The organism is Mycobacterium sp. ACS4054 (genome assembly GCF_001667275.1).
Taxonomy (GTDB): domain Bacteria; phylum Actinomycetota; class Actinomycetes; order Mycobacteriales; family Mycobacteriaceae; genus Mycobacterium.
This window is the reverse complement of the sequence record NZ_LZHV01000034.1, coordinates 56,959-97,936: the sequence shown is the minus strand read 5'-3', so window position 1 is coordinate 97,936 and position 40,978 is coordinate 56,959. Positions and strand designations below refer to the sequence as shown.

General features: G+C 71.0%; 41 protein-coding genes and 2 pseudogenes (1 of these 43 cut by a window edge). 22 read left to right on the top strand and 21 right to left on the bottom strand.

The features are described from left to right. Positions 1-301, bottom strand: a pseudogene (locus tag A5730_RS07605) (ribosome small subunit-dependent GTPase A); the annotation flags it as partial. After that, a complete protein-coding gene (aroA, locus tag A5730_RS07600) occupies positions 298-1,581 on the bottom strand; it encodes a 3-phosphoshikimate 1-carboxyvinyltransferase (protein WP_197506201.1) in 1,284 nt (427 codons plus the stop codon). The pseudogene A5730_RS07605 and the gene aroA, both read right to left, overlap by 4 nt. 44 nt (positions 1,582-1,625) lie before the next feature. On the opposite strand from aroA, the gene A5730_RS07595 reads away from it, so the two are divergent. Beyond that, positions 1,626-2,387: an SOS response-associated peptidase gene (locus tag A5730_RS07595; protein WP_067897751.1), complete on the top strand. Its 762-nt coding sequence runs from the start codon at positions 1,626-1,628 to the stop codon at positions 2,385-2,387. 6 nt (positions 2,388-2,393) lie between these two features. On the opposite strand, the gene A5730_RS07590 is transcribed toward A5730_RS07595, so the two are convergent. Beyond that, a complete protein-coding gene (locus A5730_RS07590) occupies positions 2,394-2,636 on the bottom strand; it encodes a hypothetical protein (protein ID WP_067897748.1) in 243 nt (80 codons plus the stop codon). Between the two features lie 130 nt (positions 2,637-2,766). Here A5730_RS07590 and A5730_RS07585 point away from each other — a divergent pair, with 130 nt between their 5' ends. Further along, positions 2,767-3,339 carry an HdeD family acid-resistance protein gene (locus tag A5730_RS07585; RefSeq protein ID WP_067897746.1) on the top strand — a complete coding sequence of 191 codons (573 nt, stop codon included), beginning with the start codon at positions 2,767-2,769 and terminating at the stop codon, positions 3,337-3,339. Positions 3,340-3,350: 11 nt separating this feature from the next. On the opposite strand, the gene A5730_RS07580 is transcribed toward A5730_RS07585, so the two are convergent. After that, positions 3,351-4,577, bottom strand: a complete 1,227-nt coding sequence (locus tag A5730_RS07580) for a CdaR family transcriptional regulator (protein ID WP_082946740.1) — start codon at positions 4,575-4,577, stop codon at positions 3,351-3,353. A gap of 142 nt (positions 4,578-4,719) precedes the next feature. Here A5730_RS07580 and A5730_RS07575 point away from each other — a divergent pair, with 142 nt between their 5' ends. The 3 genes and pseudogenes from A5730_RS07575 (at position 4,720) to A5730_RS07565 (ending at position 8,779) form a co-directional block, all read left to right on the top strand. Beyond that, positions 4,720-6,231, top strand: coding sequence for a long-chain fatty acid--CoA ligase (locus A5730_RS07575; protein WP_067897743.1), 1,512 nt, complete (start codon positions 4,720-4,722; stop codon positions 6,229-6,231). 2 nt (positions 6,232-6,233) lie between these two features. After that, a pseudogene (locus tag A5730_RS07570) lies at positions 6,234-7,924 on the top strand (PHA/PHB synthase family protein). Further along, a complete protein-coding gene (locus tag A5730_RS07565; protein ID WP_067897739.1) occupies positions 7,925-8,779 on the top strand; it encodes an alpha/beta fold hydrolase in 855 nt (284 codons plus the stop codon). On the opposite strand, the gene A5730_RS07560 is transcribed toward A5730_RS07565, so the two are convergent. Together A5730_RS07560 and A5730_RS07555 are read right to left on the bottom strand one after the other, a co-directional pair. Beyond that, positions 8,776-9,261 (bottom strand): YbaK/EbsC family protein, encoded by a 486-nt coding sequence (locus tag A5730_RS07560; RefSeq protein ID WP_067897736.1) that lies wholly within the window; start codon positions 9,259-9,261, stop codon positions 8,776-8,778. The genes A5730_RS07565 and A5730_RS07560 overlap by 4 nt on opposite strands. Positions 9,262-9,276: 15 nt before the next feature. Next, complete coding sequence (locus A5730_RS07555) at positions 9,277-10,125, bottom strand: NAD(P)-dependent oxidoreductase (RefSeq protein ID WP_067897733.1); 849 nt, start codon at positions 10,123-10,125, stop codon at positions 9,277-9,279. A 301-nt stretch (positions 10,126-10,426) separates the two neighbouring features. On the opposite strand from A5730_RS07555, the gene A5730_RS07550 reads away from it, so the two are divergent. Further along, positions 10,427-11,074 (top strand): sigma-70 family RNA polymerase sigma factor, encoded by a 648-nt coding sequence (locus tag A5730_RS07550; RefSeq protein WP_055399033.1) that lies wholly within the window; start codon positions 10,427-10,429, stop codon positions 11,072-11,074. Beyond that, positions 11,071-11,373: a mycothiol system anti-sigma-R factor gene (gene rsrA, locus A5730_RS07545; RefSeq protein WP_055399031.1), complete on the top strand. Its 303-nt coding sequence runs from the start codon at positions 11,071-11,073 to the stop codon at positions 11,371-11,373. The genes A5730_RS07550 and rsrA overlap by 4 nt, the downstream gene beginning before the upstream one ends. A gap of 6 nt (positions 11,374-11,379) precedes the next feature. Here rsrA and A5730_RS25385 read toward each other — a convergent pair whose 3' ends face one another. Then, positions 11,380-11,454: a 50S ribosomal protein bL37 gene (locus A5730_RS25385; RefSeq protein ID WP_011728008.1), complete on the bottom strand. Its 75-nt coding sequence runs from the start codon at positions 11,452-11,454 to the stop codon at positions 11,380-11,382. Between the two features lie 185 nt (positions 11,455-11,639). Between A5730_RS25385 and A5730_RS07540 the strand changes: the two genes are divergently transcribed. Then, positions 11,640-11,855 (top strand): biotin/lipoyl-binding carrier protein, encoded by a 216-nt coding sequence (locus tag A5730_RS07540; RefSeq protein WP_066867974.1) that lies wholly within the window; start codon positions 11,640-11,642, stop codon positions 11,853-11,855. A gap of 59 nt (positions 11,856-11,914) precedes the next feature. Next, complete coding sequence (locus A5730_RS07535; protein ID WP_067897730.1) at positions 11,915-13,414, top strand: sensor histidine kinase; 1,500 nt, start codon at positions 11,915-11,917, stop codon at positions 13,412-13,414. Between the two features lie 59 nt (positions 13,415-13,473). On the opposite strand, the gene whiB1 is transcribed toward A5730_RS07535, so the two are convergent. Both whiB1 and A5730_RS07525 read right to left on the bottom strand, forming a co-directional pair. Then, on the bottom strand, positions 13,474-13,728 hold the full coding sequence (gene whiB1 / locus A5730_RS07530; protein ID WP_007168139.1) for a transcriptional regulator WhiB1: 255 nt from the start codon (positions 13,726-13,728) through the stop codon (positions 13,474-13,476). Between the two features lie 280 nt (positions 13,729-14,008). After that, complete coding sequence (locus A5730_RS07525) at positions 14,009-14,980, bottom strand: diacylglycerol kinase family protein (protein ID WP_067897727.1); 972 nt, start codon at positions 14,978-14,980, stop codon at positions 14,009-14,011. A 70-nt stretch (positions 14,981-15,050) separates the two neighbouring features. On the opposite strand from A5730_RS07525, the gene A5730_RS07520 reads away from it, so the two are divergent. Then, positions 15,051-15,524, top strand: coding sequence for a hypothetical protein (locus A5730_RS07520; RefSeq protein WP_067897785.1), 474 nt, complete (start codon positions 15,051-15,053; stop codon positions 15,522-15,524). Here A5730_RS07520 and A5730_RS07515 read toward each other — a convergent pair. The 3 genes from A5730_RS07515 to A5730_RS07505 are packed head-to-tail and all read right to left on the bottom strand — an operon-like array spanning position 15,476 to position 17,654. Then, entirely contained in the window at positions 15,476-15,952 is a 477-nt protein-coding gene (locus A5730_RS07515; protein ID WP_067897724.1) for a GNAT family N-acetyltransferase, read from the bottom strand. The genes A5730_RS07520 and A5730_RS07515 overlap by 49 nt on opposite strands. Continuing rightward, positions 15,949-17,046 (bottom strand): isochorismate synthase MenF, encoded by a 1,098-nt coding sequence (locus A5730_RS07510; RefSeq protein ID WP_067897721.1) that lies wholly within the window; start codon positions 17,044-17,046, stop codon positions 15,949-15,951. The genes A5730_RS07515 and A5730_RS07510 overlap by 4 nt, the downstream gene beginning before the upstream one ends. Beyond that, on the bottom strand, positions 17,043-17,654 hold the full coding sequence (locus A5730_RS07505) for an acid phosphatase (RefSeq protein WP_067897718.1): 612 nt from the start codon (positions 17,652-17,654) through the stop codon (positions 17,043-17,045). The genes A5730_RS07510 and A5730_RS07505 overlap by 4 nt, the downstream gene beginning before the upstream one ends. Positions 17,655-17,764: 110 nt before the next feature. Here A5730_RS07505 and A5730_RS07500 point away from each other — a divergent pair, with 110 nt between their 5' ends. Further along, positions 17,765-18,565 carry a ParA family protein gene (locus A5730_RS07500; protein ID WP_067897782.1) on the top strand — a complete coding sequence of 267 codons (801 nt, stop codon included), beginning with the start codon at positions 17,765-17,767 and terminating at the stop codon, positions 18,563-18,565. A gap of 22 nt (positions 18,566-18,587) precedes the next feature. Here the strand turns inward: A5730_RS07500 and A5730_RS07495 are convergent, their stop codons facing one another. Next, the gene (locus tag A5730_RS07495) at positions 18,588-19,808 is read right to left on the bottom strand and encodes a hypothetical protein (protein WP_067897715.1); all 1,221 of its coding nucleotides are present in this window, start codon (positions 19,806-19,808) and stop codon (positions 18,588-18,590) included. Positions 19,809-19,823: 15 nt separating this feature from the next. Beyond that, positions 19,824-21,320, bottom strand: coding sequence for a DEAD/DEAH box helicase (locus A5730_RS07490; RefSeq protein WP_067897712.1), 1,497 nt, complete (start codon positions 21,318-21,320; stop codon positions 19,824-19,826). A gap of 255 nt (positions 21,321-21,575) precedes the next feature. Here A5730_RS07490 and A5730_RS07485 point away from each other — a divergent pair, with 255 nt between their 5' ends. Further along, on the top strand, positions 21,576-22,295 hold the full coding sequence (locus A5730_RS07485; protein ID WP_067897710.1) for a ferritin-like fold-containing protein: 720 nt from the start codon (positions 21,576-21,578) through the stop codon (positions 22,293-22,295). Between the two features lie 68 nt (positions 22,296-22,363). Here the strand turns inward: A5730_RS07485 and A5730_RS07480 are convergent, their stop codons facing one another. Then, entirely contained in the window at positions 22,364-23,071 is a 708-nt protein-coding gene (locus tag A5730_RS07480) for an MmpS family transport accessory protein (RefSeq protein WP_055399012.1), read from the bottom strand. A gap of 207 nt (positions 23,072-23,278) precedes the next feature. Here A5730_RS07480 and A5730_RS07475 point away from each other — a divergent pair, with 207 nt between their 5' ends. Further along, positions 23,279-23,548 (top strand): DUF3107 domain-containing protein, encoded by a 270-nt coding sequence (locus tag A5730_RS07475; protein WP_067820414.1) that lies wholly within the window; start codon positions 23,279-23,281, stop codon positions 23,546-23,548. Here the strand turns inward: A5730_RS07475 and A5730_RS07470 are convergent. Then, the gene (locus A5730_RS07470; protein WP_067897708.1) at positions 23,535-24,221 is read right to left on the bottom strand and encodes a TetR/AcrR family transcriptional regulator; all 687 of its coding nucleotides are present in this window, start codon (positions 24,219-24,221) and stop codon (positions 23,535-23,537) included. The genes A5730_RS07475 and A5730_RS07470 overlap by 14 nt on opposite strands. 198 nt (positions 24,222-24,419) lie before the next feature. On the opposite strand from A5730_RS07470, the gene A5730_RS07465 reads away from it, so the two are divergent. The 3 genes from A5730_RS07465 (at position 24,420) to A5730_RS07455 (ending at position 27,622) form a co-directional block, all read left to right on the top strand. Continuing rightward, positions 24,420-25,445, top strand: a complete 1,026-nt coding sequence (locus A5730_RS07465) for a DUF3152 domain-containing protein (protein ID WP_082946738.1) — start codon at positions 24,420-24,422, stop codon at positions 25,443-25,445. A gap of 95 nt (positions 25,446-25,540) precedes the next feature. Next, entirely contained in the window at positions 25,541-26,731 is a 1,191-nt protein-coding gene (gene moeZ, locus A5730_RS07460) for an adenylyltransferase/sulfurtransferase MoeZ (RefSeq protein ID WP_067897702.1), read from the top strand. A gap of 36 nt (positions 26,732-26,767) precedes the next feature. After that, the gene (locus tag A5730_RS07455; RefSeq protein ID WP_055399004.1) at positions 26,768-27,622 is read left to right on the top strand and encodes a TIGR02569 family protein; all 855 of its coding nucleotides are present in this window, start codon (positions 26,768-26,770) and stop codon (positions 27,620-27,622) included. Here the strand turns inward: A5730_RS07455 and A5730_RS07450 are convergent. Genes A5730_RS07450 through A5730_RS07440 form a run of 3 tightly spaced genes read right to left on the bottom strand, consistent with a single transcriptional unit; the run spans position 27,619 to position 28,954 of the window. Continuing rightward, entirely contained in the window at positions 27,619-27,921 is a 303-nt protein-coding gene (locus tag A5730_RS07450) for an MGMT family protein (protein ID WP_067897699.1), read from the bottom strand. The two genes, A5730_RS07455 and A5730_RS07450, sit on opposite strands and share 4 nt — an antisense overlap. 2 nt (positions 27,922-27,923) lie before the next feature. Continuing rightward, positions 27,924-28,709 (bottom strand): alpha/beta fold hydrolase, encoded by a 786-nt coding sequence (locus A5730_RS07445; RefSeq protein ID WP_067897696.1) that lies wholly within the window; start codon positions 28,707-28,709, stop codon positions 27,924-27,926. Between the two features lie 17 nt (positions 28,710-28,726). After that, a complete protein-coding gene (locus tag A5730_RS07440) occupies positions 28,727-28,954 on the bottom strand; it encodes a hypothetical protein (RefSeq protein ID WP_067897693.1) in 228 nt (75 codons plus the stop codon). A gap of 63 nt (positions 28,955-29,017) precedes the next feature. Here A5730_RS07440 and A5730_RS07435 point away from each other — a divergent pair, with 63 nt between their 5' ends. From A5730_RS07435 to nudC, 4 genes are all read left to right on the top strand, one after another. Continuing rightward, entirely contained in the window at positions 29,018-32,158 is a 3,141-nt protein-coding gene (locus A5730_RS07435) for an ATP-dependent DNA helicase (protein WP_067897690.1), read from the top strand. Next, positions 32,125-35,403 (top strand): ATP-dependent helicase, encoded by a 3,279-nt coding sequence (locus A5730_RS07430; RefSeq protein WP_369829858.1) that lies wholly within the window; start codon positions 32,125-32,127, stop codon positions 35,401-35,403. Before A5730_RS07435 ends, A5730_RS07430 begins: the two co-directional genes overlap by 34 nt. Positions 35,404-35,493: 90 nt before the next feature. Further along, complete coding sequence (locus A5730_RS07425; RefSeq protein ID WP_067897687.1) at positions 35,494-36,564, top strand: TrkA family potassium uptake protein; 1,071 nt, start codon at positions 35,494-35,496, stop codon at positions 36,562-36,564. After that, the gene (nudC, locus tag A5730_RS07420; protein ID WP_067897684.1) at positions 36,564-37,553 is read left to right on the top strand and encodes an NAD(+) diphosphatase; all 990 of its coding nucleotides are present in this window, start codon (positions 36,564-36,566) and stop codon (positions 37,551-37,553) included. The genes A5730_RS07425 and nudC overlap by 1 nt, the downstream gene beginning before the upstream one ends. Positions 37,554-37,560: 7 nt before the next feature. Here nudC and A5730_RS07415 read toward each other — a convergent pair whose 3' ends face one another. Next, complete coding sequence (locus tag A5730_RS07415) at positions 37,561-38,217, bottom strand: sensor domain-containing protein (protein ID WP_067897680.1); 657 nt, start codon at positions 38,215-38,217, stop codon at positions 37,561-37,563. 75 nt (positions 38,218-38,292) lie between these two features. Then, a complete protein-coding gene (mrx1, locus tag A5730_RS07410) occupies positions 38,293-38,547 on the bottom strand; it encodes a mycoredoxin Mrx1 (RefSeq protein ID WP_067897677.1) in 255 nt (84 codons plus the stop codon). A gap of 127 nt (positions 38,548-38,674) precedes the next feature. Between mrx1 and A5730_RS07405 the strand changes: the two genes are divergently transcribed. Both A5730_RS07405 and A5730_RS24920 read left to right on the top strand, forming a co-directional pair. Continuing rightward, a complete protein-coding gene (locus A5730_RS07405) occupies positions 38,675-40,774 on the top strand; it encodes an ATP-dependent DNA helicase UvrD2 (protein ID WP_197506197.1) in 2,100 nt (699 codons plus the stop codon). 97 nt (positions 40,775-40,871) lie between these two features. Further along, positions 40,872-40,978, top strand: partial view of a hypothetical protein gene (locus A5730_RS24920; RefSeq protein WP_197281000.1) — the 5' portion only. It continues 52 nt past the right edge of the window; only the first 107 of its 159 coding nucleotides appear in the window; its start codon is at positions 40,872-40,874; its stop codon lies beyond the right edge, outside the window.

The following is a 40,978-nucleotide window of genomic DNA, read 5'->3' as shown; positions in this document are numbered from 1 at the left end:
CCGTTCGCCGCTCCGCGCGCCGGACGATGCGGGCCAGCGTGTCCGGCCGCCCGGACAGATCGCCCACCACGTCGACGTCGTCACCGACGACGATGGGCGTGCGGCCCAGTTCCCGGGCCCGCATCGCGGTCACCCGCCGTTCGGGGTCGCCGCCCAGCACGCATCCCCAGCGGCCCCGGTCGACGCTGACCACCATCGCGGCCTCGGCGTCGGCGTGCTCCGGGCGAGTCTTGGTGCGCGGTCGCGAGCCCCTGCCGGAGCGGACCTTGACGTCGGACTCGTCGTAATCGCCGGGCCTCAAATATCGGACCCCAGCATCTGCGCCCACAGCCGCGGAAACTCCGGCAGCGTCTTGGAGGTGGAGCCGATGTCGTCGACCACGACCCCCGCCACCCGCAGCCCGACGATCGCGCCCGCCATCGCCATCCGGTGGTCGGCGTAGGCCCGCCAGACGCCGGGGCGCAGCGGTGTCGCGGTGATCACCAGGCCGTCTGGCGTCTCGGCGCAGTCGCCGCCGAGGTTGTTGAGCTCGGTGCGCAGCGCGGCGAGCCGGTCGGTCTCGTGGCCGCGCAGATGACCGATGCCCGAAAGGCGAGAAACGGAACCCGGGGTCGCCAGCGCGGCCAGCGCCGCCACCGACGGGGTCAGCTCGCCGACGTCGCGCAGGTCGACGTCGAAGCCGTCGTAGGTGGCGGACCCTTGCACCTCGAGAAACGAATCTCCTTGATTGACAGCGGCATTCAGCTTGCCCAGCACGGTCAGGATGTGGTCGGCGGGTTGCACGCTGGTTTCCGGCCAGCCGGTGATGCGCACCGTTCCGCCGCTGACCACCGCCGCCGCCAGGAAGGGAACGGCGTTGGTCAGGTCGGGTTCCACCTCCCAGTGGCGGGCCGCGACCGGGCCGGGCCGCACGCGCCAGCGGTTGGGCACCGAGTCGTCGACGTCGACCCCGGCCTGGCGCAGCATCTCCACCGTCATGGCGATGTGCGGGGCCGACGGCAGCGTCGCACCGGTGTGCCGCACGGTCAGGCCCTCGGTGAACGACGGCGCGCACAGCAGCAGTCCCGAGACGAATTGCGAGGACGCCGAGGCGTCGATGTCCACGGTCCCGCCGGCGACCGATCCGCCGCCGTGCACCCGGAAGGGCAGGCCGGCGCCCTGGATCGGCACACCCAGCCCGCGCAGGGCATCGAGCAACGGCGCGATCGGCCGCGCGCGGGCCTGCTCGTCGCCGTCGAACTCGACCACCGCCTCGGCCAGCGCCGCCAGCGGCGGGACGAACCGCAGCACCGTACCGGCCAGGCCGCACTCCACCCGCGCGTGCTGGCCCGGAGCGATTCGGCCACTCACCGCCAGCTCGGACCCGGCCCCGTCGACGCGCAGGCCGAGGGTGCGCAGCGCGCCGATCATCAGGTCGGTGTCCCGGCTGCGCAGCGCCCCGCGGATCGTCGGCTTGCCATGCCCTTGCGCGGCCGCCAGGGCGGCCAGCACCAGCGCGCGGTTGGTCTGCGACTTCGAGCCCGGAACGGTCACGGTCGCGTGCACCGGTTTCGCCGCGCTGGGGGCCGTCCACATGCTCACCGGTCCATCATGGCGTGTCGGGGTCTTCTGCCACCATGGGAGTTATGTGTGGACGGTTCGCGGTCACCACCGATCCGGCGCTGCTGGCCCAGAAGATCAAGGCGATCGACGAGGCCACCGGCGCCTCGGAGAACGCCGGTGCGCCCAACTACAACGTGGCCCCGACGACGACCATCGCGACCGTCGTGACCCGCCACACCGACCCCGACGACGACCCCACCCGCCGGGTGCGGCTGATGCGCTGGGGCCTGCTGCCGCCGTGGATCAAGGCCGGTTCCGACGGCGCACCGGAGACCAAGGGCCCGATGCTGATCAACGCCCGCGCGGATAAGGTCACCACCTCGCCCGCGTTCCGGTCCAGCGCCAAGTCGAAGCGTTGCCTGATCCCGATGGACGGCTACTACGAATGGCGGGTCAACGACCCGGCCGGCGGCAAGAAGTCACGCAAGACGCCGTTCTTCATGTACCGCGAGGACGGCGAGCCGCTGTTCATGGCGGGGTTGTGGTCGGTGTGGAAACCGGCCAAGGAGGGCTCGCCGCTGCTGAGTTGCACGATCATCACCACCGACGCGCCCGGCGAGTTGGCCGAGATCCACGACCGGATGCCGTTGGTGATGCCCGAGCGCGACTGGGACCGCTGGCTGGACCCGGACGCCCCGATCGACGAAGAACTGCTCACCCGGCCGCCCGATGTGCGCGCCATCCGGATGCGCGAGGTCTCCACGCTGGTCAACAACGTGCGCAACAACGGGCCGCAGCTGCTCGAGCCGGCCAACCCGGAGCCCGAACAGGCCCGCCTTCTCTAGACCGCCCTAATTGCTGAGGACCAGCTTCCAGTTGCCGTTGATGTTGCGGTCCGGGACGCACCAGAAGTTGTTCCAGTTGCCCGGCGTCGAGGCCTTCACGCCCGGCCCGGCGTCCTGGCAGGCCGCCCGGGTCGGGTAGTTGCCCTCGGTTTGGATGGTGTCGGCGGTGCTGGTTCCGACGCCGACGGTCAGCAAGCCGGCGAACGCGAGCGCACCGGCCGCGAAAGATCTGCTGATTGATCGCTTCATGCCGTCAACGGTATGCGTAACCGGGCGATCACAAGGGCTTTTTGCGGCGACGGCCTATGCAGGTACGCGATATCGAATTGTGTCCGAAAGTCCCTGTTGCCGTTGCTCTGGGACGGCGGAGCATATTGGCATGACAACCACCGAAAAAGCTGTTTTCGAGGGTCCGCTGCAGCAACTTGCCCGTAGCGCATGGCAGCTGGTTCTCTTCATCGGCATCCTCGCCGTGGCGCTGGGTGTCATCGTGTTGGCCTGGCCCGGCAAGACGCTGTTCGTGGCCGGGGTGCTGTTCGGCATCTACCTCGTGGTCTCCGGAATCGGTTACGTGTTCGCCGCCTTCGGCGCGCACACCGGCGCCGCGATGCGCGTGCTGGCGTTCCTGACCGGCGTCGTGTCGTTGGTGCTGGGCTTCTTCTGCTTCCGGGACAGGTTCGAGGCGGCTTGGCTGCTGGCCCTGTGGATCGGGATCAGCTGGGTGTTCCGGGGGATGAGCCTGCTCGCCGCGGCGCTGTCCTTCGACCACCTGCCCGGCCGCGCATGGCAGGTCATTTCCGGGCTGATCATCATCATCGGCGGCGGGGTGCTCATCATCTATCCGCAGGATTCGATCGCGGTGTTGACCCTGGTCGCGGGGTGCTGGCTGATCGCCATCGGCATCGTCGACGTCGTCAGCGCGCTGCAGATCCGCAGCCGCCTGCGGGCGTGACGGTCCGTCACTCAGTCAGGAAGTTGTCGGTCGATCTCGAAGGCCAGGCATAGTTCCGCGAGCTCCGTGGGCCGCGAGAGCGACCGGCCGGTCAACTCCTCGATCCGGCGCAGCCGGTGCCGAACCGTGTTGGGGTGACAGTAGATTCGGGCCGCGGTGTCGTTCGCGGAGCCGCCCGCCTGCAGCCAGGCGCCGAAGGTCTGCAGCAACACGGCGCGCTCCTCGGCGGGCAGTTCGTCCACCCGCCGCAGCAGCTCCGACTTGATCTTGCCCATCACCTCGGGCGCGCTGACCGCCGCGACCGCGAGCGGGGTGCCGTCGAAGACAGCGACGAGTGAGTTTTCCGATCGCTTCTGGCTCAGGGCGATTCGCGCGAAGCGCAGCGCGCCGGTGGTCTCGGTCAGCTCCTGGAACAAAGGACTGATCCCCACCCGGGCCGTCGCGGTGTGCCCGAGCACCTCGACGAGGGTGCCGAGCGTGCCGGACGGCCCCGGATTGCGAACGTGGACGATTCCGGCTTGCAGGTCGGGCAGCAGCCGCCACGCCGAGCGGATGTCGCGGGCCCACAGCTTGTTCTCGATCGATGGCAGGCCGGCCCTGCCGATCGCGGGCAGCTCCGCGGCCACGACGACGTACGGGCCCCCGGTGGGCAGCCGCAGTAGCTCCGCCGCCTCCCAGAGGCTGTGCGCGCCGGTCATCCGGCCCGACAAGAGCGCTTCGACCAAAGCGGACCGCTCTTCCTCGCGCTGAAACATTTGCGCCGTGAGCTGCTGGCGGTACGCGCCGCTCATCGCGTCGGTGAACGTCTCCTGGGCGAAGAAGACCCGCGCGGTGGCGTCCAGGATCGAATCGGTGGGTATGTGCTCGGCCCGGGCGGTGGCGAGCGTCTGCTCCCACATGAACCGGAAGCCGATCCGGTAGGCGGTCATGACCGCCGGTAGGGGCACACCCGCCATGGCGCGCTCCGCCCCGGTTCGCTCCGCCGGAGCAACGTCGACGTCCGCGTCACCGGCGAGGGCATGGAAGATGAAAGTGACGTTGGCCGAGCAACTTTCGGCGACCTGATCCGTCGTCACCAGGCCGCCGTCGCGATACGCGTCGATCTCGCGGCACAGCACCTCGGCCATCGCCTTGCCCAATTCGGGGGCCCGGGCCAGCATCAGCCTGCCCAGCCTGACCACCTGCGGGTCGACTCCGGCGCCACCTTGCGCGGAGCGGGGTTTCGATGCCAAACCCATACCGGAAAACCCTAGGCCAGCGCCCGGGCGAATGTGGGCGGTAACACCAAACGGGCCCGGTCGTTGTCACCGCGGACATTGTGGCGTCAGGGCCACGGGATCACGCTTTAAACAAGCACTGCAACACTTCCCGGAGCGTCCCATGACCACCTTGAGCGCCAACCTCGTCTCGTCGATGCAACGGCACCCCGAGCGCATCGCGCTGCGCTACGACGACCTGACATTCACCTTCGCCGAATTCCACGCCGCCGCCGCGCGGGTGGCGGCGTTGCTGGAACGGGCCGGGATCCGTCCGGGGGATCGGGTCGGTGTGATGCTGCCCAACACACCGGCCTTCGCGGTCGCGTTCTACGGCATCATGTACCGCGGCGCGATCGCCGTCCCGATGAACCCGCTGCTGAAGGAGCGGGAGATCTCCTACTGCCTGTCAGACAGCGGCGCCGCCGCGCTGTTCGCCACACCGGACTTCGCGGGCGAGGCCACCGCGGCCGCCGCGCACGTCGGGGCGCAGTGCTGGCTGGTCGATGACGCCGGCCTGATGGAGCTGATCGCCGAGGTGCCGGAGCAACAGACCGCGGTGGAGCGCGGCGGCCACGAGGTCGCGGTCATCGTGTACACCTCCGGCACCACCGGAAAACCCAAGGGCGCCATGCTCACCCACGACAACCTTCGGCACAACGCCGACGTCGGCGTAACCACGCTGCTCGAGTTGGGCCCGGATGACGTGGTGATGGGCTGCCTACCCCTCTTCCACGTCTTCGGCCTCACCTGCGGGCTCAACGTGTCGGTGCGCGCCGGCGCGATGCTGACGCTCATTCCGCGCTTCGACCCGGTGAAGGCGGTCGAGGTGATCGAGCGTGATGCCGTCACGGTCTTCGAGGGGGTGCCGACGATGTACTCGGCGCTGCTCGGCGTGGCGGATAGGGCCCCGAACGGCGCGCTGCGAAGCTTGCGCGCCTGCGCCTCGGGCGGGGCGGCGCTGCCCGTCCAGGTCCTCACTGACTTCGAGCGGGCATTCGACTGCGCGGTCTTAGAGGGGTACGGGCTGTCGGAAAGCACTGCGGTGGCGGCCTTCAACCACCCGCAGCGGCCGCGCAAGGCGGGTTCGATCGGCACGCCGGTCGAGGGTGTCGAGATGCGGGTCGTCGACCCGGACGGGAGCGAGGTTCCCGAGGGCGAGGTGGGCGAGATCCAAATCCGCGGCCACAACGTGATGAGGGGCTACTGGAACCTGCCCGAGGCGACCCGGGCCGCGCTCACACCCGACGGCTGGCTCGCGACCGGCGACGTCGGGCGGGTCGACGCGGACGGTTACTTCTACATCGTCGACCGGACCAAGGACTTGATCATTCGCGGCGGCTACAACGTCTATCCGCGCGAGATCGAGGAAGTGCTCTACGAGCATCCGGCGGTGGCCGAAGCCGCCGTCATCGGCATCCCGAACGCATACCTCGGCGAGGAGGTCGGGGCCGCCGTGGGGCTCAAGGAGGGCGCCGAGGCGACCCCGGAGGAACTCCGCGACTACGTCAAAACCCGGGTTGCCGCCTACAAATACCCGCGCCTGGTCTGGCTCGTCGACGAGCTGCCCAAGGGACCGACCGGAAAGGTCCAGAAGCGCGACATCACCGTCCCGGCAACAGAAAGCACGCGATAACCATGGTCCCCCAAACCGCCAAAGCCGAAGAGCTCGCCGCACCCCTGGACCTGCTCCTGACGAGCGCCACCAAGCCGTTCGCGAGCCGGATGCTGCCCGACGACACCTGGACCCGCTTCGCCGTCAGCCTCGCCAGGCAGCCCGGCGCGGTGGCCGGCCGGATCGGTGCGCTCACGCGCGAGCTCGGCGCCGTCGCGGCGGGCAACTCGCACCGGGCGCCGACGCGGGCCGACAAGCGATTCGCCGACCCGGCGTGGGAGCAGAATCCGATGCTGCGCCGGATCATGCAGGCCTACCTCGCCGGCGCCGAGACCGCCGACGGACTGCTCGCCGACGCCCAGTTGGACTGGCGGGACCAGGAGAGGATGCGCTTCGTCGTCGACAACCTGGTCGAGGGTCTGGCCCCCAGCAACAACCCGCTGATCAGCCCGCTGGGGTGGAAGGCGATGATCGACACCGGCGGGCTGAGCGCGGCGCGCGGCCTGAAAGCCTTTGCGCGGGATATGCTTTCGAAGCCCCGGGTGCCCGCGATGGTCGAACCCGACGCCTACGTGGTGGGCGAAACCTTGGCCGTCACCAAGGGGGCGGTGGTGCTGCGGACGTCGATGTTCGAACTGATCCAGTACGCCCCGCAGACCGCGAAGGTGCGTGAGGTGCCGCTGCTCCTGGTGCCGCCGGTGATCAACAAGTACTACATCATGGACATCGCGCCCGGGCGCAGCATGATCGAGTACTTCGTCGCGCAGGGCCAGCAGGTGTTCGTCATCTCCTGGCGCAATCCGCAAAGCGGCACCGGGATTGGGGCTTCGACGCCTACGGCGCGGCGATCATCGAGGCGATGGACGCCGTGCAGAAGATCGCCCACACCGACCGCACCCACCTGCTGGCCACCTGCTCGGGCGGCATTCTGGCCGCGATGACGGCGGCCCACCTGGCCGACATCGGCGAGGGTGACCGGGTGGCGGGCCTTAACCTGTCGGTCACCGTGCTGGACGAGAACCGGGCGGGGCTGGCCGCGGCGGTGATGAGCGACCGCGCCGCCCAGGCGGCGATCCGGGTCTCGAGCCGGAAGGGCTACCTGGACGGACGCGACATGGCGGAGATGTTCGCCTGGCTGCGGCCCACCGACCTGGTGTGGCGGTACTGGGTGAACAACTACGTCCAGGGCCGCAAGCCGGCGGCGTTCGACGTGCTGTTCTGGAACGCCGACACCACCCGGATGACGGCGGCGTTGCACCGTGACATGGTGCTGATGGCCGTGCGCAACGCGCTCGTAACCCCCGGCGCGCTCACGATGCTGAACAGTCCTGTCGACCTGGGCAAGGTCACCGCCGACGCGTATATCGTCGGCGGCGTGGCCGACCACATCTCCCCTTGGCAGGCGACCTATCGCAGCGCCCGGTTGCTCGGCAGCAAGGACAACCGCTACGTGCTGTCCACCAGCGGCCACATCGCGGCGCTGGTCAACCCGCCCGGCAACCCCAAGGCTTCGTACCGGACCGGTCCGGTCGACGCCGAGGATCCGCAAGAATGGCTCGAGTCGTCGCAGAAGTCCAGCGACTCCTGGTGGCCGGACTACCTGCAATGGCTCGCCGAGCGCAGCGGCCCGGAGGTCAACGCCCCGAAAGCCCTTGGCGGCGAAGGGCTCCCGCCGCTCGGCCCCGCTCCCGGCGGCTACGTGATGGAGAAGTGAATGAAGCGTAGCCCACAGCAGAGGCGCCTGCGGGTGGTCCAGTCGAGCACTGTGGGCGAGGAGCGCTACCTCAACGCCGGCGGGCAGCGAATCCGGGTCAACATCCGCCCGGGAACGGGCGTGCCGCTGGTGCTGTGCAACGGCATCGGGGCCAGTCTGGAGGTGCTCGACCCGCTGGTCGAGCAGCTGCCGATGACCGTGGTGAGGTTCGACGTGCCGGGTACCGGGGGGTCGCCGACCTCGCCGCTGCCGTACGGGTTTCCCTACCTGGCCTGGGTCTTGGGCCGGGTGCTGGCCAAACTCGACATGGGCGTTGTCGACATCTTCGGGCTCTCCTGGGGCGGCGCGCTGGCGCAGCAGTTCGCTTTCCAGAATCCGCGCCGCTGCCGGCGCATGGTGCTGGTGGCGACGGGCACCGGCGTTCTCATGGTGCCCGCCAGCCCGTTCGTGTTGGCGAAAATGGCCACCCCGCGCCGGTTCTCGGATCCCAACTACGCCGCGGCGATCGCCGGTGACCTCTACGGCGGCACCGTCCGCGCTCACGGGGAAGACGTGGCCAAGTTGTTCGTGCGGCAGCTGCACGCCGGTTCGAAGATGGGTTACCTGCACCAACTGCTCGCCGGGGCGGTCTGGACGAGCCTGTTCGCGCTGCCCGCGGTGCGGCAGGAGACGCTGATCGTCGCGGGCACCGACGACCCGATCATCCCGGTGGCCAACGCCCACATCCTGCACCGGTTGCTGCCCCATGCGATGTTGCACCTGCATTCGGGCGGTCACATCGACATCGTGCACAACGCGACCGAACTCGCCCCCGTGATCGAGGGCTTCCTGAGCGAGGCGGGCGAGCGGGCCTAGGCGCGGATGTCCGCGGTGACCGCATTCGTCAACCGGATCAGGTCCTGCGGCGAAACGCCGACGTCCCAGCCGCGCCGGCCCGCGCTGCAGTACACCCGATCCCAGGCGAGGGCGCCCGCGTCCAGCACGGTCGGCAGGGTCCTGCGTTGCCCGAACGGCGCCACCGCGCCCACCACGTAGCCGGTGGCCCGCTCGGCGGCGGCGGGCTCGGCCATGCCGGCCTTGGCCACCCCGAGCGCCGCGGCGGCCGCCTTCAGCGAAAGCCGTTGCGGCACGGGCAGTATCGCGACGGCAAGCCCGCCCGGCACCGTGATCACCAGGGTCTTGAAGATCTGCTCGGGCGCGATGCCGCGGTCGGACAGCGCGTGCACCGCCTCTACGCCGAACGAGCGCTCGCGGCGATCATGGTCGAAGGCGACAACCTCGTGCGGCACACCGGCTTTCGCCAGCGCCGCCAGCGCGGGCGTCGCGGCGCGAGGCATCCGGACCTGGCGCGGCTAGGGGCCCGAGTACCCCGGCGGGTTGACCCCGTCGACCCAGAAGTCGACGCCGAGCTGCCCGCCCGGCACGCAGTTGTACACCGAGAGGTCGGAAACGCCGGACTCCAGCAGCACGTCCTCGCACAGCAGCATGTTGCCGGTGTACTCGCGGGCGGGCTTGTTGAGGATGACGTAAGCCGCGTCGGAGTACACCTCGGGCTTGCGGGCGCGACCCATCGCCTCGTCACCGCCGAGCAGGTTCTGCACCGCGGCGGTGGCCACCAGCGTGCGCGGCCACAACGTGTTCGACGCGATGCCGGCGTCGCGCATCTCCTCGGCGATCCCCAGCGCGCACAGCGTCATACCGAACTTGGCCATCATGTAGGCGGTTGGCTTCAGCCACTCCTTGCCGAGCAACACCGGCGGGGACAGCGTCAGGATGTGCGGATTGTCCGCGGCCTTCAGGTGCGGGATGCAGGCCTGCGACACCGCGTACGTGCCGCGCACCTGGATGCCGTTCATCAGGTCGAACCGCTTCATCGGCACCTCGGTGATGGACCCCAGGTTGATCGCCGACGCGTTGTTGACGCAGATGTCGATGCCGCCGAACTGCTCGACGGCCTTGGCCACCGCGGATTCGACGGACTCCGGATCGCGGACGTCCCCGACGATCGGCAGCGCCTGCCCGCCGGCCTCCTCGAGCTCCTTGGCGGCGGTGTAGACCGTGCCCGGCAGCTTCGGGTGCGGCTCGGCGGTCTTGGCGATCAGGGCGATGTTGGCACCGTCTTGGGCGGCGCGTTTCGCGATCGCCAGGCCGATGCCGCGGCTGGCGCCGGAGATGAACATGGTTTTGCCGTTGAGGGACATGGCGTCACAGTAACGCCCGGCCGCCGCCGGCCCGATCGGGGGACGGGCGGCCCAGAACGCCGCCGGGAAATAGCACGTCGGCCCCCGCTGTTGACACTGTCGGTCTCAAAAGTCATGCGGGCGCACCCGGGCGGACAGTGTCGGTGGCAGCCTCTAGATTGGGAGGAGCGGTTTGGTGTCAGCGGCGACGAGCCTGTTGGACCGTCCAATGGGTGCCGAGCAGTCGGCTTGCTTTGCAAGCCCGGTGGCGCTTTCAGCGCTGCCCGGTGACACCGCACCAGAAGGGACCGGGGTACTCGACATGGCCGACATCGACGGCGCCACCGCAGCGGAGCTGCCCGATCCCGCGGCGCAGGAGACGGACGCGGAGCTGATGGCGCGCTTCGAGCGCGACGCGATTCCCCTGCTTGACCAGCTCTACGGCGGTGCGCTGCGCATGACGCGCAATCCCGCCGACGCCGAGGACCTGCTGCAAGAGACGATGGTCAAGGCCTACGCGGGGTTCCGCTCGTTCAGGGCCGGCACCAACCTCAAGGCGTGGCTGTACCGGATCCTGACCAACACCTACATCAACAGCTACCGCAAGCGGCAGCGGCAACCGGCGGAGTACCCGACCGAGGAGATCACCGACTGGCAGCTGGCGTCCAACGCCGAGCACTCGTCCACCGGATTGCGCTCGGCCGAGGTAGAGGCGCTCGAGGCGCTGCCCGACAACGAGATCAAGGAAGCGCTGCAGGCGTTGCCGGAAGAGTTCCGGATGGCCGTCTACTACGCCGATGTCGAGGGTTTTCCGTACAAGGAAATCGCCGAGATCATGGATACGCCGATCGGGACGGTAATGTCACGGCTGCACCGCGGCCGGCGTCAACTGCGTTCGCTGTTAGCTGACGTGGCCAAGGAGCGGGGCTTCAACCGCGGCCAGCAGGCGCACGAGGAGGTGTCGTCATGAGCGAGTTCTCCGGCTCCAGCGACACGTGCCCCAACGACGACGCCCACGGCGCCGTCGGCTGCGCCGAGGTGATCCGCCAGGTCTGGCTCCTGCTGGACGGCGAATGCACACCCGAATCCCGCGACCAGCTGCGCCGGCACCTCGAGGCGTGCCCCGGCTGCTTCAAGCACTACGGCCTCGAGGAGCGGATCAAGGCGCTGATCGCCACCAAATGCAAGGGCGAGAAGGCCCCCGAGGGCCTGCGCGAGCGGCTACGCCTGGAAATCCGCCGGACCACCATCATCCGGGAATCGCAGTAGCGATCCTCAGGCGTTGGGACGCTTGCCGTGGTTGGCCTTGCTGTGCTTGCGGTCGCGCTTCTTCCGGCCCCGTTTGGCCATGTTGAAATCCTCCGTTGATTGCGGGCGTCCGGCGCCCGTTAGCTTGCCTCACATTCTCGCACGGCCTGTCGGGGGCCCGTGCGCCGCGGTGCGGCGGGGGCCTGTGGTTCGATATACCCGAGCCTGACGGAAGCTTGATGGACCAGCAGCCAGCCTGCGCGATGGCCGAAATGAGTGGGGTGAAGATGGCCGAGGATGTGCGCGCCGAGATCGTGGCCAGCGTGCTCGAAGTCGTAGTCAACGAGGGTGACCAGATCGGCAAAGGCGACGTCGTGGTGCTGCTGGAGTCGATGAAGATGGAGATTCCCGTCCTGGCGGAGGTCGGCGGCACCGTCAGCAAGGTGAGCGTCTCGGTGGGCGACGTCATCCAGGCCGGCGACCTGATTGCCGTGATCAGCTAGCCCACGAAAGATCTTGAAGCCTTCTTGTCCGTGCCGGGGGATGGCCCGGGGAGTGAGTGATGTCGACTCTCGGTGATCTGCTTGCCGAACACACCGTGCTGCCGGGCAACGCCGTGGACCACCTGCACGCGGTGGTGGGCGAGTGGCAGCTGCTGGCCGACCTGTCGTTTGCCGACTATCTGATGTGGGTTCGCCGCGACGACGGCACGTTGGTGTGCGTGGCGCAGTGCCGGCCCAACACCGCGCCCACCGTGCTGCTGACCGACTCGGTGGGCAGCGTGCTCGCCGCCGACCGGTTGCCGCTCGTCGCCGAGACCTTCGACTCGGGCGTGGCGCAGCGCGATCACGATGCGGCACAACGGGATTCGTGGCTGCCCGGCCCGCACGTCGAGGCGTCCCCGGTGCGTTATGGCGGCCAGGTGGTGGCCGTGCTCACCCGGCACCAGACCGCCGTCGCCGCCGACCGCGCGTCCGGCCAGCTGGAAACGGCGTACCGCGACTGCGCCGGCGACCTCGTCCACATGCTCGCCGAGGGCACGTTCCCCGACGTGGGGGACGTGGTCATGTCGCGCTCCACCCCCCGGGCCGGCGATGGCTTCATCCGGCTGGACGTCAACGGCGTCGTCGCCTACGCCAGCCCCAACGCCGTGTCGGCCTACCACCGGATGGGCCTGACCACCGAGCTGGAGGGCCGCAACCTGGTCAAGGTGACCCGCCCGCTGGTCTCCGACCCGTTCGAGGCGCAGGAGCTGGCCGAGCACGTCCTCGACCTGCTGGCCGGCGGGAAGAGCATGCGAATGGAGGTCGACGCCGGCGGCGCCACGGTGCTGCTGCGGACACTGCCGCTGGTGGTCGACGGCGCCAGCGCCGGCGCGGCGGTGCTCATCCGCGACGTGACCGAGGTCAAGCGCCGCGACCGCGCCCTGATCTCCAAGGACGCGACGATCCGTGAAATCCACCACCGGGTGAAGAACAACCTGCAGACCGTGGCGGCGCTGCTGCGCCTGCAGGCCCGCCGGACGGTCAACGCCGAGGGGCGCGAGGCCCTGATCGAGTCGGTGCGCCGGGTCTCGTCCATCGCCTTGGTGCACGACGCGCTGTCGATGTCGGTGGACGAGCAGGTCAACCTCGACGAGGTGATCGACCGGATCCTGCCGATCATGAACGACGTGGCGTCGGTGGACCGGCCGATCCGGATCAACCGGGTGGGCGACCTGGGCGTACTGGACTCCGACCGGGCTACGGCCCTGATCATGGTGATCACCGAGCTGGTGCAGAACGCCATCGAGCACGCCTTCGACCCGTCCTCCGAAGAGGGCTCGGTGACCATTCGGGCGGAGCGTTCGGCGCGCTGGCTCGACGTGGTGGTGCACGACGACGGCCGCGGGCTGCCGGAAGGCTTCAGCTTGGAGACGTCCGACAGCCTCGGCCTGCAGATCGTGCGGACGCTGGTGTCGGCGGAACTCGACGGCACGCTGGGCATGCGGCAGGCCCCGGCCCGTGGCACGGATGTGGTGTTGCGGGTGCCGATCGGCCGGCGGGCCCGGCTGGTTTTATAGGCGCACACAACAGCGCGGCCCCGACTTTCGTCGAGGCCGCACTGTTGGGTCTAACCGAGTCAGACTCCGCTACGGGCCTTCGTCCGGGCGTTGCGACGCTTGAGTGCGCGCCGCTCGTCTTCGCTCATGCCGCCCCAGACGCCCGAGTCCTGACCGGTGTTCAGGGCCCACGACAGGCAGTCCGTAGTCACCGGGCACCGATTGCAGACCAGTTTCGCGTCAGCGATCTGCGCGAGCGCCGGGCCGCTGTTCCCTACCGGGAAGAACAGCTCCGGGTCCTCGTCGCGACAGACCGCCTTGTGGCGCCAATCCATAAGTAGTTACTCCTCACTGAGTGCGCAGCAAGGCGCACGGCCAATTTCTTCGGCTGTTAACGCGTGCACAAGAAAAGGGTCCGTACCCCTATCTAAATTTCTGCATGCAACCTTTCGATCGTTTCACAGGCCCAACAGATGTCAATAGCGTGCGTTAGCTCGTGGGCTATCTCACTTTGATCGTGCGGTAGCCGGGCCATTACTCCGTTGTACTACACTGACTGGCCGATCTCGGGAAACGTCTTCGCCGCCTGGCCCGAGGCCGCTTCGTTTGCGCAGTTCAGGCGGTATTTTTTCGCGGAGGTGCGACGACGGCCAGTGCGTCCGGGACCGACCGGAACGTCATGGTTTCGCGCACGCCGAGGTAATCCCCGTCGAACTGGCAGGCGACCGGGCCGCCGGTCGAGGTGACCCGCAGGCAGGGCACGTCGTCGTCGGTGATCAGGTGGTCGAACGCGAACTTCGGGTGCTTGGCGAACATCTGCCGCACGATGCGCAGGGTGGGGATCGTTTTCATGCTCAAGGGCGCGAACACCCCGAGCCCCGATTCGAAGGTGCAGCCGGGGTTGGTCCATACCGGCCGTTCGTTGGCGAATGTCCAGGGGCTGGAGTTCGAGACGAACGCGAAGCTCACCCCCGTGATGGGTTCGCGGCCGGGCAGTTCGAGGGTCAGCATCGGCTCGCGGCGGGTGTAGCCCCACACCGCCGGCACCGCCGCGCGGATGTAGCGCCACGCGGTGACCTTGCCGCCTTTGTCCCGTTCGGCCTCGACCGCGGCGACGACCTCCGCATCGACGCCCATCCCGGTGTTGAACACGGCCCACCGCTCGCCGCAGTCGATCAGCCCGATGCGGCGCCAGGTGTGGTGGCGGCGGTAGTCGTCGAGCAGCTGAATGAGCTGGTTGGTGGCGGCCACCGGGTCGCGCGAGATCCCCAGCGACCGCGCCAGCACGTTCGCCGACCCGCCGGGAACCACCGCCACCGCCGGCACCGGGCCGGTGGGCTCCGACGTCGCACCCGGACGGCCGAGCAGGCCGTTGACCACCCCGCTCACGGTGCCGTCGCCGCCGTGCACCACCACCAGGTCGACACCGTCGGCGACCGCCTTCTCCGCCAGCTCGGTGCCGTGACCGCGGTGGTTGGTGTGCTCGACGGTGAGCTGCAGGCGGCTCTTGAGCGCGTGCGCCAGCAGGTCGCGACCGGCCGGGGTGGTGGAGGTGGCGGTGGGGTTCACGATCAGCACGGCGCGCATGAAGCACGAGCTTATGCGGGGTCGGTAAGACCCGGCTGTGGAGCCCGCGCGCGTGACTACGCTGACGCGGGTGACAGTCTTCCGCGGCAACCACGGCCCCGCCCCGGCCGCCGTGCGCGGCGCCGGGCTCCTGGTGCTGGCACAGGGAGCGGCCGCGCTGGTCATGGCGGTGGTGCTGGTGGTGCGCGGCATCGCCGGGTCCGACCAGCACGTGGTCAGCGGCTCCCCGGCGAGCGGGTGGTACGCCCAGGGGACGGCGGTCTTCTTCGTCCTGATCGGCGCGGTGGTGCTGGCCGCCGGTCGCGCGCTCCTGCGCGGAAAGCGCTGGGGGCGTGGGCTAGCCGTGATCACCCAGCTGCTGTTAGGGCCGGTGGCCTGGTACCTGACCGTCGACTCGCACCGGCCCGGCTTCGGGATTCCCGCGGGAATCGCCGCGCTGGTCGTGCTGGGCTTGCTCTTCAGCCCCGCGGGCCTGCGTTGGGCCGCCGGCGGCGATCAGGGCGACTCCGCCAGCTCGGCCAACCGCGGGCCCGACAGCCGGTAGGTGGTCCACTCCCGCTGCGGTTCGCCACCGACGCCGTCGTACAGCGCGATGGCGTCGGCGTTCCAATTGAGCACCGCCCAGGACAACCGCGTGTAGCCCCTTTCGCGGCATTCGGCCGCCAGCGTGGCCAGCAGGGCGCGGGCCAGGCCGCGGCGGCGAAATCCCGGGCGCACGAACAGGTCTTCGAGGTAGACGCCCGCCACGCCGTCCCAGGTGGAGAAGTTGAGGAACCACAGCGCCATCGCGGCGATCTCCCCGTCGACCTCCGCGACGTGCCCGTACAACGTCGGCGTCACACCGAAAAGCGCTGCGGCAATCTGTTTTTCGGTGACCGTGCATTGATTCGCGGCGCGTTCGAATTCGGCCAGCGCGTGAATCATTTCGGTGATCGCGGCGGCGTCGTCGGGCCTGGCGCGGCGAATGGTCATTGCTCGACGTCCAATGCGTTGAGAATTGTGGTGAATTTGGTTGTGGTTTCCGCGACTTCCTCGTCGGGGTCGGATTCGGCGACGATGCCGCCGCCGGAGCGGGCGAGCGCGGTGCGGCGGTCCGCCGACAGCTGCGCGCAGCGGATGGAGACCACCCAGCGGCCGTCGCCCCGGGCGTCGCACCAGCCCACCGCCCCCGCGTAGAAGCCGCGGTCGCCCTCCAGCTCGGCGATGAGCTCGAGGGCGGCCTTGGTCGGCACCCCGCCGACCGCCGGGGTGGGGTGCAGCGCCAGGGCCAGATCGATTGCGGTGGTTGACATGTCGCGAACCCGGCCGCTGATCGGTGTGCACAGGTGCCACACCGCCGCGGTGCGGCTCAATTCCGGCTCGGCGGCGACCGTCAGCTCGTCGCACAGCGGCTCCAGGGCGGCCCGGATGGTCTCGATGACCAGCTGATGCTCGTGGCGGTCCTTGGCCGAATGAGCCAGCGCGGCGCCGCTGGCGGCGTCGGCTTGCGGGTCGGCGGCACGCGGCGCCGAACCGGCGAACGGCCGGCAGGTGACGCGGTCCCCGGAGCGCGCCACCAGCAGCTCCGGGCTGGCGCCGACCAGCGCCGCGCGGGCGTAGTCGCCGCCGGCGGCGGTCAGGTCGACCAGATAGCCGTAGGCGGCCGGGTCCGCCGCGATGAGCCGGCGCAGGATGACGCGGGCGTCCAGGGGAGCATCGGCGACCAGTCGCAGCGCGCGGGACAGCACCACCTTGCTCAGCAGGCCGTCGGGCGCGACGAGCTGGTCGCGGGCCCGGCTGATGCGGCGGCGGTAGTCGGCCGGCGACGGGTCGGCGGCGGCGATCCGCACCGGCGGCAGCGGCCCGGTCGGCCAGTCCGGCGGCGCGGCGGTGCGGCGCACGGCGTCGGGTGTCAGCAGCGCCGCGGGGTGATCCACATCAAATGGCAACGCGCCCAACACTATTGGCGTCGATCCAGAACGCAGCGCGTCCTGGGCGGCCGCCACGTCGCGGTAACGCTCCCGCACACCCTCGGCGACCAGGGTCTGGTTCGGTCCGCACAGGGCGAACGGCGGCTCGGTGCTCACCCCGGTTTGATGGCCTGCGGCTGGCTGGTCAACCCGAGCGCGGCGAGTTGGCGCACCCCGTGCTCGAAACCGCACACCGCGATGGAGCCGGCCAGCATCCAAAACCGGCTGCCCTCCACCAGCGGCAGCTCCACCCAGCGCGTGATGACCGAGCGCGAGAAGTGACTGTGCCCGACGAACACCACGTCGCGGTCGGTCATGTGCTCCAGCGCGAACGCGACGGCCCGATCGGCGCGGTCGCTGACCTGCGCCACGCTCTCGCCGCCGGGACAGCCGTGCGTCCAGACCAGCCAGTCGGGATCCTGTTCGTGGATCTGCGGGGTGGTCAGGCCCTCGTAGGCGCCGTAATCCCATTCGGCGAGCAGGGGAGAGACCTCGTCGACGTCGAGCCCGGCCAACTTGGCCGTCGTCAGCGCGCGGATGCGCGGGCTGCTGACCACCAGCGGATCGGTCAGGTTGAGTTCGCGAAGGACGCGGCCGGCGAGCTCGGCCTGGACGCGGCCGGTGTCCGTGAGCTCCAGGTCGGTGCGGCCCGTGTGCTGGCCGGATTTCGACCACTCGGTCTCGCCGTGGCGGAGCAGTACCAATCGGTGGTTGTGCAGGCCCATATCGACCGATTCTGCCGGACGACATGCCGGGCCCGTCGGCCGCAGCACGCGGCGATCGAACATGCCAGGATGGGCACTGTGACCGTGGCAACAAGGAGGGGCGGGCGCTGGTGAGTAAGACCCGGGTATTGGCCGTGGCGAACCAGAAGGGCGGCGTCGCCAAGACGACGACGGTCGCCTCGCTGGGCGCAGCGATGGTGGACGAGGGTAACCGGGTGCTGCTGGTGGACCTGGATCCGCAGGGCTGCCTGACGTTTTCGCTCGGCCAGGATCCCGACAAACTCCCGGTGTCGGTGCACGAGGTGCTGCTGGGCGAGGTCGAGCCCAACGCGGCGCTGGTCACCACGATCGAGGGCATGACGCTGCTGCCGGCCAACATCGACCTGGCGGGCGCCGAGGCGATGCTGCTGATGCGCGCGGGCCGCGAATACGCGCTCAAGCGCGCGCTGGCCAAGGTCGCCGACGACTTCGACGTGGTGATCATCGACTGCCCGCCGTCGCTGGGGGTGCTCACCCTCAACGGGTTGACCGCCGCCGACGAGGTGATCGTGCCGCTGCAGTGCGAGACGCTCGCCCACCGGGGCGTCGGCCAGTTCCTGCGCACGGTCGCCGACGTCCAGCAGATCACCAACCCCGACCTGCGGCTGCTCGGCGCGTTGCCGACGCTGTACGACTCGCGGACCACCCATACCCGCGACGTGCTGCTGGACGTCGCCGACCGCTACAACCTGCCGGTGCTGGCCCCGCCGATCCCGCGCACCGTGCGTTTCGCCGAGGCCAGCGCCTCGGGTTCGTCGGTGATGGCCGGGCGCAAGAACAAGGGCGCGTCGGCCTACGGCGAGTTGGCGAAGGCGTTGCTCAAGCACTGGAAGACCGGTAAGCCCCTGCCGACCTTCGCCGTCGAGGTCTAGCCGTTCGCGCCTGCGCGCGATATCAGCCCAGCGCCACCACGGTGTCGCCGCGCTGCTCGAACACCCGGGATCCCGCGACGGCCGGAACGACCGCGCGTCCCGGCGGGCTCGGCGCCCGATTCACGGTGAGGTAGCGCTCGGGGGCGCCGCTGAGGGGGTCGTAGACGCCGATCGCGCCCGTGACCGGCACCAGCAGGCGGCCCGCCATCATCGCGCCCGGCCCCAGCGGCACGGTCGTGTCGCCCGCGGCGATGGTGTAGCGCAACGTCAGATTGCCGGTGTCGAACGCCAGCACGGAGTCGCCGGTCCACCAGGTGATCAGGCTGCCCGCGTGCGAGACCGCCCCCGGGCCCGACGGCTGCTTGGGCAGCAGGGTGCTCGACACGGTGGTGCCGGTGTCGTCGACGACGTCCACCCGGGGCCGCGGCGAGGGCAGATACACCAAGGTCTTGTTCTCCCAGACGGTCAGCACCTGCGCACCCGCGTCCGCCGTGATCCCGGGTTCGGCCACGATGCGCTGCTGCGGTTCGTCGTCGTCCTTGCCCGGCCGCAGCAGCACCAGCCGAAGGTCGGCGGCCGAGACGCAGGTCTCCAGCACCGACACCGCCGACGAGCTGGCCGCCGCCGAGACCAGCTTGCAGCCGGAGTGCAGGCCGCGCGCCGAGGGCTTCACCCGGGCGTCGGTCTCGCCGTAGGCCACCATCCGGACCATGTCCGAGCGCCACAGCTCCAGGCGGGTGTCACCGGCCGACAGCACCGTCGTGCCGTCGGAGGACAGCTGGACGTGCGGGTCGGCGTAGCCGCTGCGGGCGGGCCCGCGACGCCCCGTGGAGCCGTCGAGCGTGCTCACCTGCCCACACCCGCGGTCGTCGGAATAGACGGCGACGGCGTAGTGGTAGATCCAGGACACCCCGCACAGCCCGCTGTCCCGCTCATAGCTCCACTGGGACTTGCCCGAGCCGGGGTCCCGCCCGTCGACCCGGTGGCCGTCGCCGGTGACGACGGTCCCGCCCACGGTCACGGGTGCGGTGGTGGCCGGGCTGGCCGCGGTCCACAGCTCTTTGAGCGTGGTCGGCACCTGCCGGGCCGGGGTCGGGTTGGGCGCGGGAACGGCGGCGGGGCGGCTGATGGTGGCCCGGGCGTCGCTGGTCCACCAGATCAGCGCGGCGACGGCGGCGACCACGACCGCGATCGCCACGGCGGCCAGGACGTCGCCCCTGGTCCGGCGCTCGGGTCTGACCATCCGTGGGTGCGCGGCTCAGTTGGCGGGCGCGCCGGCTTCGGCGGGCTTGCGGCGCCGACGGCGACGCCGGCCGTTTCCGGAGTTGCCGGACGCCTCCGCCGCGGCTTCGCCGTTGGAACCGCCCGCCGCGGCGTTCCCGTCGGGATGTCCGGAAACCGGCTGGCCGCCGCGGGTGCGGCGGCGCGGTGCGCCGGAGCGGGCGCGGCCGGACCGCTCGGCCTTCTGGCCGTCACGCTCGCCGGTGCGGCGCTGGCCCTGCGGCTTCTTCGGCGTGCCGATGCTGCCGCGCGCCTCGGCGGGGATGCCCATCTCCTCGTAGAGGTGCGGCGAATTCGAGTAGGTCTCGGCGGGCTCGGGGTTCTCCAGGCCCAGCGCCTTGTCGATCATCGACCACCGGGGCAGCTCGTCCCAGTCCACCAGGGTGACCGCGATACCGGTTTTGCCGGCGCGGCCGGTCCGACCGATGCGGTGCACGTAGGCCTGTTCGTCCTCGGGAATCTGGTAGTTGATGACGTGGGTGATGTCGTCGATGTCGATGCCGCGCGCGGCCACATCGGTGGCGACCAGCACGTCGATGTCGCCGGTGCGGAAGGCCTTGAGCGCCTTCTCGCGGGCGATCTGCCCCAGGTCGCCGTGCACGGCACCGACCTTGAAGCCGCGCTCGGCCAGTTCGTCGGCGACCTTCTGCGCGGTGCGCTTGGTGCGGGTGAAGATCATCGTCGCGCCTCGGCCCTCGGCCTGCAGCACCCGGCTCACCAGTTCCACCTTGTCCAGCGCGTGGGCCCGGTAGACGAACTGCTCGGTGGTGTCGTGGGTGGCCGCCGAATGCGGCGCCTCCGCGCGAATGTGGGTGGGCTGGTTCATGAACGTGCGGGCCAGCGTGATGATCGGGCCGGGCATGGTCGCCGAGAACAGCATCGACTGCCGGTCCTCGGGGATCTGGCGCAGGATGCGCTCGATGTCGGGCAGGAAGCCCAGGTCGAGCATCTCGTCGGCCTCGTCGAGCACCAGCACCGACAGCCCGCCCAGCTGCAGGTGGCCCTGCTGGGCCAGGTCGAGCAGCCGGCCGGGGGTGCCAACGACGACGTCGGCGCCGGCGCGCAGCGCCTCGATCTGCGGCTCGTAGGGGCGGCCGCCGTAGATCGAGACGACGCTCAGCGGACGGTCGCCATCGGCCTTGAGGTACTTCGCCGCGGTGGCGAGGTCACCGTGGACCTGCAGGCACAGCTCACGGGTGGGCACCACGATCAGGGCCCGGGGGGTGCCGTTGAGCTCCCGCACGCCGGCTCCGGACGTGATGCGGTTCAGCAGCGGCACGCCGAAGGCGAAGGTCTTGCCCATGCCGGTGCGGGCCTGGCCGATCAGGTCGTCGCCGGCGAGGGCCAGCGGCAGGGTGAGTTCCTGGATCGCGAAGGGACGCTCGATGCCCTTTTCCGCGAGGGCGCGGACGATTTCGTCGCGAACGCCGAGGTTGGCAAAAGTCATTTCAGTTGTGTCGGTGAGTGCGCTCATGCGTGGGTAGTAAGCCTTTCGGGGACGTATCGGTTTGTGTCGGTGTTTCTCTGTCGCGGTCACGCGCGCACGAGTTCCGACTCCGAATACGTCGCCGAGTCGCGGGCCCCTGCTCGATCTGGGTGGGCCAGCTGTGCACGCACATTTCGCCGATAGCGGCTGGGGAAAAGAAAATGCAGCCGCTATCTACATACATGATAGCTGGTCGACAGCTGGCACCCAGTTGGCGCCGGGTCCGCCGACTAGAGTGTTGCCATGACCCGGCCCTCTTGCGAGCCCTCCGAAGCCGACCTCGAAGCCGACCGGGCGGACGAATCGCCCGCCCCACGGCTGTCGGCCGACCACCCGGGCGTCAACGAGTTGTTCGCGGTCTTGGCCTACGGCGAGATCGCCGCGTTCTACCGGCTCACCGACGAGGCGCGGATGGCCCCTGACCTGCGCGGACGGATTTCGATGGCGAGCATGGCCGCCGCCGAGATGCAGCACTACGAGCTCCTGCGCGACGCGCTGGAAAGCCGGGGCGTCGACGTGGTGTCGGCGATGTCGAAGTACGTCTCGGCGCTGGAGAACTACCACCGGCTGACGATGCCCAGCACGTGGCTGGAGGCCCTGGTGAAGACCTACGTCGGCGACGCGCTGGCCGCCGATCTGTACCTGGAGATCGCCGACGGCCTGCCCGACGAGATCGCCCACGTGGTCCGCGCCGCGCTGTCGGAGACCGGTCACTCACAGTTCGTCGTCGCCGAGGTGCGGGCCGCGGTGACCGCCAGCGGCAAGCAGCGCAGCCGGCTGGCCCTGTGGTCGCGTCGCCTGTTCGGTGAGGCGATCACCCAGGCCCAGTTCCTGCTGGCCGACCACGACGAGCTGGTCGACCTGGTGGTGCGGGGGGCCGGTGGCCTGGGCCAGCTCAACGCGTTCTTCGACCGGCTGCAGCACACCCACGACCGGCGGATGCAGGAGCTGGGGCTGAGCTGACGGCCGTTGGACTCAGCCGTGATCGCAAGCGCGGCGCGGCCGGGCGCTGCGGGTCACGGCCGTTGGACTCAGCGCCGGCAGGTCGCCAGGCTCGAGTTGGTGGTCGACGCGGCCACCAATTGACCGGCGGCGTTGACGATCGAGCAGTTCAGCTGGCCGTAGAAGCTGGTCGCGACCACCGATGGGGTCTGCACGCCGGGGTTCAGGATGACCGCCTTGGTCCACGGCAGCGACACGTTGAACTCGGTCTGCGAGTAGCCCTGCCCGTCGGTGTAGACGATGTTCACCAGGTCCAGCAGCTGCTTGGTGCCCGTCACGCTGTAGACGACGGTGCGCGGATTCAGCGCGGCCGGCGGCGGGGGCGTCAGCGTCAGGGGCGGAGCGGCGGTGGGCGTCGCCGTCGGCAGGGTCGGCGAGGCGCTCGGCGTGGTCACGGTGGTGACCGTTTCGGGCGGCAATTGGGATGGGCTGGGCTGCGCGCTCGGCGGGGCGGAGCTCCTCGTCGTCGCCGGAGCGGAAGTCACCGGCTGGGGTGCCGGTGCCACCGTGGCCTTCGTGGTGGCGCTGTCGCCGCTGTTGATGATGACGGCGGTCGCGATCGCGCCGACGGCCACGACGGCGCCCAGGATCGCCGTGAGCGGACGCCAGCGCAGCTCGGCCGGCCAGCCGGTCCAGTTGTAGTCGCCCTCGGGCAAGGCGCCGGCACGGTAAAGCTCGTCGGTCTGGTCGTCGGGGTAATCCCGCACCTCGTCGAGATCGGCCAGTGTGGTACCCATGGGGCCGAAGTTAGCGATGGGAAAACACGGATCGGGCTTGGGACCCGCCTGGAAGACGAGCTGCAAGCGAATCGTTATCCGTTCGCGACCGGCGTTTCGCTCAGCGCGAAGCGCGCGTCGGGGGCCGTGGCCGATGCGGGCCCGCGCCGTCCACTAGCCTGCAGCTGACAGGTCTGTCGACTTCAATACCAACGGAAAGGGGTGACCGTGGAGGTCAAGATCGGTATTACGGACAGTCCGCGTGAGCTGGTGCTCTCCAGCGCGCAGACGCCGGCCGAAGTCGAAGAGCTCGTCAGCGCCGCGCTGAGCGAGGGATCGGGCCTGCTGAGGCTGACCGACGAGCGGGGACGCCGCTTCCTCGTGCACACCAGCAAGATCGCCTACGTCGAGATCGGTCCGGCCGACGCGCGCCGGGTTGGCTTCGGCATCGGCGCCGAACTGCCCAAACTCACCGGCAAGGGCGCTAAAGGCGAGTAAGCGGCACGTGTGACAGCCCGCCCCAGGCGAACTGGACGGTGCCCTCGACGGCGTCCGCCTTGGAGATCGGGCGGTCGGAGTCGAGCCAGTAACGCGCGCAGTCGACGCTGATGCCGACCAGCCCCACGGCGATCATCCGGGCGCGATGCGGGTCGAGCCCCGAATCCTCGCTGATCAAGGCGAATACGGCGTCGATGCACGATTCGGTGGCGACCCGCACCTGCGCGGCCACCTCCGGCTCGGTGACGTAATCGTTTTCGAAGATCAGCCGGTAGCCCTGGCTGTCGTGCTCGATGAAGTCGAAGAACGCCTGGACCGCCGCGTGCAACCGCCTGCGGTTGTCGGTGGTGGTGTTCAACGCCTGCTGCACGCCCGAGACCAGGTTCTCGACGTGCCGGGCCAGGACCGCCAGGTACAGCTCGAGTTTGCTCGAAAAGTGTTGATACAGAACGGGTTTGCTGACGCCGGCCCGGTCCGCGATCTCGTCCATGCCGGCGGCGTGGTAGCCGCGGTCGACGAAGACGTCGCTGGCGACGATGAGCAGCTGCCCGCGGCGCTCGTCCCGGGGCAACCGGTTGCCGCGCCGGCTCGAAGCCGCGACGCCGTCCCCCGGCCGAGCGCGGTCGGCCGACCTGACGGCGCGCCGCGCCGCGGGTTTGGCGAGTTCGCTCATCGAGTCCTCATCTGATGTGTGGGCAACCGGCCGCCGGCATACTGCGCCAGCCGCGCGCGGCTCGTGGCACAGACCTTACTACCCATGTGGTTCGGTTGATCGGCGTTGCCGCCGTCGTCGCTGGCAGAAGTGGTGTCGTGCGGCGCATTCGGGCGCGCCACGGACGGGCGCGCCGGATGACTGTGTAATCCTGGGGAAATGACGTCCCAGCGGCCTTCGCGCGGCACCGGTCGCGTCCCGGTGCTGCGCGCCGAGTGGCGCGAACCGCTGCGGGCCCTGCGCGACCCGATCGCCCGCGACGCCGGACGCACCCGCGCCGGCCGGGAGCGGCCGAACCAGTGGCGCAAGCAGACGCGGCTGGGGCGGTTCGTGTCCACCTACGGCTGGCGCGCCTACGCGCTGCCGGCCTTGGTGGCGCTCACCGTGGTGGTCGTCTACCAGACCGTCACCGGCACCACCGTGACCAAGCCGACGGCGAGTCAGCCCATTCAGAGCCCGCAGGCGATCGACGCGGTCGGCACCTCGATCATCGACGCGCCACCGCGTGGGCTCGCCGCGTTCGACGCCAACCTGCCCGCCGGGACGCTGCCCGACGGCGGCCCGTTCACCGAGGCCGGCGACAAGACGTGGCACATCGTGCCGGGCACCACGCCGCAGATCGGCCAGGGCACCGTCAAGGTGTTCCGGTACACCGTCGAGGTGGAAAACGGCATCGACCCCACGATGTTCGGCGGCGACGAGGCGTTCGCCGAGATGGTCGACCAGACGCTCGGCAACCCCAAGGGCTGGACGCACAACCCGCAATTCGCGTTCGTCCGGATCGATAACGGCAAGCCCGACTTCCGCATCTCGCTGGTGTCCCCGGTGACGGTGCGCGGTGGCTGCGGCTACGAATTCCGGCTCGAAACCTCCTGCTACAACCCGGTTTACGGGCCGGACCGCGAGTCGCGGGTCTTCATCAACGAGGCCCGCTGGGTGCGTGGAGCCGTGCCGTTCGAGGGCGACGTCGGTTCCTATCGGCAGTACGTGATCAACCACGAGGTGGGGCACGCCATCGGGTACGTCCGCCACGAGCCGTGCGAGCAGCAGGGCGCCCTGGCGCCGGTGATGATGCAGCAGACGTTCTCCACGTCGAACGACGACGCCGCCAAGTTCGACCCGGATTTCGTCAAGGCCGACGGAAAGACCTGCCGGTTCAATCCGTGGCCGTTCCCGATCGCCTGACCGCGGCCAGTTGAATTCATTGCCGTCCACTTCGGCTGCTGCTGTGATGGATATGGACGACGAACCGCAACGCGAGACCGAGGAGATGTTCGGGCGTGTCGAGTTCCCAGACACCGCTGCCGCCCCTCGTGGCGCCGGCAGACCAGCTGACGCGCGATGAGGTGGCCCGCTACAGCCGCCACCTGATCATCCCCGACCTGGGCGTCGACGGGCAGAAGCGGCTCAAGAACGCGCGCGTGCTGGTGATCGGCGCCGGCGGGCTGGGCGCGCCGACGCTGCTCTACCTGGCCGCGGCGGGCGTCGGCACACTCGGCATCATCGACTTCGACGTCGTCGACGAGTCCAACCTGCAGCGCCAGATCATCCACGGCGTGGCCGACGTCGGGCGGTCCAAGGCCTCCTCGGCGCGCGAGTCCATCGCAGCGATCAACCCGCTGGTCAGCGTGCGGTTGCACGAGTTCCGGCTGGACTCGAGCAACGCCGTCGAGCTGTTCGGGCAGTACGACCTGATCGTGGACGGCACCGACAACTTCGCCACCCGGTATCTCGTCAACGACGCCGCCGTGCTGGCCGGCAAGCCCTACGTGTGGGGGTCGATCTACCGCTTCGAGGGCCAGGCCTCGGTGTTCTGGGAGGACGCGCCCGGCGGCCGGGGCCTGAACTATCGCGACCTGTATCCGGAGCCGCCGCCGCCCGGCACGGTCCCGTCGTGCGCCGAGGGCGGCGTGCTGGGCATCGTCTGCGCCTCCATCGCGTCGGTGATGGGCACCGAGGCGATCAAGCTCATCACCGGCATCGGCGAATCGCTGCTGGGCCGGCTGCTGATCTACGACGCGCTGGAGATGTCCTACCGCACCATCGCGATCCGCCGGGAACCCGATGACGCCTTCCGGCCGAAGATCACCGAGCTGATCGACTACGAGCAGTACTGCGGCGCGGTCCCCGACGACCAGGGCGTCACCGGATCCGCCATCACGCCGCGGAAATTGCGCGACATGCTGGACTCCGGCAAGAAGCTGGCGCTGATCGACGTCCGCGAGCCCGTCGAATGGGAGATCAACCACATCGACGGGGCCCGGCTGATCCCGCAGTCGTCGATCAATTCCGGTGAGGGCCTGGCAAAGCTGCCGCACGACCGCACGCCGGTGCTCTACTGCAAGACGGGGGTGCGCTCGGCCGAGGCGCTGGCGGTGGTGCGAAAGGCCGGATTCGCCGATGCGGTGCATCTGCAGGGCGGGATCGTGGCGTGGGCGCAGCAGATGCAACCCGACATGGTGATGTACTGACCCGGAACGCTTGTTGGACTCGTTTAGAGTACCGGTGTGAATGTCGAGCCACCGCCGGAGCATGTGCTGGCGGCATTTGGCTTGACCGGCGTGCAGCCCGTCTATCTGGGGGCCAGCTGGGAGGGCGGCTGGCGCTGCGGCGAAGTCGTGCTTTCGCTGGTGGCCGACCACGCCCGGGCGGCATGGTCGGCCCGGGTGCGCGAGACGTTGTTCGTCGACGGCGTCCGGCTGGCCCGACCGGTCCGCTCGACGGACGGCCGGTACGTGGTTTCCGGGTGGCGGGCGGACACCTTCGTCGCGGGCACACCCGAACCCCGGCATGACGAAGTGGTCTCGGCGGCGGTGCGGCTGCACGAGGCGACCGGCAAACTGGAACGGCCCCGATTCCTGACCCAGGGCCCCACCGCGCCCTGGGGAGACGTGGACATCTTCATCGCCGCCGACCGCGCCGCGTGGGAGGAACGGCCGCTGGCCTCGGTACCGCCGGGCGCCCGGACGGCCCCGCCGACGGCCGACGCCGAGCGGTCGGTGGAGCTGATCAACCAGCTGGCCACGCTGCGCCGGCCGACCAAGAGCCCCAACCAGCTGGTGCACGGGGACCTTTACGGCACAGTGCTTTTCGTCGGCACCGCCGCCCCGGGGATCACCGACATCACCCCCTACTGGCGGCCCGCCTCGTGGGCGGCCGGGGTCGTCGTCGTCGACGCCCTGTCCTGGGGCGAGGCCGACGACGGGCTCATCGAACGCTGGAGCGCGCTGCCCGAGTGGCCGCAGATGTTGTTGCGCGCCTTGATGTTTCGCCTGGCCGTCCATGCGCTGCACCCGCGGTCGACGGCCGAGGCGTTTCCCGGCCTCGCCCGCACCGCGGCGCTGGTCCGCCTGGTGCTCTAGCGCCGGAAGTCGTAGCGGACCTCACCCAGCGCGATCCTGCCGTCGGAGGCCAGGATCCCCTCGGCGCGCAGCAGCTCCAGCTGCCGGGTGGTCAGATGGCGCGCGGGGCGCCCCGAGGCGGTGATCACCCGGTGCCAGGGCAGGTCCGAGGAGTCGGTCCGCATGATCCAGCCGACGATGCGCGGGCTGGAAAGCCCCGCGACAGAGGCGATGTCGCCGTAGGTGGCGACCCGGCCGGCCGGAATGGCCGCGACCACCGCCCGCACCCGCTCGACCTGCTCGTCGGTCACCGGCGCCACGATCAGCGGGCTTCCAGCAATTCGCGCGTCAGCGCGGCGACGTCGGCCGCCGCGGCGTAGGGCACCATGTGGTTGCAGTCGAAATCCAGCAGCCGGAAGTCGGACCCCAACCGTTGCTGCAGCGCGGTGACGAGTTCGTCGCTGACGTACGGCGGCGAGGTGCGCTTGGCGCGCACGAGCACCGTCGGCGTCCCGGCCGGGGGGAGCACCGCGTCGCGGGCCAGCTCGCTCCAGTACGCCATCATCGCCGGCAGACTGACCCGCCAGCCGTACCGGCCGCCCGGCAGCGCGATCAGATGCTCGTCGAGCTCGGCGTCGAGCAGCGCGGGGTCGACGTCGGACCACGATCCGTGCACCTTCTCCAGGCGCGCCTCCTGCGCGTCGGGGTAGTCGGGCGAGGACAGCATCGCCTCGGCGATCTGACGCATCCACTCGCCGTCCAATCCGACCGCCGGGTCCAGCAGCAGCAGCGCCGCCACCCGGTCCGGGCGTGCCGCGGCCAGCTGCATGGCGAGCGCCCCGCCGAACGAGTGCCCGACGATCAGCACCGGCGGGCCGGCTTCGCCGTCGAGCAGCGCGGCCATCGCGGCGACGTTGGCGTCGATGGTCCACGGCGCCGCCCACGACGACCGGCCATGGCCGATCAGATCCGGTGCCGCGAAGGGGATTTCGGGCAGCAGGCCGGCCAGCTGCTGCCAGCGCTGCCCGTGGCCGGTCAGCCCGTGCAGCGCCAGCACCCGGACCGGATCCGGCGGGCCGTAGCGGTGCACGTGCAGGGTGGCGGCCACGGGTCGATCGTGCCCCCTCAGCGGTCGTCCCAGTCGTCCTCGGTGGGAACGACGTAGGCCTGCTCGATCACGTCGGCCTCGTTGGCCTCCCGGTCGGCGGCGGTCAGATAGTCGACGTCCAAGCCGGCTTCATCGTCGGCGTCGACGGGTTGCAGTTGTTCCGCGGCGTCGCCCTCGGGCGCTTCGTCGTCGGGAAAGTCCGTCACGGTTACTACCCTCCGTTGGTCGGCTGCTCGCGGCTCCATCGTAGGGGCCGGCCGCGCCGCGGGTCGGGCCGACTTGTCGGACCCTGGTGGTTGCATGCAGCCATGTCGTTCACCTGGGACACCGAGGCGCGGGCTCTGCTGGCGCCCGGCGCGCGCGGGCCGGTCCGGGTGCTGGGCGGCCCCGGCACGGGCAAGAGCAGCCTGTTGGTGGCGGCCGCGGTCGCCCAGATCGACGCCGGCCTCGACCCGGAATCGGTTCTGCTGCTTAGCGGTTCCGGCCGGCTGGGGATGCGGGCGCGCAGCGCGTTGACGACGGCGCTGTTGCGGCCGCGCAGCGCCGGGCCGTGCCGGGCCGCCGTTCGCGAACCGTTGGTCCGGACCGTGCACGGCTACGCCTACGCGGTGCTGCGGCGGGCCGCCGAGCGGGCCGGGGATGCGCCGCCGCGGCTGGTCACCAGCGCCGAGCGGGACGCCATCATCCGGGAACTGCTGGCCGGTGACCTCGAGGACGGGCCGCGCGCGGCCGCGGCGTGGCCCGCGGATCTGCGGCCCGCGCTGGCCACCGCGGGTTTCGCCACCGAACTGCGAAACCTGTTGGCGCGCTGCGCCGAACGCGGGGTGGACCCGCAGGAACTGGAGCGGCTGGGCCGTCGGTGCCGGCGACCGGAATGGATCGCCGCCGGCCAGTTCGCCCGCCAGTACGAGCAGGTGATGCTGCTGCGGGCGGCGGTGGGGACGGCGGCACCCCAGGCGACGACGCCCGCGCTGGGCGCCGCCGAACTGGTGGGCGCCGCGCTGGAGGCTTTCGCGACGGACCCCGAGCTGCTGGCCGCCGAGCGGGGCCGGGTGCGGGTCCTGTTGGTCGACGACGCCCAGCAGCTCGACCCGCAGGCGGCCCGCCTCGTCCGGGTGCTGGCGGCGGGCGCCGAGCGGGCCGTCATCGCGGGCGACCCCAACCAGGCGGTGTTCGGCTTCCGGGGCGGCGAATGCGCCGGGCTGTTGGACGGGGACTCGCCGTCGGTGACGCTGACGGTGTCGCACCGCTGCGCCCCCGCGGTGGCGCGCGCCGTCAGCGGCATCGCGCACCGACTGCCCGGCGGCAGCGGCGGCAGGCGCATCGAGGGCACCGGGCCCGAGGAGGGGTCGGTCGCCGTCCGCCTGGCCGCATCGGCGCACGCGGAGGCGGCGATGATCGCCGACACGCTGCGGCGAGCGCACCTGGTCGACGGCGTGCCGTGGTCGCAGATGGCGGTCATCGTCCGGTCGGTGCCACGGGCCGGCGCGCGGTTGCCGCGCGCGCTGGCCGCCGCGGGCGTGCCGGTGCCCCCGCCGGCGGCGGGCGGGTCGCCGTCCGACGAGCCCGCGGCCCGGGCGCTGCTCACCGTCCTGACGGTCACCGCCGACGGGCTCGACGGCGAACGGGCGCTGGCGCTGCTGACCGGCCCGATCGGGCGCGTCGACCCGGTCGCGCTCCGGCAGCTGCGCCGAACGCTGCTGCGCGCCAACGCCGATCGCCCGTCGGGTGACGTGGCGGATCTGTTGGTGGACGCGCTGACCGGTGACGCGCCGCCGGCGGGCCCGCAGTTCCGCCCGGTGCAGCGGGTGCGCGCGGTGCTGGAAGCGGCCGGGCGCTGCCACCGGGACGGTCAAGACCCGCGCTACACCTTATGGGCCGCCTGGCAGCGGTCCGGCCTGCAGCGCCGCTGGTTGTCGGCCGCCGAGCGGGGCGGGCCCGCCGGCGCCCAGGCCACCCGGGACCTGGAGGCGGTGACGGCGTTGTTCGACATCACCGATCAGTACGTGTCCCGCACCTCGGGCGCGTCGCTGCGCGGGCTAGTCGAACACGTCGGCGCGCTGCACCTGCCGAGCGCGCAACGGGAGCCGATGGCGGCCGTGGAGCAGGTGCGGGTGCTCAGCGCGCACGCCGCCCTGGGGCACGAATGGGACGTGGTGGTCATCGCCGGGATGCAGGAGGGGTTGTGGCCCAACACGGTTCCGCGCGGCGGCGTGCTGGGCACCCAGCGGCTGCTGGACGTGCTGGACGGCGTCACCGAGGAGGCGTCGGTGCGGGCACCGCTGCTGGCCGAGGAGCGGCGGCTGCTGGTGGCGGCCATGGGCCGCGCCCGCCGCCGACTGTTGGTGACCGCCGTGGACAGCGATGCGGGCACTGCGGATGGCCAGGCCGCGCTGCCGTCGTCGTTCTGCTACGAGCTCGCGCCGTGGACCGACGATGGCGATCTCGCTGCGGCGCAACCCCTCTCGGCGCCCCGGGTGCTGTCCGCGCCGGCCCTGGTGGGCCGGCTGCGCGCCGTGGTGTGCGCGCCCGACGGCGCGGTCGAGGACGCCGTGCGGGCTTGTGCGGCAACGCAATTGGCGCGGCTGGCCCAGGCCGGCGTCCCGGGCGCCGATCCGGCCGGCTGGCACGGCCGGCTTCCGGTCAGCACCACCGAGCCGCTGCGTGGCGACGGCGATGTCGTCACCCTGACGCCGTCCACGCTGCAGACGCTCAACGACTGCCCGCTGCGCTGGCTGGCCGAACGGCATGGGGGCACCAACCCGCGGGATCTGCGTTCCACCATCGGTTCGGTGCTGCACGCCCTGGTCGCCGAACCGCACAGCAGCGAGCCGGAATTGCTGGCCGGCCTGGACCGCGCGTGGCGGCACCTGCCGTTCGAGGCGCAGTGGCATTCGGCCAACGAGCTGGCGCGGCACCGCGCGATGATCGAGGCGTTCATCGAATGGCGGGCGCAGACCCGCGACGCACTGACCGAGGTCGGCGTCGAGGTGGAGATCGACGGAACGCTGGCGGCGTCCGGCGAGGGCGGCGGCGAGATCCGGCTGCACGGCCGGGTCGACCGGCTGGAGCGCGATGCCGCCGGCCGGCTGGTGGTCGTCGACATCAAGACCGGCAAGACGCCGGTCAGCAAGGACGACGCCCAACAACACGCCCAGTTGGCGCTGTATCAGCTGGCGGTGGCCGAAGGCATGGTGTTCGGTGAGCCGGCCGACGCGGAGCCGGGCGGCGCGCGGCTGGTCTATGTCGGCAAGGCCGCGGCGTCGGGCGCCACTGAACGCGAACAGGATCCGCTGACGCCGGCCGCCCGCGAGGAATGGCGCCAGCTGGTCCGCCGCGCGGCGGCCGCGACCGCCGGGCCGCGGTTCATCGCCCGGCGCAACGACGGTTGCGCGCACTGCCCCGTCCGGCCCTCGTGCCCCGCCCACACCAACGGGGCGGCGCAGTGAACCCGCGCTACAGCCCGGGCGAATTGGCCTGCGCGCTGGGGCTTTTCCCGCCGACCGACGAGCAGGCCGCGGTCATCGCGGCCCCGCCCGGGCCGCTGGTCGTCATCGCCGGCGCCGGCGCCGGCAAGACCGAAACCATGGCGGCCCGAGTGGTGTGGCTGGTCGCCAACGGTTACGCCGAACCCGGCCAGGTGCTGGGGTTGACGTTCACCCGCAAGGCCGCCGGGCAGCTGCTGCGCCGGGTCCGGTCCCGGCTGGCGCGGTTGGCGGGTGTCGGCCTCGGCGCCGGCGAGCCCGCGGGCGCCCCGACGGTCAGCACCTACCACGCGTTCGCGGGTTCGTTGATCCGCGACTACGGGCTGCTGTTGCCCATCGAGCCCGACACCCGGCTGCTCGGCGAGACCGAGCTGTGGCAGCTGGCGTTCGACGTGGTGTGCCGTCACCGCGGGGAGCTGCGCACCGACAAGACCCCGGCCGCGGTCACCTCAATGGTGCTGCGGTTGTGGGGTCAGCTGGCCGAACACCTGGTGGACACCCGCCAGCTCGGCGATACCCACGTGGAGCTGGAGCGGCTGATCCACGCCCTGCCGGCCGGCCCCTATCAGCGCGACCGCGGGCCCAGCCAATGGTTGCTGCGCCTGCTGGCCACCCAGACCCAGCGCGCCGAGCTGGTGCCGCTGCTCGACGCGCTGAACGAGCGCATGCGGGCCGCTAAGGCGATGGACTTCGGCGTGCAGATGGCCTGTGCCGCAAAGCTGGCGGCGGGCTTCCCGCAGGTCGGCCAAGACCTGCGCGGCCGCTACCGGGTGGTGCTGCTCGACGAGTACCAGGACACCGGGCACGCCCAACGGGTCGCGCTGTCGGCCCTGTTCGGCGGCGGTGTCGACGACGGGCTGGCCCTGACGGCCGTCGGCGACCCGATTCAGTCGATCTACGGCTGGCGCGGCGCCTCGGCGACGAACCTGCCGCGCTTCACCACCGACTTCCCCCTGTCCGACGGCACGCCCGCACCGGCCCTGGAGCTGCGGACCAGCTGGCGCAACCCGCCGCGAACCCTGCAGCTGGCCAACGCGATATCGGCGGAGGCGCGCCGCCGGTCGGTCGCCGTGCACGCGCTGCGGCCGCGCCCGGACGCCCCGCCCGGGACCGTCCGGTGCGCACTGCTCCCCGACGTGCAGGCCGAACGGGAGTGGATCGCCGACGAACTTGCCGCGCGATACCGGCGGGCCGACGGGACGAGCCCGCCGACGGCCGCGGTGCTGGTGCGCCGCAACGCCGACGCCGCCCCCATCGCCGATGCCCTGCGCGCCCGGGGCGTCCCGGTGGAGGTCGTCGGGTTGGCCGGGCTGCTGTCGGTGCTGGAGGTCGCCGACGTGGTCGCCATGCTGCGCCTCGTCGCCGACCCGACCGCGGGCGCGGCGGCGATGCGGGTGCTCACCGGTCCGCGGTGGCGCCTGGGCGGTCGCGACATCGCCGCGCTGTGGCGACGCGCCCGCACACTCGGCGAGGGGCTGGGTGCCGGTGGGGCGTCCTCGCCGGAAGCGATCGCGGCCGCCGCCGGCCCGGACACCGACACGGCGTGCCTGGCGGACGCCATCGCCGATCCCGGCCCGGCCGACGGGTATTCGGCGGCGGGATATCAGCGCCTGACCGCCCTGGCCGCCGAATTACGTTATCTGCGTGGCCAGTTGGGGCACTCCCTGCCCGACCTGGTGGCCGAGGTGCGCCGGGTGCTGGGCGTCGACTGCGACGTCCGCGCCGCGGCGGGAGTGCACGCGGGTTGGAGCGGCACCGAACACCTCGACGCCTTCGCCGACGTCGTCGCCGGCTACGCCGAACGCGCCGACGCCGCCGTGACCGACCGCACGGCCTCGGTGGCGGGCCTGCTGGCCTACCTGGAGGTGGCGGAGTCCGTCGAAAACGGCTTGCCGCCGGCGCCGTTGGCGCCCGCGCGCGACCGCGTCCAGGTGCTGACGGTGCACTCCGCGAAGGGGCTGGAGTGGCAGGTGGTGGCGGTGGCCCACCTGTCGGGCGGAATCTTTCCGTCGACCGCGTCCCGGAGCACCTGGCTCACCGACGCGTCCGAGTTGCCGCCGCTGCTGCGGGGCGACAGTGCCGGGGTTCTGGGCGTCCCGGTGCTCGACACCTCTGACGTCACCAATCGAAAGCAGTTGTCCGACAAGATCTCCGAGCATCGCCGCCGGCTGGACCAGCGGCGCGTCGACGAGGAGCGCCGGTTGCTGTACGTCGCCATCACCCGGGCCGAGGACACCCTGCTGGTGTCGGGTCATCATTGGGGGGCCGCCGGGATGAAACCGCGCGGCCCCTCTGACTTCCTGTGCGAGATCAAGGACGTCATCGACCGTTCGGCCGCGGCCGGGGAGCCCTGCGGGGTGGTGGATCAGTGGGCGCCCGCACCGGCGGACGGCGACCGGAACCCGTTGCGCGACAACGTGGTAGAAGCGGTGTGGCCAGCCGATCCGCTGGCCGCGCGGCGCGGCGACGTCGAGCGCGGCGCCGCGCTGGTGACCAAGGCGATGGCGGGCGACGCGGTCGCCGACGGCGCCGACATCGAGGGTTGGGCCGACGACGTCGACGCCCTGCTCGCCGAGCGCGCGCGGCTGGCGCAGCCGCCCGCCGCCGCGCTGCCCGGCCAGCTGTCGGTCAGCGGTCTGGTGGACCTGGCGCGCGACCCCGCGGGCGCGGCGCAGCGGCTGAGGCATCGGCTGCCGACCCGACCGGATCCGCACGCGTTGCTGGGCAACGCCTTTCACGCCTGGGTGCAGCGGTTCTACGGGGCCGAGGGCCTGTTCGACCTCGCGGACCTGCCCGGCGCGGCGGACTCCGATGTCGGCGACACCCGGGAATTGGCGGCGTTGCAGGCGGCCTTCACCGGATCGCCGTGGGCGGCCCGCACACCGATCGCCGTCGAGGTGCCCTTCGAAATGCCGATCGGCGACACGCTGGTCCGCGGCCGCATCGACGCGGTCTTCGCCGACCCCGACGGCGGCGCCACCGTCGTCGACTGGAAGACGGGCGAACCGCCGAGCGGGCCGGAAGCCATGCGCCAGGCGGCCGTCCAGCTCGCCGTCTACCGCCTGGCGTGGGCCGCGTTGTCCGGCGTCGAGGAGTCGTCCGTGCGCACGGCCTTCTATTACGTGCGCGCCCGCACCACGATCGCCCCGGACGATCTGCCCGCGCCCGCCGAACTGGCCGGACTGCTGGCGGGTTCCGCCGCCGGCTGACCTGCGCTGCCCGAGTACGGGCGGGTCGATCATGGTTACATGGAGTCGTGCCTCTCACCTGCGCCGGCGTCGAGCCGATGACGGACCGCCGTGCGCAACGGTAGGTCCCGGCAACTGAGCGGTCTGGACGAAACGCTCACCGCCCAGCGAGGCCACCAATTGGTCGGCGTCGTGCGCATCCCCGAGGATCACGCCAGCCCCATTCGCGTCATCACCCGCCGCGTCGGCATCGCGCTGGTGGTGTTGTTCGCCGCGGCCGTCATCGTCTACGCGGACCGCAACGGATATCGCGACGTGCGGGGCCAGCCGCTGACCTTCCTGGACTGCGTGTACTTCTCGGCGGTGTCCCTGTCGACGACCGGTTACGGCGACATCACCCCGTACACCGAAACCGCGCGGTTGGTGCACACGCTGATCTTCACCGCGCTGCGGATCGCGTTCCTGGCCGTGCTGGTCGGCACGACCCTCGAAGTGCTCTCCGAGCGGTCCCGGCAAGGGTGGAAGATTCAGCGTTGGAGGAGCAGAGTGCGCAACCACACGATCGTGATCGGCTACGGCACCAAGGGCAAAACGGCGGTGGCCGCGATCCTCAGTGACGAGGCCGCCCAGGGCGAGGTCGTCGTCGTCGACACCGAGCGCAGCACCCTCGAGCACGCCGCGAGCGCCGGCCTGGTGACGGTGCACGGCGACGCCACCAAGGCCGACGTGCTGCGGCTGGCGGGGGCCCAGCACGCGGCGTCGATCATCGTCGCCACCAGCCGCGACGACACCGCCGTCCTGGTCACGTTGACGGCGCGGGAGCTCGCACCCAACGCCAAGATCGTCGCCTCGATCCGGGAGACCGAAAACCAGCACCTGTTGCAGCAATCCGGCGCGGACTCGGTGGTGGTCTCCTCGGCGACCGCGGGTCGGCTGCTCGGGCTCGCCACCACCACGCCCAGCGTCGTGGAGATGATCGAGGACCTGCTGACCCCCGACCTGGGGCTGGCGATCGCCGAGCGCGAGGTGGAGCCGACCGAGGTCGGCGGTTCCCCGCGGCACCTGCGCGACATCGTCCTCGGCGTGGTGCGCGACGGCCACCTGCTGCGCATCGGCGCGCCCGAGGTGGACGCGGTCGAGGCCAACGACCGGCTGCTCTACATCCGCCACGCGGGGCACTGATGGCGATCGCGAGCGCGGCGGAGCCGGGCGAAGCGGGTCGCCATCAATCGGGTCCCGGGGCGATCGCTGACTTTCGGCTGCGGGACGTCCCGCTGCTGTCGCGCGTCGGCGCCGACCGGGCCGACCAGCTGCGCACCGACGTCGACGCGGCCGCGGCCGGATGGGCTGACGCCGCGCTGTTGCGGGTGGACAAGCGCAACCAGGTGCTCGTCGCCGACGGCCGCGTGGTGCTCGGCGCCGCGGCCAAGCTGGCCGACAAGCCGCCGCCCGACGCGGTGTTCTTGGGCCGCCTCGCCGACGACCGCCACGTGTGGGCCATCCGCGGCGCGCTCGAGGCGCCGGACGACCCGGACGTGCGCGCCGAGGTGGTGAACCTGCGCGGCCTCGGCGCGATCCTCGACGACACCAGCGGCCAGCTGGTGTCCTCGGCGCTCGCGCTGCTCAACTGGCACGACTCGGCGCGGTTCAGCTCGGTCGACGGGTCACCGACCCGGCCGGCCCGGGCGGGCTGGGCGCGGGTCAACCCCGTCACCGGCCACGAGGAGTTCCCGCGCATCGACCCGGCGGTGATCTGCCTGGTCCACGACGGCGGGGACCGCGCGGTGCTGGCGCGTCAGGCCGTGTGGCCGGAGCGAATGTTCTCGCTGCTGGCCGGATTCGTCGAGGCCGGCGAGTCGTTCGAGGCCTGCGTCGCGCGCGAGATCCGCGAGGAGATCGGGCTCACCGTCCGCGACGTGCGCTACCTGGGCAGCCAGCCGTGGCCGTTCCCGCGCTCGCTCATGGTCGGCTTCCACGCCGTGGCGGACCCGGCCGAGGAGTTCTCCTTCAACGACGGGGAGATCGCCGAGGCCGCGTGGTTCACCCGCGACGAGGTGCGCGCCGCGCTGGCGGCCGGCGACTGGTCCAGCACGGCGGAGTCGAAACTGCTGCTGCCAGGGTCGATCTCGATCGCCCGCGTGATCATCGAATCCTGGGCCGAGATCGACTGACCCGGCGCTACTTGATGCGGTCCGTCACCGTCTGCAGGACGGTGTTGGCGATCTGCTCGGTGGGTTCGATGCCCAGCACGCCGACGGACACCAACACCGCGGATTTCACCGTGTAGAGGTGGATCCATCCGTCGGAGCCGAGCTTGAGGGTCGCGGTGTCCGGCTTGTTCAACGCGAAGTCGTAGGCGGTGTGGTGCAGGGACACACACTGGTCCAGCGTCGCGTGCAGCTGGTTGAGGGCGCCGTGCGCGGCGGCCGCGTCGGGGTAGACGACGACGGCGTTGGTCACCTCGTTGATCGGCGCGATGCCGCCCGGCCTCAGGTCGTCGGTCGAACCGGCGTAGGCGACCGAACGGTACTCTTTCCAGCCGCCCGCGAAGGTGAGGTCCGTGGCCCCCACGGCTCGGCATGGGGCCGGCGGGTTGCCGACGGTCTCCCGCGGCGGGTCGTGCCGGTCGGCGTACGAATACGGTTGCAGCCCTTCGAAATTGGCGATCCGGCGCGCATCTTGAAGGCTGATGATCAGCGAATTGGCATAGGCGTGTTCGGTGGGGGTCGCCGCGGTGCCGCCCGGCGAGTGTGAGCACGCCGACGCGACGGCGACCGTGGCCGCGGCTGTGCCGATGACGCACAGACGCCGCAGGGACCGAAAACTCGACGCCATGGTCGCTTATGTTAGGGCCGCTCCCGGCGGCAGACGGGGCACTTGGTCAACGTCGGCGCGTTCGGGGCCGACGGCTCAGGCGCCGGCTTGGGCCAGCTTCGCCTTGACTTCGGCCGCGCTCGGGTTGGTCAGCGTCGACCCGTCGGCGAACTTCACCGTCGGAACCGTCCGGTTGCCGCCGTTGACCGAACCCACGAACTCCGCCGCCGCGGGGTCCTCTTCGATGTCGACCGTCTCGTAGGCGATTCCGTTGGACTTCAGCACGGTCATCAGGCGGTGGCAGTAGCCACACCAGGAGGTCGAGTAGACGGTGATTGGCGCGTTGCTCATAGCTCGTTAACGTAGCCGGGAGGACCTGTGTTCCGCGCCGCGGGCACCCACCGATTCCGGCGACAACTCGCCGACGCGCACTGGGCGGGGACGCGGTTTGTCGGCCACCGCTGCCAAGATGGACGCCATGCCGATGCTCGCGGACGCCCTGACCGCCGGGCTGGACGACGAGCAGCGCGACGCCGTGCTGGCTCCCCGCGGCCCGGTCTGCGTGCTCGCGGGCGCCGGCACAGGCAAGACCCGCACCATCACGCACCGGATCGCGCAGCTGGTGGCGAGCGGTCATGTGGCCGCCGGGCAGGTGCTCGCCGTCACCTTCACCCAGCGGGCCGCGGGGGAAATGCGGTCCCGGTTGCGGATGCTGGACGCGGCCGCGGGCACGGACACCGGCGTCGCCGGGGTGCAGGCCCTGACGTTTCACGCGGCGGCCCACCGGCAACTGCGGTACTTCTGGCCGCGGGTGGTCGGTGACACCGGCTGGCAGCTGCTCGACACGAAGTTCGCCGTGGTGGCGCGGGCGGCCAGCCGCTGCCGGATCAATGCCAGCACCGAGGACGTCCGCGACCTGGCGGGCGAGATCGAGTGGGCCAAGGCGTCGCTGATCAGTCCCGAGGAATACCCCGCCGCCGTGGCCGAGGCGGCGCGGGACATCCCGCTGGACGCCGCGCGGGTCGCGACGGTGTACGGCGCCTACGAAGCCCTGAAGGTGCGCGACGAATCGGTGACGCTGCTCGATTTCGACGACCTGCTGCTGCACACCGCCGCCGCGATCGAAAACGACGCCGCCGTGGCCGACGAATTCCGGGGCCGCTACCGCTGCTTCGTCGTCGACGAATACCAGGACGTCACGCCGCTGCAGCAGCGGGTGCTGACGGCGTGGCTGGGGGACCGGGACGACCTGACCGTCGTCGGCGACGCCAACCAGACCATCTACTCGTTCACCGGGGCCTCACCGCGGTTCCTGCTCGACTTCTCGCGGCGGTACCCGGACGCCACCGTCGTGCGTCTGGAACGCGACTACCGCTCCACCCCGCAGGTGGTGTCGTTGGCCAACCAGGTGATCGCCGCGGCCCGCGGGCGGGTGGCGGGCAGCAAGCTGCACCTGTCGGGGCAGCGCCCGCCCGGGCCGGCGCCGTCGTTCCACGAGCATCCCGACGAACCGGCGGAGGCCGCGGCCGTCGCCGCGTCGATCGGCCGGCTGATCGAAGCGGGCACGCCGCCGTCGGAGATCGCCGTGCTGTACCGCGTCAACGCGCAGTCGGAGGCCTACGAGGAGGCGCTGACCGAGGCGGGCATCCCGTATCAGGTCCGCGGCGGCGAGGGGTTCTTCACCCGCCAGGAGATCAAGCAGTCGCTGCTGGCGCTGCAGCGCGCGGCCGAGCGCGGCGCCGACGGGCCGCTGCCCGAACTCGTGCGGGCGGTCCTGGAGCCGCTGGGGCTGGAGGCCGAGCCGCCGGTCGGCACCCGCGCCCGCGAGCGCTGGGAGGCGCTGACCGCGCTGGCCGAATTGGTCGACGACGAGGTGGCCCAACGCCCGCAGCTTGACCTCGCGGGACTGCTGGCCGAACTCCGGTTGCGGGCCGACGCGCGGCATCCACCGGTGGTGCAGGGTGTCACGCTGGCCTCGCTGCACGCCGCCAAGGGGCTGGAGTGGGACGCGGTGTTCCTGGTCGGGCTGGCCGACGGCACGCTACCCATCTCGCACGCGTTGGCGCACGGGCCGGAGAGTGAGGCCGTCGAGGAAGAGCGCCGGCTCCTCTACGTCGGAATCACCAGGGCGCGAATACATTTGGCGCTCAGTTGGGCGCTGGCCCGCAGCCCGGGCGGGCGGCAGGGTCGCAAGCCGTCGCGGTTCCTCAACGGCATCGCCCCGCAGGCGCGCGCGGACGCCGCGCCGAACCGGGCCCGGCGCAACCGGGGCGCCGCGGCGCGCTGCCGCATCTGCAACAAGGACCTGGCCACCGCCGCCGCGGTGATGCTGCGGCGCTGTGAAACCTGTGCCGCCGACGTCGACGAGGAGTTGCTGCTGCGGCTCAAGGCGTGGCGGCTCGACATCGCCAAGGAGCAGAAGGTGCCCGCGTACGTCGTGTTCACCGACAACACGCTGATCGCGATCGCCGAGCTGCGCCCCGACGACGAGGACGCGCTGATCGCGATCCCCGGCATCGGCGCCCGCAAGCTGGAGCAGTACGGGCCCGACGTGCTGGAGCTGGTGCGCGGGGGCTGAGCCGCAAACGCGCAGGTCAGAAAATCCGTTGTCCCGGACGTCGGCAACGGTTTACCCTCGAAGCTGCGTTCTGGCACGACGAAGGGAGGTGGCCACGATGATCAACGACGCGTTCGGTGTGGACGTGGCCGCCGCGGCGGCCGCGCTCAAGCATGCCGCCCACACCGCCGTGCCGGCGGCCGCGCTGAAGCATCGCGCCGCCGC

Coding starts and splice junctions, on each gene's coding strand:
- A5730_RS07595 (WP_067897751.1), top strand. CDS start 1,626: ATGTGTGGACGGTTCGCGGTCACCACCGATCCGGCGCTGCTGGCCCAG.
- A5730_RS07590 (WP_067897748.1), bottom strand. CDS start 2,636: ATGAAGCGATCAATCAGCAGATCTTTCGCGGCCGGTGCGCTCGCGTTC.
- A5730_RS07585 (WP_067897746.1), top strand. CDS start 2,767: ATGACAACCACCGAAAAAGCTGTTTTCGAGGGTCCGCTGCAGCAACTT.
- A5730_RS07580 (WP_082946740.1), bottom strand. CDS start 4,577: ATGGGTTTGGCATCGAAACCCCGCTCCGCGCAAGGTGGCGCCGGAGTC.
- A5730_RS07575 (WP_067897743.1), top strand. CDS start 4,720: ATGACCACCTTGAGCGCCAACCTCGTCTCGTCGATGCAACGGCACCCC.
- A5730_RS07565 (WP_067897739.1), top strand. CDS start 7,925: ATGAAGCGTAGCCCACAGCAGAGGCGCCTGCGGGTGGTCCAGTCGAGC.
- A5730_RS07560 (WP_067897736.1), bottom strand. CDS start 9,261: ATGCCTCGCGCCGCGACGCCCGCGCTGGCGGCGCTGGCGAAAGCCGGT.
- A5730_RS07555 (WP_067897733.1), bottom strand. CDS start 10,125: ATGTCCCTCAACGGCAAAACCATGTTCATCTCCGGCGCCAGCCGCGGC.
- A5730_RS07550 (WP_055399033.1), top strand. CDS start 10,427: ATGGCCGACATCGACGGCGCCACCGCAGCGGAGCTGCCCGATCCCGCG.
- rsrA (WP_055399031.1), top strand. CDS start 11,071: ATGAGCGAGTTCTCCGGCTCCAGCGACACGTGCCCCAACGACGACGCC.
- A5730_RS07540 (WP_066867974.1), top strand. CDS start 11,640: ATGGCCGAGGATGTGCGCGCCGAGATCGTGGCCAGCGTGCTCGAAGTC.
- A5730_RS07535 (WP_067897730.1), top strand. CDS start 11,915: ATGTCGACTCTCGGTGATCTGCTTGCCGAACACACCGTGCTGCCGGGC.
- whiB1 (WP_007168139.1), bottom strand. CDS start 13,728: ATGGATTGGCGCCACAAGGCGGTCTGTCGCGACGAGGACCCGGAGCTG.
- A5730_RS07525 (WP_067897727.1), bottom strand. CDS start 14,980: ATGCGCGCCGTGCTGATCGTGAACCCCACCGCCACCTCCACCACCCCG.
- A5730_RS07515 (WP_067897724.1), bottom strand. CDS start 15,952: ATGACCATTCGCCGCGCCAGGCCCGACGACGCCGCCGCGATCACCGAA.
- A5730_RS07505 (WP_067897718.1), bottom strand. CDS start 17,654: ATGGGCCTGCACAACCACCGATTGGTACTGCTCCGCCACGGCGAGACC.
- A5730_RS07495 (WP_067897715.1), bottom strand. CDS start 19,808: ATGGTCAGACCCGAGCGCCGGACCAGGGGCGACGTCCTGGCCGCCGTG.
- A5730_RS07490 (WP_067897712.1), bottom strand. CDS start 21,320: ATGAGCGCACTCACCGACACAACTGAAATGACTTTTGCCAACCTCGGC.
- A5730_RS07485 (WP_067897710.1), top strand. CDS start 21,576: ATGACCCGGCCCTCTTGCGAGCCCTCCGAAGCCGACCTCGAAGCCGAC.
- A5730_RS07480 (WP_055399012.1), bottom strand. CDS start 23,071: ATGGGTACCACACTGGCCGATCTCGACGAGGTGCGGGATTACCCCGAC.
- A5730_RS07470 (WP_067897708.1), bottom strand. CDS start 24,221: ATGAGCGAACTCGCCAAACCCGCGGCGCGGCGCGCCGTCAGGTCGGCC.
- A5730_RS07465 (WP_082946738.1), top strand. CDS start 24,420: ATGACGTCCCAGCGGCCTTCGCGCGGCACCGGTCGCGTCCCGGTGCTG.
- A5730_RS07440 (WP_067897693.1), bottom strand. CDS start 28,954: ATGGAGCCGCGAGCAGCCGACCAACGGAGGGTAGTAACCGTGACGGAC.
- A5730_RS07435 (WP_067897690.1), top strand. CDS start 29,018: ATGTCGTTCACCTGGGACACCGAGGCGCGGGCTCTGCTGGCGCCCGGC.
- nudC (WP_067897684.1), top strand. CDS start 36,564: ATGGCGATCGCGAGCGCGGCGGAGCCGGGCGAAGCGGGTCGCCATCAA.
- A5730_RS07415 (WP_067897680.1), bottom strand. CDS start 38,217: ATGGCGTCGAGTTTTCGGTCCCTGCGGCGTCTGTGCGTCATCGGCACA.
- mrx1 (WP_067897677.1), bottom strand. CDS start 38,547: ATGAGCAACGCGCCAATCACCGTCTACTCGACCTCCTGGTGTGGCTAC.
- A5730_RS07405 (WP_197506197.1), top strand. CDS start 38,675: ATGCCGATGCTCGCGGACGCCCTGACCGCCGGGCTGGACGACGAGCAG.